The sequence below is a fragment of the Burkholderia sp. MBR-1 genome, from assembly GCF_013822785.1.
GTDB lineage: Bacteria > Pseudomonadota > Gammaproteobacteria > Burkholderiales > Burkholderiaceae > Burkholderia > Burkholderia vietnamiensis.
Genome location: NZ_CP053610.1, coordinates 514,736 through 572,012, shown reverse-complemented (window position 1 = coordinate 572,012; position 57,277 = coordinate 514,736). Strand labels below are relative to the sequence as shown.

Here is a 57,277-nt window from a genome sequence, read left to right as displayed (position 1 = left end):
GCCTGATGCGCGCGATCGAGAAGTTCGAATACCGGCGCGGCTTCAAGTTCTCGACCTACGCGACCTGGTGGATTCGGCAGGCGGTCGCGCGCGCGGTGGCCGACCGCTCGCGCACGATCCGCGTGCCGGTGCACGTCGGCGACCAGTCGCAGCGCGTGCAGCGGCATGCGCTGCGCTTTCGCCAGCGCCACGGCCGCCGCGCGACGCCGGCGGAGCTCGCCGCCGACACCGGCCTCGCCGAGGACAAGCTGCGCGCGTTGCTCGCGCTGCCTGCCGAGCCGCTGTCGCTCGATACGCCGCTGCCGGACGCGGAAACCGGCCTCGTCGACCTGATCGAGGACCAGACATCGGCGAGCCCGTTCGAACGGCTGGCGAACATGCGCATGCGGGAATGCGTGAGCTCGCTGCTGCGCTCGGTCACGCCGACCGAGGCCGACGTGCTGCGTCGCCGGTTCGGCCTCGGCGGCGCCGAGCCCGACACCTACGACGCCATTGCGCAGGACGCCGGAATGTCGCGCGAGCGCGTGCGGCAGATCGAGAAGCGCGCGCTCGCGACGTTGCGCACGGCCGCGCAGGCTGAAGGCGCGCAGTCGTTCCTCGACGCATAAGCGGCCACGCGCGACGCGCCGCACACCGGTGCGAACGCGCGCGTGTGGGCTGCCGCACGCCCGCAACGTTCGCCGTTGATGCGCGTCAATTTCCATCCGTCACGGGCCGCGACAATGTGCTGAAATGAAGCGTGCTGCGGCGCATTGCGCGCCGCGTCCATCCCGTTTGCGCTTGCCCCGGTCCCGCGCCATGGAAACGACCATCAGCCACACCGACGAGGAAAACCGGCAGATCGCCGACCATCTGCGCGAGGCCGCGCAGTTGCTTGCCGACCAGGGAGCGAATCCGTATCGGGTGGCCGCCTACCGCGCGTCCGCCGATACGATCGAATCGCTCGACGAAGCGCTGCGCGCGCGGTTCGACGCGGGCGGCGTGGATGCGCTGGGCGCGCTGCCGGCAGTCGGCGCAGGCGTCGCGCAGGCGATCGCCGAACTGCTGGTGAGCGGCCGCTGGCGTCTGCTCGACCGGTTGCGCGGCGACGCCGAGCGCGTGTCCGCGTTCGAGGCCGTGCCGGGCATCGGCCACGGGCTCGCGCTGCGCATTCACGACCAGTTGCAGATCGATACGCTCGAGGAGCTGGAGCGCGCCGCGCGCAGCGGCCAGCTCGAAGCGATCGCGGGCGTCGGCCCGCGACGTGCGGCCGGCATCCGCGCCGCGCTCGACGACGTGTTGAGCCGCCGCCGACGCTGGCAAGGCCATGCGCGCGACGCCGGCCTCGGCACCGAGCCGCCGGTCGAACTGCTGCTGTATATCGATCGCCTGTACCGCAACAAGGCGGCCGCCGGCATGCTGCCGACCCTCGTGCCGCGCCGCCTGAACGCGGACGTCAGCGTGTCGCCGCCCGTGATGCACATGACGAAGGGCGGCTGGCATTTCACCGCACTGGCCGCGTGCCCTGCCCGCGCGCAGGAACCGTCCGCGACCGCCGATTGGGTCGCGCTCTATTTCTACGATGCAACGCAACGCGAACAGTTGCGCACCGTCGTCACCGGGACGCTCGGCGCGCTCGCCGGCAAGCGGGTCGTGCGAGGACGCGAGATGGAATGCCGCGTGTACCACGCGGGATGACGGGCCGTACGGCGTTCTAGCCCGTTCTGGCTCGTCAAGGGCTATCCGGTTTCGTCCGGCGCGCCGGGGCGCGATGCGCGGCGATGCGCAGCAGCTTGCGAAACGACGGACATTCGAGATGGCTCGGCGCCGGACAGGCGGCTGCATGTCGCAGCGCGTCGCGCACCGAGCCGAGGCGGCGGATCGTACGGTCGAGTTCGTCGGCCTTGCGCTCGAGCGTCGCGCGGTCGATCGCCGGTCGGCCGTCCGCGCCGAACATCGCCAGCATGTCGTCGAGCGAGAAACCGGCTTCCCGGCCGAGCGCGATCAATGCGAGACGCTCCAGCACCGACGCGTCGTACTGACGCCGCAGCCCATGCCGTCCGCTCGGCACGATCAAGCCCTTTTCCTCGTAGTAGCGCAGCGTCGAGGCGGGGAGCCCCGAGCGGCGCGCGACCTCGGCGATATCCAGACGATTCATGCTTGGCCTCGAGTGAACTTGAAGCCGCAAGATAGTCGCTCGACCGTTCCGATACAAGCGCGACGCGTGCGTGCCGCCGCAGGGGTTGCGGCGTGATTGGAGCCGCCCGCCGCGCATGCAGCGCGGAAGCGACAAATTAACGGCGCGGCGGGGGCGCACGCGCGGCGCACGCCCCACTCCGCGCCGGTCAGGCTCAGACCTTCATCGAGCCGGTGCGCACGAAGCGCTCGTGCCACGACAGCGACTCGGCGAGCAGATGCGGCGTGTGCTTGCCGAAGCTCTCGCGCGACGCGCGCTCGAAGTAGTCCTCGAGCATCGGCCGGTAATCCGGGTGCGCGCAGTTCGCGATGATCTTGCGCGCGCGCTGCTTCGGCGACAGGCCGCGCAGATCGGCGAGGCCCTGCTCGGTGACGACCACCGCGACGTCGTGCTCGGTATGATCGACGTGGCTCGCCATCGGCACGATCCGCGAGATCGCGCCGCCCTTCGCGGTACTGGCCGACATGAAGCACGACAGATAGCCGTTGCGCGCGAAGTCGCCCGAGCCGCCGATGCCGTTCTGGATCTTCGTGCCCATCACGTGCGTCGAGTTCACGTTGCCGTAGATGTCGGCTTCGATCATCCCGTTCATCGCGATGCAGCCGAGGCGGCGCACGAGTTCCGGATGGTTGCTGATCTCCTGCGGACGCAGCAGGATCTTTTCGCGGAACGTCGCGATCTCGTCGGCGAAACGCTGCACGGCCGGCGGGCTCAGCGACAGCGCGGTGGCCGACGCGAAGCTCAGCGTGCCGTCGTCGAGCAGGTCGAGCATGCCGTCCTGGATCACCTCGGTGTACGCGGTGAGGTTCGAGAAGCCGGCCGTGCTCAGTTCGGCGAGCACCGCGTTGGTGATGTTGCCGACGCCCGACTGCAGCGGCAGCAGGTTTTCCGGCAGCCGGCCGCGCTTCACTTCATGACGCAGGAAGTCGATCAGTTGCGTCGCGATCTGCTTCGACGTGGCGTCCGGTGCGGAGAACGCGTTGCTGCGATCGGGCGCGTCGGTTTCGACGATCGCGACGATCTTCTCGGCCGGGCAGCGCAGGTACGGTTCGCCGATGCGGTCGTCGCTCTTCGTGAGCGGAATCGGCTTGCGGTGCGGCGGCAGCGCGGTGCCGTAATAGACGTCGTGCATCCCGTCCAGGCCGAGCGGCTGGCGCGAGTTGACTTCGAGGATCACGTGCTTGGCTTGCTCCAGCCACGTCTTGTTGTTGCCGATCGACGCGGACGGAATCAGCAGGCCGTCCTCGCGGATGCCCGCGACTTCGACGATCGCGACGTCGAGATCGCCGTACAGGCCGAACCATGCGTACTGGGCGACGTGGCTCAGGTGGACGTCCTGGTAATCGACTTCGCCGTTGTTGATCTTGTCGCGCAGCGTCGGGTCGGACTGGTACGGCAGACGCATCGAGATGCCGTCGGTGCGGGCGAGCGCGCCGTCGAGTTCAGGCGCGGTCGACGCGCCCGTCAGCACGTTGATCCGGAACGTTTCGCCGCGGGCGTGGGCCGCCTCGATGTGCGCGGCGAGCGCGGCCGGCACGGCCTTCGGATAGCCGGAGCCGGTGAAGCCGCTCATCGCGACGGTCATGCCGGGACGGATCATCGCGGCGGCTTCGTCGGCGGTGCGGACGAGCGAACGCAAAGCGGGAGCAAGGATGCGTGAAGAAGACATGGCTATATATCTGAAGCTTCTGGTCTGTCGTTGACGTCGCGGGGGGTGTCTCCTGAGCGACGCGAAGCCCTTGGGGCCGCGAGGGCGGCCCGGCACCACGGGCACGGTCCGAGTATCGCAGACGCCGTCGTCGCGAAATGTCAGCCCGAATGAAAAAGATTCTTGCCGGATGCGCCTGATATCGAACGGCACTTCTGTGTCAGTCGGTCGTAATTCGACCGAATGCGACAGAAAGGCATTAGAAAGAAAACGGCCATTCTCGCCCGCACAGCTTACGAAATGCTGAACGTCGACCGAGCGAAAACCGTCCGGATCCGGCGTCGGCAACCGGGCAATCCGCGCACGCCGAGCGCTTCGCGAATCGCTGCTGCGAATTGTCGCGCGGCGCCCCATCTCGACCCGTGACCGAGATCAAAGCCGCACGCCCGCGCGGATCCGCGCCGAGCGCCGCTGCGCGGCCCGCCGGCCCTTGACGGCGGCGCCCGGCGAACCCCGCTGGAACCGGTACGATCCGCAGGCGGGAACGTCAATTCACGGGCCCGGATTACAACTGGCCAACACCCGGAATACTCCGTAACACAGGCACATGTCAGGACATTGGTCCAAGGAAAAGCAACAAATTACAATTCCGTATATATTTCGCCGATGGACCAAAGAAAAACCGCCAACCGTTCCGAGCCCCCCCTGCCCCGCACCTGGGATGCGCGGCTCGCGCGCGCGCTCGTCCGACCGCTGATCGACACGCCCGTTACCCCCAACCACCTCACCACCCTGCGCCTGCTGATCGGCGTCGCGGGCGCGTGGTGCCTCGCGCAAGGCGGCTTCGGCTGGATCAACGCCGGCGCGCTGCTGATCGTGCTGTCCAACTTCGTCGACCATACCGATGGCGAGCTCGCCCGCATCAGCGGCAAGTCGAGCAAGATCGGTCACTTTTACGACCTCGCCGCCGATGCGCTCGTCACGGTCGCGCTGTTCGTGAGCATGGGCGTCGGCGTCGTCGCACAGGGCGGCCAGATGATCGCGTCGCCGGTGCTGCTGGGCGCCGCGGCCGGCGCGGCCGTCGCGCTGATCTTCTTCCTGCGGATGCGGATCGAATCGATCGCCGGCAAGGCAGGCACCAAACAGGCATTCGCGGGCGGCTTCGAGACCGAAGACGTCCTCTACCTGCTGCCGCTCGTCACGCTCGTCGACGGCGTGCAGCCGTTCCTGCTCGCGGCGTCGATCGGCGCGCCGCTGTTCGCCGCATGGGTCGTGATCGACTGGTGGCGCGTCGTGCGCCGCGACGGCGCCGCGCAATCGAACGCCGCGCCGCAGGTCTTCATGTCCCCGTCGAGCGGCCGCGCACGCAGCGACCGGCCGGGCGGCACTCAAAATCAAACTGAAATCCAGGCTTCCAAATGACTTCTAGCACGCGCGACGACTCCGTGCTGAGCCCGGCGCGCCCCGCGCCTGCGCGCGCGGCGGCGGCCGATCCCGATCGCACCGTGGCCGACTGCGTCGGCCGTCTCGACGCCGATCGCCTGCGCGGCGACTACACGCGCCAGGGATCGTTCCTGTATCTGGACAGCTTCCTGCCGCCCGACGCGCACGCGAAACTCGCGGCCGCCGCACGCGCGATGCAGGCCGACCTGAACCGCAATTACCTGCCCGGCCACAAGCAGGGCGGCAGCGTGAGCCGGCACACGATCGACGAACAGGCGCCGTACATCGCCGAGCTGTACCGCTCGAAGGCGCTGATCGGCTTCCTCGAGAAAATCACCGGCGACAAGCTGATGCTGTCGCCGGACGACGATCCGCACGCTTACGCGCTGTACTACTACACGAAGCCGGGCGACCACATCGGCTGGCACTACGACACGTCGTACTACGACGGCCGCCGCTACACGCTGCTGTTCGGCGTGATCGACGATTCGACGTGCCGGCTCGACTACGAACTGCACACCCGCAACCCGGACGTGCCCGACGAAGCGGGCTCCGTGCAGATCGCCGACGGTGGCATCGTGCTGTTCGACGGCGACAAGCTGCGCCATCGCGTCACCCCGCTCGGCCAGAACGAGATGCGCGTGTCCCTCACGTTCGAATACGTGACCAATCCCGGCATGCGGCCGTGGAAGCGCTTCGTCTCGAACATGAAGGACGCGATCGCCTATTTCGGCTTCCGCCAGGTGTTCAAGCAGCTGGCGACGCGACGCGCGACCGGGTCATGACACGCGCTGGCCTGATCCTGCTGTCCGTCGGAACGGCATTGTTCGTCGCGCTGCTCGCGTGGCAAGGCGTCGGCGCGGTCGCGTCGACGTTCCTCGCGGCCGGCTGGGGCCTCGCGCTCGTCGCGGCGTTCCACGTCGTGCCGCTCGTGATCGACGCGCTGGCGATCTCGGCGATGTTCCGCCGCGGCCAGCCCGGCGCCGCGCTCGGCAACGCGCTGCGCGCGCGCTGGGTCGGCGAGTCGGTGAACAGCCTGCTGCCGGCCGGTCAGATCGGCGGCCCCGTGCTGATGGTGCGCTACCTCGCGCAGCGCGGCACGCGGATGGCCGACGCGGCCGCCACGGTCACCGTCAGCACGACGATGCAGGCGCTCGCGCAGATGGCGTTCGCGTTGATCGGCATCGCCGCGTTCAGCGCGTATGCGACGCACGAATCGGTCACGCACCTGCGCACGCCGGCGCTGATCGCCACCGGCGTGCTCGGCGCGCTCGCCGTCGCGTTCTACGCGGCGCAGCGGCGCGGGCTGTTCGGCCGCGGCATGCGTCTCGCGTCGAAGCTGCTCGGCCCACGCGACTGGTCGTCGCTCGCGACGCGCGCCGACGCGATCGACCACGCGGTCGGCGCGCTGTACCGCGATCGCGCGAAGGTCGCGAAGACCTTCGCACTGAGCCTCGTCGGCTGGATCGTCGGCACCGCCGAGGTGTGGCTCGCGCTGCACTTTCTCGGCCACCCGGTCAGCTGGCTCGACGCGCTGCTGCTCGAGAGCGTCGGCCAGGCGATCCGCGGCGCCGCGTTCGCGATCCCCGGCTCGCTCGGCGCGCAGGAAGGCGGTTACCTGCTGCTCGCGCCGCTGGTCGGACTGCCGCCCGACGCGGCGCTCGCGCTGTCGCTCGCAAAGCGCGCGCGCGAACTCGCGCTCGGCCTGCCCGGCCTGCTCTATCTGCATTTCAGTGAAAGAAACTGGCAACGGCGCCATGCGCCGCAGCCGCTCGCCGACTGATCGTTCAGATCGCCGGCTTTTTGGTTGGAGAACCCATGCGAGCCATCATTCTTGCGGCAGGCCTCGGCTTGCGCCTGCAACAACCACCCGAGGCGCAATTTCCGAAATGCCTGCTGCGCTTCGACGACGTGTCGCTGCTCGAGCGCCATCTGCGCGTGCTCGACGCCGCGGGCGTCGATGAAATCGTGCTCGGGCTCGGCTTCCAGGCCGCGAAGGTCGAGCAGGAATTGAAGCGCCTCGGCCGCAGCGCCGAGATCGTGCTGAACGAACGCTACGACCTCGGCAGCGTGCTGACCGTGCACACCGTCGCCGACGCGATGACGCGCGGCGGCGACGTGCTGCTGATGGACGCCGACGTGCTGTACGACGAGAACATCCTGCACGCGCTGGTGGCGAACGCGGACCGCCCGGTCGATCGCCTGCTGATCGATCGCGACTTCGAGGCCGGCGACGAGCCCGTCAAGCTGTGCCTGAAGAACGGCGTGCCGGTGGAACTGCGCAAACAGCTCGCAGTCGATCTCGACTACGACACGATCGGCGAATCGGTCGGCTTCTTCCGCTTCACCGAGGCCACCGCGCGCCGCCTCGCGACGATCGTCGCCGGCTACGTCGACAGCGGCCGCGCGAACCTGCCGCACGAGGAAGCCGTCCGCGATCTGCTGCTCGAGGGCGGCCATTCGTTCGACGTCGCCGACGTCACCGGCATGCCGTGGATCGAGATCGACTTCCCGAACGACGTCGCACGCGCGACCCAAGACATCCTTCCCCTGATCCAACGCACGACCGCAGGAGCCGCACGATGAACGCACGCGAACCCAACTTCTCCGAATCGCGCAGCGCGCGACTGCGCCGCATGCTGGTCAGCGACCAGCTCGAGTTCCTGATGGAAGCGCACAACGGCCTGTCGGCGCGGATCGTGCGCGAAGCCGGCTTCAGGGGAATCTGGGCGTCGGGCCTCGCGATCTCCGCGCAATTCGGCGTGCGCGACAACAACGAAGCGAGCTGGACCCAGGTCGTCGACGTGCTCGAGTTCATGGCCGATGCGAGCGACTTGCCGATCCTGCTCGACGGCGACACCGGCTACGGCAACTTCAACAACGTGCGCCGCCTCGTGAAGAAGCTCGAGCAGCGCGGCATCGCCGGCGTGTGCATCGAGGACAAGCAGTTCCCGAAGACCAACAGCTTCATCGACGGCGAACGCCAGCCGCTCGCCGAGATCGACGAATTCTGCGGCAAGATCAAGGCCGGCAAGGATTCGCAGAGCGACCCCGACTTCTCGATCGTCGCGCGCGTCGAGGCGCTGATCGCCGGCTGGGGGATGGACGAGGCGCTGCGCCGCGCGAACGCGTATGCCGAAGCCGGCGCCGACGCGATCCTGATCCACAGCAAGCTGTCGCGCCCCGACGAGATCCTGCAGTTCGCGCGCGAGTGGAGCGGCAAGGCCCCGCTCGTGATCGTGCCGACCAAGTACTACAGCACGCCGACCGACGTGTTCCGCCAGGCCGGCATCAGCACCGTGATCTGGGCGAACCATCTGATCCGCGCGTCGGCCTCCGCGATGCAGGCCGTCGCACGCGAGATCCACGAGAACGAAACGCTGATCAACGTCGAGGACCGCGTCGCGTCGGTCAACGAGATCTTCCGCCTGCAGGACGCCGACGAATACTCGGCGGCCGAGCGCATCTACCTGTCGTCGTCGTCGCGTGCGTCGAACGCCGCGATCGTGCTCGCCGCGAGCCGCGGCAAGGGGCTCGAGGCCGTCACCGAGGACAAGCCCAAGGTCATGCTGCCGGTCGCCGGCAAGCCGCTGCTGCGCTGGCTCGTCGACGGCTTCAAGAAGCATGGCGTGAACGACATCACCGTGGTCGGCGGCTATCGCGCCGACGCGATCGACACGTCGGGCATCAAGCTGGTCGTGAACGAGCGCCATGCGCAGACGGGCGAGCTCGCGTCGCTCGCATGCGCGGCCGAACGCCTGACCGGCGACACCGTGATCTCGTACGGCGACCTGCTGTTCCGCAGCTACATCCTGCGCGACCTCGCGGAGAGCGAGGCGGAGTTCAGCGTCGTCGTCGATTCGTCGCTGACCGAAACCAACCAGAGCGTGCGCGACTTCGCGCTGTGCTCGGCGGCCGACGATCGCGGGCTGTTCGGCCAGAAGACGTATCTGCAACGCGTGTCGAGCGACGTTGCCGCCGGCGCGCCGCACGGCCGCTGGATCGGCTTGCTGAACGTGCGCGGCGCGGGCGTCGAGCGGCTGAAGGCGATGCTCGCAACGCTGCAGGCGCGCGCCGACTTCGACACGCTCGACATCCCGTCGCTGCTCAACGAGCTGATCGCCGCCGGCGAGAAGATCGAAGTGCAGTACGTGCACGGCCACTGGCGCGGCGTCAACGATCTCGAAGACTTCCGTCGCGCGGGCGACTTCGCGCACGGCCAGACGCCGCTGTCGGAGCCGGGCACCGCCAACGGAGGCGCGCAATGATCGAAGCGGCGCAGTTCGTCGAGGCCGCGCGCGAGCGCGGGTTCGACTGGTACGCGGGCGTGCCGTGCTCCTACCTGACGCCGTTCATCAACTACGTGCTGCAGGATCCGACGCTGCATTACCTGTCGGCGGCCAACGAAGGCGACGCGGTCGCACTGATCGCCGGCGCGACGCTCGGCGGCAAGCGCGGCATCGCAATGATGCAGAACTCGGGCCTCGGCAACGCCGTGAGCCCGCTCACGTCGTTGACGTGGACGTTCCGGCTGCCGCAGCTGCTGATCGTCACGTGGCGCGGCCAGCCGGGCGTGCCCGACGAGCCGCAGCATGCGCTGATGGGGCCGATCACGCCGGCGATGCTCGACACCATGGAGATCCCGTGGGAGACGTTCCCGACCGACCCCGAACAGGTCGGCCCGGCGCTCGACCGCGCGGTCGCGCACATGGACGCGACGGGCCGTCCGTACGCGCTCGTGATGCAGAAAGGCAGCGTCGCGTCGTATGAGTTGAAGGCGAACCCGGCGGCCGCGCCGCGCGCGCACGTCGCCGCGCAGTCGGGCGCGCGCGCCGCATCGCCGGCCGCGTGGCCGACGCGCCACGACGCATTGCAGCGCGTGATCGCGCATACGCCGGTCGATTCGACCGTCGTGCTCGCGTCGACCGGCTTCTGCGGCCGCGAGCTGTATGCGATCGACGATCGGCCGAACCAGCTGTACATGGTCGGCTCGATGGGCTGCGTGACGCCGCTCGCGCTCGGTCTTGCGCTCGCGCGCCCGGACCTGCGCGTGGTGGCCGTCGACGGCGACGGCGCCGCGCTGATGCGCATGGGCGTGTTCGCGACGCTCGGCACCTATGGGCCGTCGAACCTCACGCACGTGCTGCTCGACAACGGCGCGCACGAATCGACGGGCGGTCAGGCGACCGTCTCGCAGCATGTGTCGTTCGCGGGCGTGGCTGCCGCGTGCGGTTACGCGTCGGCCGTCGAGGGCGACACGCTCGACGTGCTCGATGCGACGCTCGCGGCGCAGGCCGACGGCGCACAGTTCGTACGGGTCGCGATCCGCACCGGTGTGCCCGACGGGCTGCCCCGCCCGACCGTCACGCCGGTCGAAGTGAAGACGCGCCTGATGCGGCATATCGGCGCCGCGCAGACCGAAGCCCACGTTGAAGGAGCCCATTGATGCTGCTGCTCAATCCCGGCCCGGTCACGCTCAGCGAACGCGTGCGCCGCAGCCTGCTGCAACCGGACCTGTGCCATCGCGAAAGCGAATTCTTCGATCTGCAGGACGAGGCGCGCGCGCGACTCGTCGCCGCGTATGAGCTCGATCCGGCCGAATGGGCCGCCGTGCTGATGACCGGCTCGGGCACCGCCGCCGTCGAAAGCATGATCGCGGCGCTCGTGCCGCAGGACGGCAAGCTGCTCGTGATCGAGAACGGCGTATATGGCGAGCGCATCACGCAGATCGCGACGCAGTACGGGATCGCGCACGACGTGCTGAAGCACGAATGGATGCAGGCGCCCGATGTCGCGGAAGTCGCCGCGCGGCTCGACGCGGGCGGCTATTCGCACGTCGCGGTGATTCATCATGAGACGACGACGGGCCGGTTGAACGATCTCGGTGCGATCGCCGACGTGTGCCGTGCGCGCGGCGTGAGGATGCTCGTCGATGGCGTGAGCAGCTTCGGCGCCGAGGCGATCGACTTCGGCGGCGGCGTGATCGATGCCGTTGCCGCGACCGCGAACAAGTGCCTGCACGGCGTGCCCGGTGCCGCGTTCGTGATCGTGCGTCGCAGCGCGCTCACGAAGGCCGCGAGCCGGACTTACTATCTCGATCTCGGCCGGCTGGCGAAGCTGCAGGATCAGCGCAATACGCCGTTTACGCCTTCGGTGCATGCGTATTACGCGCTCGTCGAAGCGTTGCGCGAGTTCGACGAAGCCGGCGGCTGGCGCGCGCGGCATGCGCGTTACAAGGCGCTCGCCGATCAGGTTCAGGCCGGGCTCGCCGCACGAGGGATGCCGCTGGTGTTGCCTGACGGTGAATCGTCGGTCGTGTTGCGTGCGTACCGGTTGCCGCAGGGCGTGGCGTATGAAGCGCTGCACGACGGGTTGAAGGCGCGCGGGTTCGTCATCTATGCCGGGCAAGGCGGGTTGTCGAAGGAGCTGTTCCGCATCTCGACGATGGGCGCGATCGAGGCCGCGGATGTCGAGCGGTTGCTGGAGGGGTTTACGGCGTTGACGCGGTGAGTGGTGGTTGCAGGTTGCGTCAAGGAAAAGGCCCGTGAGGGCCTTTTTGTTGGGTAGTCGATCTTGAACGAATCGAGCAGACGGACAAACACCTTGTTGCTCCCGCCCATCATTTCGACTATATTCGAAATATGGAAAACAAAGATGCTGTCCGCGCTTTCGCCGCGCTTGCTCACGAGCTGCGCCTGAACGTATTCAGGATGCTCGTCGTCGCAGGCCCGGCCGGATTGACGCCCGGCGCCATCGCGGCGCAACTCGACATTCCCAACGCCACCCTCTCGTTCCATCTGAAGGAATTGACGAACGCGGCGCTCGTCACGCAGGAGCGCGATGGCCGCAGCCTGATCTACCGAGCTGCCTTCGAGCAGATGAACGCGCTGCTCGGCTTTCTCACCGAGAACTGTTGCAGCGGCGAGCCGTGCGTCGCCGCGGCCGCCGATTCCTGCAAGTGCTGAAGGATCACGTTCGTGAGACGGTTTTACATTCGCGCCGACATCCGCGCTCCGGCGGCCAGCGTCGCGGCAGCTCTGCGCCAACCCAACTTGTGCGCGACATCAGCAAGCGATAAGGCACGCCCGTGACGACGACCAACGTACTCATTCTCTGCACCCACAATTCCGCGCGCAGCGTGCTCGCCGAGGGCATGCTGAACCACTGGGCGCAGAAGCTCGGCAAGGATGTGCGCGCATATAGCGCCGGCAGCGCACCGAGCGGCCGGGTCAACCCGTTCGCGCTCGAAGCGCTCGCGAACGCGGGCGTCGATACGCGCGACTATCGCAGCAAAAGCTGGGACGAATTCGCAGCCGACGACGCACCGCGCATGCGCATCGTCATCACGGTGTGCGACAGCGCAGCCGCGGAACAATGTCCGTTCTGGCCGGGCGCTCCGGTCAAGGTCCACTGGGGCTATGCCGATCCGTCGAATGCGCCGGGCGGCGATGACGGCAAGCGGCAGGCGTTCGAACTCACGCGCGAGGCCATCGGCTATCGCATGCTGCAATTGCTCGCCCTTCCGCTCGACCGTCTGAGCGATGCCGAACTCCTGCACGCGCTCGACGGCATCCTGAAAAGCTGAGCGCTCCTTTTGCGAATCGCCCCATGACCGCTACCGACCTTACCGCTTCGAACAAGCCGCCCGCGAAGCCGCCCATCGGCTTCTTCGAGCGCTACCTCACCGTCTGGGTCGCGCTCTGCATCGTCGCCGGCGTCCTGGCCGGCCAGTTTTTCCCTGCGATGTTCCAGACGATTGGCCGCATGCAGTACGCGCAGGTCAATCTGCCCGTGGGCCTGCTGATCTGGGTGATGATCATCCCGATGCTCGTGAAGGTCGACTTCGGATCGTTGCACGAGGTACGCCAGCACCTCAAGGGCATCGGCGTCACGCTGGTGGTGAACTGGCTCGTCAAACCCTTTTCGATGGCGTTGCTCGGCTGGCTGTTCATCAAGCACCTGTTCGCTCCGATGCTGCCTGCAGCGCAACTCGACAGTTACGTTGCGGGCCTCATCCTGCTGGCCGCCGCGCCCTGCACGGCGATGGTGTTCGTCTGGAGCCGGCTGACCGGCGGCGATCCGCTGTTCACGCTGTCGCAGGTGGCGCTCAACGACAGCATCATGGTGGTGGCCTTCGCGCCGCTTGTCGGCCTGTTGCTCGGCATCTCGGCCATCACGGTGCCCTGGGCGACGCTCTTCACTTCGGTCGTGCTCTATATCGTGATCCCGGTAGCCGTGGCGCAGTTGCTTCGCAAGGCGCTGCTCGCAAGAGGACAGGCAGCATTCGACGCAGCCATCGCGAAGATCGGCCCCTGGTCCATCACGGCGCTGCTCGCGACGCTCGTCCTGCTGTTCGCGTTCCAGGGCGCGGCCATCCTCGACCAGCCGCTCGTGATCGCGCTGCTCGCGGTACCGATCCTGATTCAGGTGTTCTTCAACTCGGCGCTCGCGTACTGGCTCAATCGCGCGGTGGGTGAAAAGCACAACGTGGCGTGCCCGTCCGCGCTGATCGGCGCATCCAATTTCTTCGAGCTGGCGGTCGCGGCCGCCATCAGCCTGTTCGGCTTCAATTCGGGCGCGGCGCTGGCCACCGTGGTGGGCGTGCTCATCGAAGTGCCGGTCATGCTGCTCGTGGTCCGTATCGTCAACCGGACGAAGGACTGGTACGAGCGGGGGTGATAGATGCTGAAGCGGTCGAACATGAGGGGCAGAACGATGCCAATCTCGCCGCCCAGGACACGCGCCCGATGAGCGGCACGATCGCGAGCGATGCATCACCATTCCGCATACGAATCATCACGGCACACTTGAAGGAGCGCGGTCATGAGTACGCCCGTTGACGAAATTCGCCGGGCAGTCGCCACGGACTTCGACCGCATCGTCGCGTTGCTGAACCTGTGCGGGCTGCCGGCCAGCGATCTCACACCACAGAGCCTCGACGGCTTCCATGTCGCCATACTCGCCGGTGAGATCGTCGGAGTGGCAGGACTGGAACAATCCGGCGATGCGGCCCTGTTGCGCTCGGTCGCAGTTCGGCCGGAAATGCGCCAATCCCGCCTGGGGAGCCGCCTCATCGACGCTTCCATTGCGCTAGCGCAAACGCGATCGCTGCGCGCGCTCTACCTTATTCCGAACGATGAACCTGCGCTCGCGTTCTTTGTGCGGCGCGGCTTCACGCAGATCGAGCGACGCCACCTTCCGGAGGCGATTCGCGGTCTGCCCGAATTCACGCACCTGTGCCCACAGACGCATCCGTGCCTGTGGAAAGCGCTGAATTTCGATTGCCTTGAGGAAAGTGCCATGAAGAAGCTCGAAGTGTTCGATCCGGCGATGTGTTGCTCGACGGGCGTTTGCGGTGTGGACGTCGACCCGGTGCTGGCGCAATTCGCCGCCGATCTGAAGTGGGTCGAGGCGCACGGCGTGACCGTGGCCCGCTACAACCTGGGTCAGCAGCCGCAGGCATTCGCCGCCAACGCGGCGGTGGTCAAGGAAATGGAAGCGGGTATGGAGCGGCTGCCGATCCTCGCGATCGACGGCCACATCGTATCGACCGGCATGTATCCGTCCCGCCAGCAGCTTGCGCAGAAGCTGGGCATCGCGCTGACGACGGCGGACAAGCCTCATGTCAAGGCCGGCAGTTGCTGCTCGCCCGGCTCCGGCTGCTGCTAGGGAGCGCACATGTCCCTCCCTGACACGCAGACCCGCTATCTGTTCTTCACCGGCAAAGGCGGCGTCGGCAAGACCTCGCTTTCCTGTGCGACCGGGCTGGCGATGGCGGATGCCGGCAAGAAGGTGCTCATCGTCAGCACCGACCCGGCGTCCAATCTCGACGAGGTACTCGGCGTCGGCCTGAGCCAATCGCCGACGGCCGTGCCCGGCGCGTCCAGTCTGTTCGCCTTGAACATCGATCCCGAAGCGGCCGCGCAGGCGTACCGCGAGCGCATGGTCGGACCGTATCGCGGCGTCCTGCCTGCCGCGGCGATCCGCAACATGGAGGAGCAGTTCTCCGGTGCCTGCACGGTCGAGATCGCGGCTTTCGACGAATTCTCCAAACTGCTCGGCGATCCCGCCGCGACGGCCGATTTCGATCACGTCATCTTCGATACGGCACCGACCGGCCATACGCTGCGTCTGTTGACGTTGCCTTCCGCGTGGAACGAGTTCATTTCGTCGTCGACCGGGGGCGCCTCCTGCCTCGGGCCGTTAGCCGGACTGGAGAAGCAGAAGGCGCTGTACGCGGCGACCGTCGAACGACTGTCGAGCGCGGTGGACACCACCGTCGTCCTGGTGAGCCGGCCGGAAGTCGCCGCGTTGCGCGAAGCGAATCGCACGCGGCACGAACTGGCCGAGCTCGGCATTCGCAACCAGGTGCTGGCGATCAATGGCCTCTTTGCCACCGAGCGGCATGACGACGCGATTGCAACCGCGATGGCCGAGCGCGCGCGACAGGCACTGGCCGACATGCCGCGCGAGCTGTCGGTGCTGCCGCAGACGCGCATTCCGTTTCTGCCGCGCGGCACGGTCGGACTGGACGCGCTGCGCGACATGGCGCACCCCGAACGCGTGCGCATGCCGACCGAGCGCCGCATGCCCGACACCGCATTGCCGCCCGGCCTCGGCGGGCTCGTCGACGCGCTGTCGGCTACGGGCCACGGCGTAATCATGACGATGGGCAAAGGCGGCGTGGGCAAGACCACCGTTGCGGCCGCCATCGCCGTCGCGCTCGCGGGGCGCGGACACGACGTGATCCTGTCGACCACCGACCCCGCTTCGCACGTGGCTGCCACGGTCGACGGCGTGGTGCCGCGGCTGAGCGTCACCCGCATCGACCCGGCGCGCGAAGTACAGCAGTACACCGAAGAGGTGCTGGCGAAAGCGGGATCGCACCTCGATGCGGGCGGCCGGGCCATGCTCGAGGAAGACTTGCGCTCGCCGTGCACCGAAGAAATTGCGGTCTTTCGCGCGTTCGCACGGACGGTGGATCAAGGCAAGTCCGGCTTCGTGGTGCTCGATACGGCGCCGACCGGGCATACCATTCTGCTGCTCGACGCCGCCGAGGCTTATCACCGCGAAGTGATGCGCACGCAGGGCGACATGCCGGAGTCGGTCCGCCAGTTGCTGCCGCGTTTGCGCGATCCGGATTACAGCCGCATCCTCATCGTCACGCTGCCTGAAGCGACGCCGGTTCACGAAGCCGAACGCCTGAGCGCCGACCTCGCCCGTGCCGGGATCACGCCATATGCCTGGGTCATCAACCAGTCGCTGTTGGCGAGCGGCACGACCGATCCGATGCTGTGTCAGCGCGGCACGTACGAGGTCCCGTTCGTGCGCCGCGTGGCGGACGATCTGGCGCAGCGCACCGCGCTGATTCCGTGGCTCGCGGAGGCGCCGGTCGGGCCAGTGGGGCTCGAGCATGTGATCAGGGCGGGGGCTGGTGCGTAGCGCGACGCGTCTGGTTGATTTGCCAACCGGCGAATGCGATGTGGACGCTGAGGGCCGGTTGGTGAACGGGTGGCTAAAGCGGGTTTTCCGGTTGGGTGAGCAAGCAATCTGTAGACGCACGTGCCGCCACCGCGTCCTGCCACCCCGCTTTTGCAACGCGACCACCGCGCGCAGGCCTCGGAACCGTTACGATCGACAGATTTACTGCGCAACACTGGCGTCGTCTGATCCGGTATCGATTGAATAGACGAGTCGCCGATGTCGCGTAGGCAGGCCGTCCCCGATTGCAACCAAAGATTGGCCGATCATCGATGACGGTCGGGCGCGGCTGCTATTTCACGCGAACGCCGGCTGGTTCCTCACGCTTGGGCGCTCCTGCATTCTCATGTACCAATCTACAAGGGCCTCGCACTCCGTAGGCACGGGCAACTTCACGATTGACGCAAAGACCAGTCCGCCGATAACGGTGATGTCGGCCATAGAGAACGCATCCCCAGCGACAAATGGCTGCCTTTTCAGAACGTCATTGAAGTAGTGCATGCCTCTCAGGGCTTTGTCGCGCTGACGAAGCCCCCATTCGGCGTTCTGATAGAGCTCGACGTTAGGTCCTAACCCTGGCGTGGCATGGTGGAAATAGACGCTGATTGCGTCGAGCAACTCCAGCTCGGCGCGCTTGCTCATCATGTGGATCACACCCTTTTCGAGTGGTGTCCGGCCGGTCAGCGTGGGCGCACCATCGAGCGTATCGAGGTATTCGGTAATGGCGGTGCATTCGGCAATGCACGTTCCGTCTTCGAGCTCGAGGACCGGCAGCGTTCCCGAGTAGTTTTTCTCGGAGATGAACTCGGGCCTTTTGTGCTCCCCTTTGTAAAGGTCGACCATCACGAACTCGACGCGCGATCGCAGACCTTTCTCGGCCAGGGCGATACGGACGCGTGTCGGATAGGGTCCTTTGGGGAAATCGTAGATCGTCATGATCGGAAGTTTGGTTACGTCGAAGTTCATGCTGCTGGAAGCCATGCGTGCCTCTCTCTAAGCGGTCTGTCACACGGGGGGCGGACGATATCCGGCCTGTCACCTACATCCAACCTAACGTTAGTTAGGTTTACGTTAGAGCGTATAATTGCTCGTGTCAACGGTCGCGGAGGCGGTAGCAGTGAAGAATGATTCAGGCCTGAGCTCCAGGGAGCGAATCCTGGTGGCAGCCACAAAGATTGCGCAGGCCCATGGCTACAGCGGCTTGAATTTCCGTGATCTCGCCGAAGCTGTCGGCATCAAGGCTGCGAGCATCTACCACCACTTCGCAAGCAAGGCCGATCTCGGCGCAGCAGTGGCGAGGCGGTATTGGGAGGAATCAGCAGCGACTCTGGATGCGCTTTTGGCCGAATCCGCAGATCCGCTCGATTGCCTGCGCCACTATCCCGATACGTTTCGCAAGGCGCTTGAGCGTGGCAATCGCATATGCCTGTGTAGCTTCCTGGCTGCCGAATCTGACGACCTGCCGGAAACGGTGGTGAAAGAGATTCAGACTTTTGCGGATGTCAATGTTGCGTGGCTGAGCAAGGTGCTGTCCGCCGCGGCCGTGGTCAGCCCCGACGATATCGAGCGGCGTGCTCGCGCCATCTACGCGGCCGTCGTCGGCGCTCAGCTCGTTGCCAGGAGTCGCTCGGACATTTCTCTCTATGACGGATTGATTGAAAGTTATCGCATCGCTGGTCTTCTGCCGGCATAGCCGCATCGAGCAAACCGGCTTTGCGGCCCTATCGATCACCGCACACGTCACGAAGGCAGAGAGCGACAGCGCCAAATCCTCCTACACGGGAGAGCACACCGTGCGCACCGTCGTCAAATACGACGGCAAGTCGTACGGAATCGACACGTACCGGACCTTCTGGTATTCGCCCGCCGCGATGGAGCGCGTCAAGTAACGCGCCGACGACCTGCGTGTCGCGCGCGATATAGCAAACCCTCCCCGAAACGGTTTCTCGACCAGCAGAAGCTGCCCGTCCCGGTCGACAGCGGACAAACGAAACCGGGCAAGGACGCACGCCGCGCCCGGCAATGCCGAATTCGCGATCGATTCACCCCGCCGCGGCCGCCCCACGCCCACAAAACACCGCCCCACACCACCCCAAATTGCACGGGCATAATGACAACCCGTACTCGCCGGCGGCCGCTTCGATGCACGCACAACGATCCGTTGCGGCACCGCAATATCACGCACTTTCGCCGATCCTCACCCGGAGCCTGCCTGTGTACCCACCGATCGAACCCTACGCCCACGGCCACCTCGACACCGGCGACGGCCATCGCATCTACTGGGAGCGCTGCGGCAACCCGTCCGGCAAGCCCGCGGTATTCCTGCACGGCGGCCCCGGCGCGGGCTGCAGCCCCGACCATCGGCGTCTGTTCGATCCCGCGCGCTACGACATCCTGCTGTTCGACCAGCGCGGCTGCGGGCGCTCGACGCCGCATGCGAGTCTCGACAACAACACGACCTGGGATCTGGTCGCCGACATCGAACGGTTGCGCGAAATGGTCGGCGCCGAGCAGTGGCTCGTCTTCGGCGGCTCATGGGGCAGCGCGCTCGCGCTCGCCTATGCGCAGACGCACCCGCAGCGCGTGAGCGCGCTCGTCGTGCGCGGGATCTTCACGATGCGTCGTGCCGAGCTGCTTTGGTACTACCAGGAAGGCGCGTCGTGGCTGTTCCCGGACCTGTGGGAAGAGTTTCTCGCGCCGATACCGGAAGCGGAGCGCGGCGACCTGATGGCCGCCTACCATCGCCGGCTGACGGGCGACGACGAAGCCGCGAAGCTCGAAGCCGCGCGCGCATGGAGCATCTGGGAAGGCCGCACGATCACGCTGCTGCCGAACCCGGCGCTGGCCGCACACTTCGCGGACGGCCACTACGCGCTCGCCTTCGCGCGGATCGAAAATCACTACTTCGTCAATCGCGGCTTCGTCGACGAAGGCCAGTTGCTGCGCGACGCACATCGCCTCGCCGGCATTCCGGGCGTGATCGTGCAAGGCCGCTACGATGTGGCGACGCCGGCCCGCACCGCGTGGGAACTCGCGAAAGCATGGCCGGACGCAACCTTCGAGATCGTGCCGGACGCCGGCCATGCGTACAACGAACCGGGCATCCTGAAAGCGCTGCTCGCCGCGACGGACCGCTTCGCCGCGTAAGCGGCACGAGGCGACATCGCGCGTGCACGCGCGACTGCGCTCACAACGCGGCTTCGACGATGGTCCGGCCGCTGATCGCCCGCTCGACGAGCCGTTCGTCGCCGACCTTGCGGATCGCATCGTCGAGCAGCCCTTCCGGCGCCTCGGTCGCGACCTTCAGCAGCCCCGACAAGCCGCGCGCGTCGAGCACCACCAGCGTCTCCATCGAATCCGCGCGGCTCACGAGCACGCGCCGAAATGCCGGGCCCGCGCCGAAGCTCGCGCAAAGCGCGATCGTCTGATCGTCGAGCGTGTAGTCGAAGTGCTTGATCATGGATGCCGCCCCTGCATTCGGCCGGCGACGCGCGTCGGCGCGCCGTCATCGCGGCGGCGCACCCGCACGTGCCACCGGCGCCGGACCAGCGTGCGATCCGTTCGCCAGCATCACCATGCTAAGCCGGCCGTATTAACGAAGACTTAAACGCAGGACGCGCGGCGCGGGCGGCCGATCATGCCGCGTCACGCTCCCTCGTCGAGCGGCTCGACCGTCACGCCGACCTTCAGCTCCTGATCCGCGCCGCCGCCGCGGATCACGCCGCGCAGCGGCGTCACGTCCGCGTAGTCGCGGCCGATCGACAGCATCACGTAGTCGTCGCCCGGCGCGCGGTCGTTGGTCGGATCGAGCTGCAGCCATCCGCCATCTTCGGGCCACGCCGGATCGTACACGTCGACCCACGCATGCGATGCATCGGCGCCGATCAGCCGCGGCTGGCCGGGCGGCGGCTGCGTCAGCAGATACCCGCTCACATAGCGCGCGGCCAGCCCGAGCGAGCGCAGCGCGCCGATCATCACGTGCGCGAAATCCTGGCACACACCCTTGCGCAAGCGCAGCGCATCGAGCGCGGTAGTCGTGATGTCGGTGCTGTTCGGCGTGTACGCGAAGTCCGCGTGAATCCTCCGCATCAGGTCCCACGCGGCCTGCACCAGCGGACGCTGCGGCGTGAAGCTCACGGCCGCATACGCGGCCAGCTCCGGATCGCACGCGACATGCGGCGACGCGAACACGAATTCGCTCGCCGCATCGTACGGCGCACCGGCGCGGAACCGCAGGCGCTCGCGCACGGCCTCCCACGCGGTCGCATGATCGGCATCGGGGTTCGCGATCGCCGGCGGCGGCGCGCCGCGCGCGCCCCGCGACCACACGGGCGGCGTCACGCGCACGGTGCTGCAGCTGCGCACGAGCAGCGCATCGTGCGGCTGGTTCAGCGCGAACGAGGCACGCGCGTTGCCGAACGCGTCGACGTCGGTGCCGACCGTCTCCGGCACCGGCTCGATGTCGAGCGCGAACGACAGCACCTGCTGGCGCGGCGTCGCGAGCGGCTGCAGCCGCGCCTGGTGCTGCGCCGATTCGACGCGCGCCGCGTAGCGGTATTCGGTGTCGTGCGTGACGCGCAACAAGCGCCCGCGCGCGCCGGCCGATGGCGTCGATGCGGTCGATGCTGCCGATGCGGCGATCGCGCCCTCCGTCTGCTTCGCGCCGACGGCATCGCCAGCCTCGCCGTTCGCCTGTGCCTTCGCCTTCGTCTTCGCCGCATGTTTGCTCGTCACCATAGCGTCCTGCCCGCCTCGCGCACGTGACTGAAATAGCGCTCGCCGATCCGGTTCGACAGATCCCACACGGCCTTCACGGTCTCGTCGAGCGCGGCGAGCAGCCGCTCGTACCGGCCGCCCTCGGTCTCGCACAGTTCGTGCAGCGACCACGCCGGCACGTCCGGGATCGTCTCGGCCAGTTCGGACAACGCATAGCCTTCGCTGCGCTCGACCTTCGTGAGCCGGCCGCGCAGCGCCTGCACGACCCAGCCCAGCGAGCGCGGGTTGTCGGTGTCGAGCACCAGCAGCGACAGCAGCGGCGCGATGTCGAAGCGGCGCTGGAACCGCGAGCGGAACGTGATCGTGCTGTCGAACAGCTCCAGCACGAGCTCGAAGCCGTCCTGCCGATGCACCGCGCCTTCGTCGAACGCGAACTTCAGCACGCTGCAGAGAAAGTCGAGCCGATCGATCTGCCGGCCGATCGACAGCAGGCGCCAGCCGTCGTCGCGCGTCATGTGGTCGGTCTGCGCGCCGGTGATCGCGCCGAGCAGCAGGCCGACGCGCTCCAGCAGCTGCAACGCCTCGTTGCCGATCTGCTCCTCGGCTTCGGGATGGTCGGCGCTGTCGGCGAACAACTGCGTCGCGTCGTCGATCAGTCGCCACTGCTCGCTCGACAGCCGCTCGCGGATCGCGGCCGCCGCGCCGCGCATCCCGAACAGGCAGGACGCGATGCCCGAGGTGCGATCCGCGCCGCGCGTCAGCGACGTCGCGAGCGCATGCTGGAACGCGCGCGGCGCCTCGACGGCATTCGGCGCATCGGCGGCGACCAGCCCGGTGTCGCGGCACAACGTGTCGATCAGCTCGAGATGCGCGGGGCTGTCGACGTCGTCCTCGCCGCGCAGGCGCTCCAGCGCCGCACGCGCGAGGCGCATCAAATTGGTCGCGCGCTCGGTGTAGCGGCCGAGCCAAAACAGGTTCTCGGCCGCCCGGCTCGCGATCGCGCGCGGCCGCCCGACCAGATCGTCGGGGCCGAGGCGCGCCTGCAGCAGCGTCGTCGAATCGACGATGCCGTCGGTCATCACCCAGGTATCGACGGTGCTGCCGCCGCGCGGCATCGGCGCGTTGAACAGCGTGTCGCGCGTGCCGACCCGCGACAGGCCGCCCGGCAGCATCCGCCAGCGCTGCGCGCCGTCGGCCAGTGCGAACACGCGCAGCAGCAGCGGCTTCGGCACGATGCGCGCGCCGCCGTGGCCGTCGGACGTGCCGTTCCCCGGCCAGGTCGGCGCCTGCGACAGCGGCAGATCGGCCTGTATCGTGTAGTGCTCGGGCTGCGCCAGAATCCGCGCGCGCCACTCGGACAGTTGCGCCGACGTGAGCCGCGCGCCGATCACCGGGTCGAATGCGCCGCCGGCCTGCACGTCGGGCGGATACGACGGCTTCACGATGCAGCGCGCCAGTTGCGGCAGCGCGTCGTCGCACGCAGCCGCCTCGCCGCACCACCACGAATGCACGGCGGGCAGCGTCAGCGTTTCGCCGAGCAGCGCCTCGGCGAGCCGCGGCAGGAACCCGAGCACGCCGGGCGATTCGAGAAAGCCGGAGCCCGGCGCGTTCGCGAGCAGCACGTTGCCCGCGCGCACCGCCTGCAGCAGCCCCGGCACGCCGAGCAGCGAATCGGGCCGCAGCTCGAGCGGATCGAGCCAGGCGTCGTCGACGCGCCGCAGGATGCCGTGCACGGGCTCGAGCCCGCCGAGCGTCTTCAGGAACACGTGGTTGTCGCGCGCGGTCAGATCGCCGCCCTCGACGAGCGTCAGCCCCAGGTAGCGCGCGAGATACGCATGCTCGAAATACGTCGCGCTGTGCGGCCCCGGCGTCAGCAGCACGATCCGCGAGTTCTTCGCCGTCGGGCTCAACGCCTGCATGCTTTGCAGCAGCGACCGGTACGCGGATGCGAGCCGCTGCACGCGCAGCCCGCGAAACGCGCGCGGAAAGAGCCGCGACACGATCAGCCGGTTCTCCAGCAGATAGCCGAGCCCGGCCGCGCCCTGCGTATGCTGCGCGACGATGCGCCACTGCCCGTCGGGGCCGCGCGCGAGATCGAACGCAACGACGTGCAGCCACGTATCGCCCGGCACGCGCGCGCCGCGCATCGCGCGCAGATAGCCGGGATGGCCGGTGACGAGCGCGGGCGGCAGCAGCCCGCGCTCCAGGAGCGTCTGCGGGCCGTACAGGTCGGCCATCGTCGCGTTCAGCAGCCGCACGCGCTGCAGCACGCCGCGCTCGATCGCGGCCCAGTCGTCCGGCGTGACCATCAGCGGCAGCAGATCGAGCGACCACGGGCCGGCGGCGCCGTCGCCCACGCGCTGTTCATGGAGCTGGTAGAACAGGCCGTTCTCGCGCATGCGCCGTTGCAGCGCGTCGGCGCGGCGATCGAGGTCGGCGACGCCGTCGCTGCCGAGCGACGTGAAGAAACTGCGCCACGCGGGCGCGAGCATGGGTGCGTTCAGGCCGGCGGCGCTGCCGCGCAGCTCGTCGTAGCGGCCGGCCGCAGCCGGCGCCGCGAGCGCGGCGGCGAGTTCCGCGGCGTCCGGCTGAGCGCCGGTATCGAAAAGCGTGGGCATCGCGTCGGCGTCGGCGAGATCGTCGGGGTATAAGGGCGGCACGGTCAGGGCGTTGCGTCGTCAGGATGGGATGGCAGCTGCGCGCTGCCGCCCGGCATGCGGTCACGGCCGGCGCGTCGGCCGGCCGCGGCCTGTCGGCATCCTAGCACCTGACGCGGCGTGCCGGGGGCGCGCGAAACGCGCATCGTGGTCCGTCCTTTCATCGGCGATTCAGGGCCGTCGCAGGTCGAGCGTGAACGGAAATTCACGGCTCGGCGCGACCGGCGATACGGCCATCCGCCCCGGCGTATGCCCCATCGCGACGAAGCGCGCGAGCCGCCGGCTCTCGGCCTCGTACGCGTTCACCGGGAACGTCGCATAGTTGCGGCCGCCCGGATGCGCGACGTGATACCGGCAGCCGCCGAGCGAGCGCTCGAGCCACGTATCGACGATGTCGAACGTGAGCGGCGCATGCACGCCGATGGTCGGATGCAGCGCGGACGGCGGCGCCCATGCCTTGTAGCGCACGCCCGCGACGTATTCGCCGGCGGTGCCGGTCGGCTGCAGCGGCAGCGCGCGACCGTTGACGGTCACGACGTGCCGGTTGTCGTTGAGCCCCGTCACGCGCACTTCGAGCCGTTCGAGCGACGAATCGACGTAGCGCACGGTGCCGCCGGTCGCCCCCTCCTCGCCCATCACGTGCCACGGCTCCAGCGCGCCGCGCAGCGACAGCTGCATCCCGTTCACCGCGATCTGCCCGAACAGCGGGAAGCGGAATTCGAAATGCGGCGCGAACCACGCCGCATCGAATGCGAAGCCGGCATCGCGCAACTCGGCGAGCACGTCGTCGAAGTCCATCTTCAGGAACGCGGGCAGCATGAAGCGATCGTGCAGCGCGGTGCCCCAGCGCGTGAGCGGCGTCGTGTACGGCGCGGCCCAGAAGCGCGCGACGAGCGCGCGCAGCAGCAGTTGCTGCACGATGCTCATCCGCGCATGTGGCGGCATCTCGAACGCGCGCAGCTCGAGCAGCCCGAGCCGCCCGGTCGACGAGTCGGGCGAATACAACTTGTCGATGCAGAACTCGCTGCGGTGCGTGTTGCCCGTCACGTCGATCAGCAGGTTGCGCAGCACGCGGTCGACGAGCCACGGCGGCATGTCCTGGCCATACAGCAGCTTGTTGCGCTGGATCTCCGCGAACGCGATGTCCAGCTCGTACAGCTGGTCGTTGCGCGCTTCGTCGACGCGCGGCGCCTGGCTCGTCGGCCCGATGAACAACCCCGAGAACAGATACGACAGCGACGGATGGTTGTGCCAGTACGCGATCAGGCTCGCGAGCAGGTCGGGGCGGCGCAGGAACGGGCTGTCGGCCGGCGTCGCGCCGCCGAGCACGAAATGGTTGCCGCCGCCGGTGCCGACGTGCCGGCCGTCGACCATGAACTTCTCGGTCGACAGGCGCGACTGCCACGCGGCGTCGTAGAGGAATTCGGTCTGGTTAACCAGCTCGTCGAAGCTCTTCGCCGGATGGATGTTCACCTCGATCACGCCGGGATCGGGCGTGACCTGCAGCAGCTTGAGCCGGGCATCGCGCGGCGGCGGGTAGCCTTCGAGCACGAGCTTCACGTCGAGCGCGTGCGCGGTCAGCTCGATCGCCGCGAGCAGTTCGAGATAGTCCTCGAGCGCGGCGAGCGGCGGCATGAACAGATACAGGATGCCGTTGCGCACCTCCGCGCACAGTGCGGTGCGCGTGATCCACGCGGCCGATTCGAAGCGCTCGGGGCGGCGCTGTGCGTCGTGCTCCCCATGCTCCCCGCGCCCGCCGTCGGCCGGCCGGCTGCGTTCGACGCTGCCGTCGCTGCGCCACTGCATCACCGTGTGCGCCGGCGCTTCGCGCTGCACGCCGGCCAGGTAGCGCGGCGCGTCGGCGGCGCCCGCATGACGCGCGCGGAGCGCGGCCGCGTCGGGCAGCACGTCGCGCGGCGCGAACGGATCGCGCTCGACGAGATACGGATAGTCGGCATCGGCGACCCACGGCAGCGAATCGAGCGGCAACCGATAGCCCATCGGCGAATCGCCCGGCACGAGGTACATCCGCTCGTCGCGGAAGAACCACGGGCCGGTCTGCCAGCGCGGACCGTCGAGTGCCGCCCCTTCGTCGACGCGCTTGATCGGCAGCACGTAACCGACCACGCTGTCGAGTTGCCGGTCGAACACCTTGCGCAGTCGCGCGCGTTCGAGCTCGTCGTCGAGCCGCGAGTCGAACGGATCGACGTTGACGGGCAGCCGGCGCTCGCGCCACAGGTAGTACCACACGTCCTCGTAGCCGGGTACGACGAATTCGTCGGTCAGGCCGAGGCGCGCGGCCAGTGCGTCGATGAAGCGCTTCGCGTCGTCGGTCGTGCATGCGGACGGTTCGCGCTCGTCGGCGAACAGCGACGGGTCGTGCCACACCGGCTGGCCGTCGGCGCGCCAGTAGATCGACAGCGCCCAGCGCGGCAGTTGCTCGCCCGGATACCACTTGCCCTGCCCGAAATGCAGGAAGCCGCCGTCGCCGTATTCGGCACGCAGCCGCTGCACCAGTTCGGTCGCGTAGCCGCGCTTGGTCGGGCCGAGCGCATCGGTGTTCCATTCGGCGCCGTCGCGATCGTCGATCGACACGAAGGTCGGCTCGCCGCCTTGCGTCAGCCGGACGTCGCCTGCCGTCAGCGCGCGGTCGACCTGCCCGCCGAGCGTGCACACGGCGTCCCACTGCGTTTCGGTATACGGCTTGGTCACGCGCGGCGATTCGTACACGCGCGTCACCACCATCTCGTGCTCGAACGCGACTTCGCATTCGTCGATCAGCCCCTCGACCGGCGCCGCGCTCGTCGGCTGCGGCGTGCACGCGAGCGGAATATGCCCCTCGCCGGCGAGCAACCCCGAGGTCGGATCGAAGCCGATCCAGCCCGCTCCCGGCAGATACACCTCGCACCACGCATGCAGGTCGGTGAAATCGACCGACGTGCCGCTCGGGCCGTCGAGCGCCTTCACGTCGGGTGTCAGCTGGATCAGATAGCCGGACACGAACCGCGCGGCGATGCCGAGATGGCGGCACAGCTGCACGAGCAGCCATGCGCTGTCGCGACACGAGCCCGATGCGAGCTCGAGCGTCTGCTCGGGCGTCTGCACGCCCGGCTCCATCCGCACCAGATAGCCGATGTCGCCCTGCAGCTGCTGGTTCAGCGCGACGAGGAAGTTCACGGTGCCGGCCGGCGTGCGGTCGACGCCGTCGAGATAGGCGCGGAACAGCGGCGCCGCGCTCGTCTGCGCGTCGCACGCGAGATACGGCGCGAGCTCGGTCTTCAGCGCGTCGTCATAGCTGAACGGATATTGCTCCGCGCTCGCTTCGAGGAAGAAGTCGAACGGGTTGTACACCGACATCTCGGCCACGAGGTCGATCGTGACCTCGAAGTGTTCGGTGCGCTCCGGAAACACCAGCCGCGCGAGATAGTTCGAGAACGGATCCTGCTGCCAGTTGATGAAATGCTGCGCGGGCTCGACCGTCATCGAATACGAGAGGATCGGCGTTCGGCAGTGCGGCGCGGGCCGCAGCCGCACGATCTGCGGCCCGAGGTTGATCGGCCGGTCGTAACGGTAGCGGGTGGTGTGATGCAGCGCGACGTGGATAGGCATGGGAGAGCCGCTCGGTTCGGGTTGAGCCGGCCGCGCATCGCGCGTCGCCGCCGATACGGCGGGACGGCGCGGCGGCCTGGGCAGAGTTGCGGGTCAGACGAGTTCGGGCGACTGCACGACGCTGATCTCGACGCCGACGGTGCTCGCGCCGAGCCCCGTCACGGGCTGCGCGTCGCGATAGTCGAGGCCGACGGCGATGCGCACGTAGCGCTCGTCCGGGCAGCGGTTCATGAACGGATCGAAGCCGACCCAGCCGAGCCCTTCGACATGAGCCTCGGCCCACGCGTGTCCGGCCGGCTGCTGCATCAGCGCGGCCGGTTGCGGCTGTGCGCCGAGCGCCGCCAGCGGCACGCGCTGCGACTGCGCGGCGTGCGACGCGCCGAGCACCTGCTGCATGCCGTCGGCGCTTTGCAGCGCGAGCATTTCCTCCTGTTCGCCGTCCGCTGCACTCTGCTTCGAGTCTGCCATGCGCTGCATCGCGCCGTCGGCGAGCACGTAGCCCGAGATGTAGCGCGCCGGCACCTTCAGCGCGCGCGCGGCCGCGATGAACGCATGCGCATGATCGCGGCTCGTGCCCTCGCCGTTCTGCAGCGCCGTTTCGGCATCGACGGGCGCGTCGGTCAGATTCGGCGCATACGCGATGCGGCCGTGCACTTCCGTCATCAGCCAGTGCAGCGCATCGAGGCTGTGCGGCTCGATCGGCAACGCCTGCGTCAGCTCGCGCACGGTGTCGCCGGCCTTCGTGAGCGCGGTCTCGCGCTCGAAGATCCACGGCGGCGCATAACCGTCCTGATTGCCGAGGATGCCCGCGCGGTCCTGCGTCTCGACGACGCCGGCCGCGACCACGACGATCTCCGGCTTCGCGCCGCGCTCGTGACGCACGAGATCGACGCGGTTGCCGAGCCCGTCCGCATAGGACAACGTCGGCTCGACGCCGTCGATCGTCACCTGCCACGCACGCACCGTCTGCCCCGGCCCGGATTGCGGCCGCAGCCGCAGCCGCTGCAGCGCGTGGGACGCCTGCTCGTCGAACTGATAACGCGAGATGTGTCGGATAGCGAGTCGCATGGCAAGTCTCAGTCGAAGTTGTAGGCCTGGGCGATGTCGACGCCGAGGCTGTTGTTGCGGCCGATGAAGTCGGTCAGGAACTCGTGCAGGCCGCTCTTGAAGATCCGCTCGACCGACGTGTCGGACAGCATCTGCAGGATCTTGGTGGCCGTGTCGTGACACGGATGTGTCACGCCGTAATCCTTCGCGAGCAGGTTCAGGCTCGACACCACGCGCCCGTAGCAATAGCGCAGCGAACGCGGCATGCGGCCGTTCAGGATCAGGTAGTCGGCGATGTTCATCGGCTTGTACTGGACGTCGTACACCCAGCGGTACGAACGGTGCGCGGCCACGCAGCGCAGGATCGTCTCCCACTGGTAGTTGTCGAGAATCGTGCCGACGTGCGACACCGACGGCAGCAGCAGGTGGTACTTCACGTCGATGATCCGCGCGGTGTTGTCGGCGCGCTCGACGAACGCGCCGATCTGCGCGAAATCGAAGATCTCGTTGCGCAGCATCGTGCTGTAGAAGCTGCCGAGGATCAGCGCGGTCTCGCGCTTCACTTCGTCGAGCACCGCGGGCAGCGCGCTCTCCGGCACCGGCCGCGCGAGCGCCTGGCGCAGCGCGAGCCACGCGCCGTTCACGCTCTCCCACGCCTCGCGCGTCAGCGCCGTGCGCACCATCCGCGCGTTCGAGCGCGCGGCTTCGATGCACGACAGCACGCTCGACGGATTGTCGCGGTCGCGCAGCAGATAGTCGGTCACGGTGTCGGCGGCATACGCGTCGTATTTGCGCCGATAGCCGTCGTCGGCGCCCGAGCTGACCAGCACCGACGACCATTCGGCCGGCGCGTCGGACGTGCGCGTGAGCGCCATCCGCAACCCGGCGTCGACGATGCGCGCGATGTTCTCCGCGCGCTCGATATAGCGGTACATCCAGTACAGACCGCTCGCAGTTCGTCCCAGAAGCATCTCGTGTCCACTCCGTCTTCGTTCGGTTCGCGCGCCGGCTGCGGCGCGCGTGTGCGTTCGCGGCTCAGTCGGCCAGCACCCAGGTGTCCTTGGTGCCGCCGCCCTGGCTCGAGTTGACGACGAGCGAGCCTTCCTGCAGCGCGACGCGCGTGAGGCCGCCGGGCGTGATGCGGATCCGGTCCGACACCAGCACGAAGGGCCGCAGGTCGACGTGGCGCGGCGCGAGGCCGGCGTCGGTCAGGATCGGCGTCGTGGAGAGCGCCAGCGTCGGTTGCGCGATGTAGTTCGCCGGCCGCGCGCGCAGCTTCGCGGCGAACGCGGCGAGTTCGGCCTTCGACGCGCACGGGCCGACCAGCATCCCGTAGCCGCCCGAGCCGTGCACTTCCTTCACGACCAACTCGTCGAGATGGGCGAGCACGTATTCGAGGCTGTCGGCGTCGCCGCAGCGCCACGTCGGCACGTTCTCCAGCAGCGCCTTGCGGCCGGTGTAGAACTCGACGATCTCCGGCATGTACGAGTAGATCGCCTTGTCGTCGGCGATGCCGGTGCCGGGCGCGTTCGCGATCGTGATGTTGCCGGCGCGGTAGACGTCCATGATCCCGGCCACGCCGAGCACCGAGTCGGGCCGGAACGTGAGCGGATCGAGGAACGCGTCGTCGACGCGGCGGTACAGCACGTCGATCGCGCGAAAGCCTTCGGTCGTGCGCATCGCGACGCGGCCGTCGATCACCTGCAGATCGCTGCCTTCGACGAGATGCACGCCCATCTGGTCGGCGAGGAACGAATGTTCGTAGTACGCGGAGTTGTGGATGCCGGGCGTGAGCACGGCGATGGTCGGATTGTCGGCGTTGCCGCCGGGCGGGCACACGGCCGCGAGCGACTGGCGCAGCATCTGCGGATAGGTCTCGACCGGGCGCACCTTGACCTGCTGGAACAGCTCGGGAAAGAGCTGCATCATCGTCTCGCGGTTCTCCAGCATGTAGGACACGCCGGACGGCGTGCGCGCGTTGTCCTCCAGCACGTAGAACTGATCTTCGCCGGTGCGCACGATGTCGACGCCGATGATGTGCGTATAGACGTTGCCGGGCGGCCGGAAATCGATCATCTCGGGGATGAACGCCTCGTTGTGCGCGATCAGATGCTTGGGCACGATGCCCGCGCGCACGATCTCCTGGCGATGGTAGATGTCGTCGAGGAAGGCGTTGAGCGCCATCACGCGCTGCTCGATGCCGAGCGACAGGCGGCTCCATTCGGCGCCCGAGATGATGCGCGGCACGATGTCGAACGGGATCAGGCGCTCGGCCGCCTGGGCGTCGCCGTAGACGGCGAACGTGATGCCCGTCCTGCGGAACACGGCCTCCGCATCGTGGGCCTTCTGGGCGAGGCTGGCAGGGTCCTGCGTGTCGAGCCACTGCTTGAGGCGCGCATAAGGCGCCCTCACCATGTCGCCGGATTGCAGCATTTCATCGAATGGCTTCATCGATCTTTTTCTCCATCGATCATTCTTCCCGGCATTGCGCATGCCGGACCGGCGTAAATACTGCTTTGCAAGGACCGTGCCTTGCCGTACCCGTGCGTTTCCCCCGTTTTGCACCGCCCCGCGCACGCTTGCGCGCCATGCCGCACCATGTCGGTGCAACGGCGGCCCGGCGCGTCGCATCGACAGCGTGCAATTGCGCGATCACCGCGCCAGACGTCGAACTTAGTGCGCGTGCGTGTCACGCGTATGCAATCTGCACCGCGACGATTCGCCGGCACGCCGCGGCCCCGAATCGCGGCTGAAGCGGGCCGGCCACGGTTGCCGCGGCCGGCCCTTGGGGAAGTACCGTCTGCGGCGCCCGGTTCGACGCGATGAACTAACCGGTTAGCCGGTTCCGGCGTCTCAAACTTATGCAGCCGTAATGCCGCCGACAATGCCCATGCATATTTCGACTGACACCGATCGAAAAAAAACATCGGTCTGCTCGCGGCGAGGCGCGGTACGCTAGAAAGTTCGTGCAGCGAATCCGTGGCGCCGCGCCGTGGGCGCCCGACTATAAAAAGCGAAGAAAGAAATGGAAGCAAAGTGGCTGGAAGATTTCCTGAGCCTCGCGGATACCAAGAGTTTTTCCCGAGCCGCGCGTCATCGGCACCTGACGCAGTCGGCATTCAGCAGACGAATCGCCGCGCTCGAAACTTGGATGGACGCCAAGCTGGTCGACCGCAGCATCAACCCGGTCGCGCTGACGCCGGCCGGACAGATGTTCCGCGCGCTGGCGGCGGACATCCTGCGCAGCATGTACGCGGCACGCAACCTCGTGAACGGCTACGACCAGTTCGCCGCCAGCGATCAGGTCGTGCGCTTCGCGGTCGCGCATACGCTGGTATTCACGCTGTTCCCCGAATGGCTGAAGCAGTTGAACGGCGAAGTCGGCAATGTGACCGCCCGCGTGAATGCGGTGAACGTGCCGGAAGGCGTGCAGCAGCTCGTCGAAGGTGAATGCGATCTGCTGCTCGGCTATCACCATCCGCAACTGCCGATCGTGCTCGATCCCAACCATTTCCCGTTCGTCACGCTCGGCGTCGAGCGGATTCTGCCGGTGTCGACGCCCGATGCGCACGGCAAGCCCGTATTCGAGCTGCCGGGCGCCGCCGATGCGCCGCTGCCGCTGCTCGCCTACTCCTCCGGCGCGTTTCTCGGCAACGTCGTCGAAATGCTGCTGCTGAATGCGGCGGGGCCGTATGCGCTGCACCGGTGCTTCGAGACGCATATGTCCGAGGCGCTGAAAGGCATGGTGGTGGCCGGCCACGGAATCGGCTGGCTGCCGGAGAGCTGCGTGGCGAAGGAGCTCGCCGACGGCTCGCTGGTGCGCGCGGGGTCCGCCGAGTGGGTCACCGAGCTGGAGATCCGGCTGTACCGCTCGGCGCGCCAGCGCGGGCTCGCGGCCGAGCAGCTGTGGACCTACATCATGAACCGGCCACGCGCAGCGAACGACGCCGCCGTGGGCGGCCAGTCGCCTGCCACGGCAGCGGTGCGCGTCGCGCGCGGCAGCGCGCGCGGGCGGTAGCGGCGTCGCGGCCCGCAGGGTACGTCGGCGGCCATCTTGCGCGCGCCGGCCGATCGCTCCCGCGCGCTCAGGCGAGTGCGGCTGCGCATTTTTCGCACCCGCGCCGGTAAATATGCAGGCAGCCGCACGCCCGATCAAATCGGCCATCACGCCAAACGTTTGCGAATCCGGACCGCCGTTATTGCCGAATGCAAAATCGATCGCCGCCGCTGCGCGATTCGTATGCCGGAAATACCTCGTTACAAAACAAAATAAAAATCTCGACTTGCGCGCAATGGTGATAATCACCAAAAACGTCGCACCCTCATTTACTACCGATTGAATCTGCACATTCGCCGTCACTGCAGCGTCTCGAATACAGACGCAAATGTTTCTTTTATCAGTCGTTATTTTTCGGCACGAAGTTCGGTACAACCACCACGCAGAGACCTGCTTCCTGCCATTCCTACCGCGGCCCAATTTCGACGACCGGAAATAGCGACTTTGTTCAGATCTGATTCATTTCGTCCAATTAATCCATATTCCGTTTAAATAATACCTTTAAAGCGCGTCCGATATCCGCCACCCGCGGTTGTTTGTTCAAAATCCATCGTGTATCAATAGCGTGTCGTAAAAGAACGCCGTTAATTTCGACCCGGAATAAATCGGTGCGATGAATTCCGGATGGAGGTGACAATGTCTTCCTCGTCGCTCAAGGAGCATGCGCGCGTGCTCGTCGGCGTCGTCGCATTCGCATGTCTCGCGCATGCCGGCGCCCAGACGCAGCCAGGCGGCGGTGCACCTGCGTCGGGCATCGCGCCCGGTCGCTACATGATTTCGTACATCTGCGGCGACGCACGCATCGACGGAACCGCGCCGCTGCCGCCTGACGGTCGCCCGTACAACCTCGGCGTGTCGTTCGTGTCGGGCGGCACCGGGCAGCCGCTGTCGAACGTTCAGGTGCGGCTCAGACGACATGGCCGCGTACTCGTCGAGTTCAAATCGAGCGGGCCGCGCTGCCTGTTCAGCGTGCCCGACGCGAGTTACCGGATCGAAGGAACCTATGCGGGCGCGACACAGTTCGCGGTCGTCGAAACGGGGGCGCTCACCACGCAACTGAAGTGGTAGGCGCCGGCCGATCGCGCGCGGTTGCGCCATCCATCGGATCCGCGCGCACCGAGGAGCATCGAATGACTCGTGGAGAACGACCGGGCGACTCCCCCGCCGGGCCACCGAAACCCTCGTGGGGCCCCGGCAGGAATGCGGCGCTCAGCGTCGTGGCGTTTGCCGCGATCTTCGGCGCGTTTGCGCTCGTCGAGCGCAACCCGGGCCGCGGCCACGCAAGCATCGCCCGCGACGTGGCGGGCGAGATCGGCACGGCCGTCGGCAGGTATCGCAACGCATTCGTCGCCGCGTCGGCACCGGTCGGCGCCGCATCGACGGCCGCGCTGTCGGCGTCGCTCATCCCGCCTGCATCGGCCGCGGACGCGAAAGCGCCCGCCGCACCGCAAGCGGACGCCGGTTCCGCCGCGAAACCGCCGCGCGGTACGGACCCGCGGCACGCGGCGCTCGCGACGAGCCCGCACGACACATCGGGCGGCGCGCGCGTAACGGACACGGGCGACACGCACCGGACGTCGCGTTCGCCAGCGCCGGGACACACGCGCAGGCACCGCGCGGCTGCGTCGCAACTGCGGCCCCCACCGCAACAGCAGCTTCCTGCGCAGCCGCCCGCGCCGGCGCAGTCGTATCTGACCGACGCGGCCCGGATGGAGACCACCAACGTCACGCACGACGAGCTCGCAAGCGCTCGTGCGCTGGCAAGAGCGCGCCGGTGCGCGCAGCTCGACCAGTGGCAATGCGTCGAGCAAAACGCGAGCCGTGCGCTCGCCATCGATCCGACGAATAGCGAATCGCGTGCGCTGCTTGGGCAAGCGATACGCAATCGTCTGTAGACGGTCCACGGCCGGCGGGCATGGCCGCCCGCCCGCGCGATCGCGGCGACGTGCGTCGCCGGGCGCGCAACGGTCGTGACCGATTCGGACAGAGGAGACATCGTGGCCAGCAATCGCCAGCAACAATGCACGTCCGTCGCGCCGCCCAACCGGCGGATCCTGCTGCATGCGCCCCTGCTGTTGCTGCTCGTCGCGTCGGGCTCGTGTCTGGCCGGCGAAGGCGATGCGTCAGCTCTCGGCGCGCGCGAAATCGCCGAGGCCGACGCCGGCGGCGGGCGCGATGCGCTGCCGCCCGATATGCAGCCGGCCGGTACGACGGTGCAAGTCGTGCAGGTGGCCGACGCCGAGCCGCCCACGGCGCCGACCCCGATCGCCCGGGCCTCCGATGCATCGATGCAGGTCGCGCAGGCGCGGCAGGCGTCGCGCCTGCAAGCGTCGGCGAGGCCGACCACGGTCGTCGTCGAGCCGGATACGTCGCCGCCAAGCGAACCGCGTGCGGTCGAGCCGGCGCTGGCCGCTCCGGTTCGGTCGATGGACGCGGTCGGCACGTCGGACGCCGCCTCCGCGGACACGATGCCGGACACGACGCCGGCCGCTGAGCATACGCCGGATGGATCGCTGCACAGTTCGCCGGGTGCGGCTGAGTCGATGTCGTCGGTGTCGGTGTCGGCCTCGTCGCCGTCCTCGGTGTCCTCGGTGTCCTCGGTATCCGCGATGTCGTCGCCACCTTCACCACCCGCTACACCGCCGACGCGCACGCCTACTGCGCCGCCTACATCCGCGTTCGCCCTGCCCCAACCGCCCACACCAGCGCAGCCCACGCCGGCCATGCCGCAACTGCTAGCCCAGGCCGCGCCCCCCGCTGCACCGACCCGAACCGCCCCGGCATCCGCCCCGCCGCTGCCGGACGCGCCCACCCTGCGGCCGCCCGGCGCGCAACCGTCCACGCTCGACGCGCCGAACTCGCAATCGCCCGGCGCCCAGCTCCCCGGCGATACGCCGCAGCGCTCGCAAGGCCCCGACGTCGAGGCGCCGAACGCGCAGGCGCCGAACCTGCGAACCGCCGACGTCGCCACCGTGCGCAACGACGTATTCGGCCTCGCGGCGAGCGGCGGCGCGGTCAAGGCGCTCGAGGAAGCGAAGGCACGGCCCGACGCATTCTCGGCGGTCGACGTCGCGCAGCTGGAGGAACTGTCGATACGCCAGCAGGTACGCGGCGGCCGCGACAAGTCGCGCTCGATGACGAGCGCCGACCGCTTCGACGGGATCGACGACGCGCTGCGCGCCGCCGACGATCTCGACCAGCGGATGCCGCCGACCCCCGAGTATTCGCCGGTCCGCACCGCGCTCGCCGGCGACCGCACGATCGCGCATGCGGCACGCGGCGACATGAAAACGGCCGTCGCGACGTTCGAGACGATCCCGTCCAACGCGGAGATCTCGATCGACGCGCTCGCGGCCGTCGGCGATGCCTACCTGTACCTGAGCGAACCGGCCAAGGCGCACGCCGTATACGAGCGTGCGCTGAAACAGGCCACCGCATCGCCGACGGACCGCGCGACCCGCGGCTTCCAGTACGGCGCCCGCACGCGCGCGATCGAACTGCGCGAAGGGCTGTTCTGGTCGTACGTCGACCAGGGCCGCGCGGCCGACGCCCGAAAAGTGCTCGACGACATGCGCACGTCGCTGCCGCCCGCGAAGGAGGTACGCAACTACGGCCCGGAAGAAAGCGATTATTTGCGCTACTACCGGCTGCGCGCGCAATACCTGATCGTCACGGGGCACGTCGACGAAGGGATCGCCGCGCTCGAACAGCTCGAGAAGGAGGTGCCGTTCAATGCGGAAATCCGCGCGGCGCACGCCGACGCGGTGTCGGGCCAGTCGCATCCGCGCCAGGCGATCTCGATGTACCGCGCCTCGCTGACCGATCATCCGGACAGCGTCGAGATGCTCGCCGGTCTCGGCCGCGCGGCGCTCGCGGCCGACGACTACGCGAGCGCGAAATACGCCGATCAGACGCTCGGCAACACGTTCCCCGACAGCGGCGCCGTGCGCGGCTTCAAGCGCGACTACAACGCCTATCGCAGCCCCGTGTTCACGACGGAACTGAGCTACGAACACGGCAACAGCGCACTGGCCGACAACAGCTTCACGTCGGACAGCTTTCTGTACTCCCAGCCGTTCGGCGACAACTGGCGCGTGTTCTCGCACACGTTCTTCGGCTACGCGCAGACCGATGCCGGCAGGATCAGCCGCGCGCGCACCGGCGTCGGCGGCGACTACCGGCACGGGCCGCTGACCGTGCAGGCAGAAGTCACGCGCTCGCTCGGCACCGATGGCCGAACCGGCGGCCGCGGCACGATCGCCTACGCGCTGAACGACTACTGGACCGTGAGCGGCGCGCTCGACAGCAACGACAACTCGCTCCCGTGGAAGGCCTATGCGGCGCACATCTGGGGCCGCTCCGCGAACGTCGCGGTCGTGTATCGCCAGAACGATCGCCGCGAGGTCCGGCTCAGCTACGGCGTGAACCGCTACAGCGACTCGAACCTGCATCAGGAGATCGCGGCGAGCGCGACGCAGCGCGTGTACACGTCGGCCAACCAGCTCGTCAACGTGTCGCTCGATCTCGGCACCGACAGCAACACGCGCCAGGACGCACCGTACTTCAGCCCAGGCCGCGACTATGCGGCTGCCGTCACCGTGATGCACCAGCTGATGCTGTGGAAGAAGGGCGACATGGGATTGCAGCAGCGCGTGTCGGTGTCGGGCGGCATGTACAACGAGCGCGGTTTCGGCACGAGCGCGCTGTGGAGTGCGCGCATCGAACACGCGTGGACCTTCAAGCGCGACATCACGCTCAGCTACGGCATCGAGGTGAGCAGCCACGCGTACGACGGCCAGCGCGAGCGCTCCGAAACCGGCTTCCTGTCGGTCAACCTGCCGTTCTAGCAAGGAGATCGGACAATGCAATCGAGACGGACCTTCATGTGCGGATGCGTCGGCGCGTTTGCCGCCTGTTCGTTGTTCCCGGGCGTGACGGGGGCCAAAATGATCGACCTGCTGCCGCCGTCCGATCCGGCCGACGGCAAGACGTTCCGCGTGATCTGCCTGCATGACGTGCGCGACAACCTGATGGCGTCGTTCTCGTCCGCGTCGGCGATGGTCGACCCGTTCGCGGTCGACACCGGCACGCTGACGGCGATCTTCTCGTGGCTGCAGACCAACAACTATCACACCATCACGGTCCGCCAGATCGAGGAGTCGCGGCGCGGCGGCAAGCCGCTGCCGCCGCGTGCGGTGCTGCTCACGTTCGACGACGGCTACCGCAGCCACTACACCAAGGTGCTGCCGCTGCTCGAGCGCTTCCAATATCCGGCCGTGATGGGCATCGTCACCGCGTGGATCGACGCGCCGCCCGATCTGCCGATCCGCATCAGCGACAAGGTCCAGGTGCCGCGCGACTACTTCATGTCGTGGGACGAGGTGAAGCAGATCGGCCAGTCGCACCTCGTCGAGCTGGGCTGCCACACCCACAACCTTCATCACGGCGCGGTCGCGAACCCGCAAGGCAACGAGCTGCCGGCGACCACGTCGCATCTGTATCTCAAAGACGAGAAGCGCTATGAAACCGACGCCGAGTTCGAAGCACGCGTGCACGACGACCTGCAAACCTGCGTGCGGCAGATCCGCGAGCGCACCGGCATCGTCGCGCGCGCGATGGTGTGGCCGTACGGCGCGGAAAACCAGCCCGTGCGCAGGATTTCGACATCGCTCGGCATGGACATCCAGTTCAGCCTCGATGCCGGCCCGAACACGCCCGACGTGCCGTTGGACCGGCTGAGGCGGATCCTGATGATGTACGACGTCGACATCGGCGGGTTCGAGCGCTCGATGCGCGAGCCGGCGTCGAACCGCGGCGACGTCGACGTGCCCGAGCGCATCGTGCAGGTCGATCTCGATCAGGTCTACGATCCGGACCCGGCGCGCCAGGAAGCCAATCTCGGCAAGCTGATCGAGCGCATCTACCGGATGCAGCCGAAGTCGGTCTACCTGCAGGCCTATGCGGACCCGAAGGGCACGGGCGTCGCCGAAGCCGTGTATTTCCCGAACCGCCATCTGCCGATGCGCGCCGACCTGTTCTCGCGCGCCGCGTGGCAGCTCAACACGCGCTCGAACGTGCAGGTGTACGCGTGGATGCCGGTGATCGCGTTCCGGCCGCCGCCCGACAAGCTGCGCGGGCTCGCGGCCGTCACCGCATACGGCGGCGCGCCGGCGCGCGAGAACGGCACGCGCGTGTTCCGGCTGAGCCCGTTCGATCCGGATGCGCGACTGATGATCGAGCAGATCTACGAGGATCTCAGCAAGCACGCGTCGTTCAGCGGCATCCTGTTCAGCGACGACGCCGTGCTCGACGATTACGAGGACGCAGGCCGGCATGCGCTGCACACCTATTCGCTGTGGGGACTGCCGGCCGATGTCGGCAAGATCCGCGAGAGCCCCGACCTGATGAAGCGCTGGACCCGCCAGAAATCGCGCTACCTGATCGACCTGACGCGGCAGCTCGAACAGATCGTGCTCGCCTATCAGAACGTCGGCGACGTGCTGACCGCGCGCAACCTGTTCGCGCTGCCGGTGATCAAGCCCGAGTCCGAGGCTTGGTACGCGCAGAACTACGACGACTTTCTCGCGACCTACGACTACGTCGCATTGATGGCGATGCCGTACATGGAGCAGGCGAGCGACCCGGAGCGCTGGCTGGACCAGCTCGTGCGCACGGTGCGCGCGAAGCAGCGCGGGCTGCAGCGCACCGTATTCGAACTGCAGTCGTACGACTGGCATGCGCGCAAGGAAGTGTCGGCCGGCACGCTGCTCGCGCAGATGCGGCGCTTGCGCAGCGAGGGCGCGGTGAACTTCGGCTACTACCCCGACAACTTCCTCAACGGCCAGCCCGAGCTCGACGCGATGCGCGACGTGATGTCGCTGAAGTCGCGCCTCGACCCGACATCGATCAACGCGCTGATGCAGATGCAGAACGCGCAGAGGACCCGGACGCCATGACCAGCCACAGCCTCATCCAGCGCGTGCAGGACTTCGTGTTCTACTACCCTTTCTTCATGTCGTATCTGTGGATGATCGGCGGCGTCGTTCACTACTTCCTGCTCGAGGAAGGCCGCACGCTCGGCACGCGCGCGATCGCGGCGAGCGGCATTCCGAAGGTCTCGATCGTCGTGCCGTGCTTCAACGAGGCCGCGAACGCGCGCAGCGTGATCCGCCACCTCGATGCGATGGATTATCCGAACTACGACGTCATCGCGGTCAACGACGGCAGCAAGGACCGCACCGGCGAGATCCTCAACGAACTGGCCGTCGAGATTCCGCGCCTGCTCGTGATTCACCACGCGCGCAACGAAGGCAAGGCGGTCGGACTCACCACCGCCGCAGCGGTATCGAACGCCGAGTATCTGCTGTGCATCGACGGCGACGCGCTGCTCGCGCACGACGCGATCGGCTGGATGCTCGAGCATTTCGTGACCGATCCGGGCGTCGGCGCGGTCACCGGCAACCCGCGCATCCGCACGCGCACGTCGCTGCTCGGCCGCATGCAGGTCGGCGAATTCTCGTCGATCGTCGGGCTGATCAAGCGCACGCAGCAGGTGTACGGCCGCATCTTCACAGTGTCGGGCGTGATCACGATGTTCCGCAAGACCGCGCTCGCCGACGTCGGCTACTGGAGCTCGGACATGCTGACCGAGGACATCGACATCAGCTGGAAGCTGCAGTGCCGCGACTGGCGCGTGGTCTACGAGCCGCATGCGCTCAGCTGGATCCTGATGCCCGAGACGCTGAAAGGACTGTACCGACAGCGGCTGCGCTGGGCGAAGGGCGGCATTCAGGTACTGCTCAAGTACGCGGGCACGCTCGCGCGGCCGACCCAGATGATGATGTGGCCGCTGTTCGCGGAGTATCTGATCGGCATCGCATGGGCATACGCGATGTCGTTCATCCTGCTGCTCGCGCTGATCGACGTGGTGTACCCGCTCCCGGCGAACTGGCATGTGTCCGTGGTGCCGCACTGGCACGGGATGCTGCTGGTCGCAACCTGCATCCTGCAGCTGATCATCGGCAGCATGATCGATCGTCGTTACGACGAAAAACTCCTGATGTACTTCCTTGACACCATCTGGTACCCCGTGGCGTTCTGGCTGATCAGCATGATCACCACCGTCGTCGCGTTGCCCGCCGTCGTACTGCGGGGCCGCGGCAAGCGCGCCGTGTGGGTCAGTCCCGACCGAGGCATTCAACATGAAGAACGCGCCGATTATTGACCTTTCCCTGCGTGCGCCGCACGAGATGATCGCGGAGCGCGGCACGCTCGTCGGCCCCGTGCTGGTCGCATGGTTCCGCCTCGTGCGGCCCGCGCTGGTGGGCGGGGTCTGGGCATCGATCTGCATCTATACGTACCGCTATCTGCTGCCGTTCAACGAGGCCGAGATGCCGATCGAGCAGATCGTGTTCTATGTGACGAGCATCGCGCTGATCGCCGGCACCATCGTCACGTGGCTGATCGCGGGGCGCGTCGTGCATCCGCTCGCGTACCGGCTGCGCGTATCGAAGATGCTGCGGCGCTCGGCCAGCGCGCAGGCGCGCTCGGTGCCCGCGCACGCGCTGGCCGGCGCACGCCGCCACGGCGCGCGGCGCACGACGCGCATTCTGGTCGCGTCCCACGACGCGAACGGCTCGATCGCCGGCATCGAATGGATCTCGCACGCGGGGCCGCAGCCCCGCGAGTAGGTCGGCGTGCGCGTCCGTCCGCGCGCGGCGCATCGTTCGCTTTGCGCCGCGCGCCGGGCGGCAACTTCCCGTTCTGTAGACGAGGTGAATCATGTGCGGAATCGTCGGAGCAAGCGGCCTGAACAATCAGGTGCCGCAACTGGTCAAGGCGCTGAGCCGGCTCGAGTATCGCGGCTACGATTCGTGCGGCATCGCCGTGCTGCGCGACGGCCGCCTGCGCAGCGAACGCACGCTGCGGCGCGTGGCCGACCTGCAGGACCGCGTGCTGACGCTCGGCCTCGAAGGGCAGACCGGCATCGCGCACACGCGCTGGGCGACGCATGGCGCGCCGTCGGAAATGAACGCGCACCCGATCATGTCGGGCGACACGATCGCGGTCGTACACAACGGCATCATCGAGAACCACGACACGCTGCGCGCCGAGCTTCGGCAGCGCGGCTACATGTTCCGCGGCGAGACCGACACCGAGGTGATCGCGCATCTGATCCACAGCGTGTATCGCGACGATCTGCTCGACGCGGTGAGGCGCGCGGTCAAGCGGCTGCACGGCGCCTATGCGATCGCGGTGCTGAGCGCCTGCGAGCCGCAGCGGCTGGTGGCCGCGCGCGCCGGCTCGCCGCTCGTGATCGGCATCGGCGCGGACCAGAACTATCTGGCGTCCGACTGCGCGGCGCTCGGCGAGCTGACCGACCGCTTCGTCTACCTCGAAGACGGCGACGTCGCGCTGATCACGCCCGAGCGCATCGCCGTGGTCGATTCGATCGGCAGCGACGCGCAGCGTCCGCTGTGCGTGGTCCGGGCGCGCGACCACGACGCGGCGCTCGGACCGTATCGTCACTTCATGCAGAAGGAGATCTTCGAGCAGCCGAAGGCGATCGCCGCCACGCTCGACGGCGTCGACACCGTGTCGCCCGCGCTGTTCGGCGACGACGAAACCGCGCGCGCGCTGCTGTCGAAAACGCGCAGCGTGCTGCTGCTCGGCTGCGGCACGAGCTACTACGCGGGCCTCACCGCGAAGTACTGGCTGGAGAGCATCGCGGGCATCCGCGCGCAGGTCGAGATCGCCAGCGAGTACCGTTATCGCGAGACCGTGCCCGATCCGCACACGCTGGTCGTGGGCATTTCGCAGTCGGGCGAAACGGCAGACACGATCGGCGCGATCGAGTATGCACGCGCGATGGGCCAGCATCTGTCGATGGCGATCTGCAACGTCGCGACCAGCTCGATCGCGCGCACCGCCCCGCTCTGCTTCCTCACGCGCGCGGGCATCGAGCTCGGCGTCGCGTCGACCAAGGCGTTCACGACGCAACTCGTCGCGCTGTTCCTGCTGACGCTGACGCTCGCGCGGCAACGCGGCCGGCTCGACGACGCGCAGGTCGCGCTGCACCTGAACGGGCTGCGCGCGCTGCCGGCGCGCATCGGCCACGCGCTCGCGCTCGAAACGCAGATCATGGGCTGGGCCGCGAAGTTCGCGCGCGCCGACCACGCGCTGTTCCTCGGGCGCGGCATGCACTATCCGATCGCGCTCGAAGGCGCGCTGAAGCTGAAGGAGGTGTCGTACGTCCACGCTGAAGGCTATCCGGCCGGCGAGCTGAAGCACGGGCCGCTCGCCCTGGTGACGAGTGCGATGCCGGTCGTCACGATCGCGCCGGACGACCGCCTGTTCCAGAAGCTGAAATCGAACATGGCGGAGGTGCGCGCACGCGGCGGCCGGTTGTACGTGCTCGCCGGCCAGCATCTGGGGATCGACGCCGACCGCGACACGCACGTGATCCGCGTGCGCGAATCGGGCGATGCGCTGTCGCCGATCGTCAACGTGATCGCGCTGCAGCTGCTCGCGTACCACGTCGGCTGCGCGCGCGGCGCCGACGTCGACAAGCCGCGCAATCTCGCGAAATCGGTGACCGTCGAATGATGGGGCGGCCGGCCGTCGTCGCGCATGCGGGCGGGCGCGGCGCTCGCGCGCGGCTCGGGGCGGCGCTGTGCGGCGTCTGCTGGGCTGCCGCGGTCCCGTCGCTCGCGTGTGCAGGCACCTCGGCCGTGCATACCGTCACCGTGCAGGAACGCGCCGCGCCGCAGGACGACGGCGACCCGCGGCGCTTCATGCACGGGGTCGGCGTGGCCGACGCCGGCGGCGGGCGACGCTGGGTGTTCTTCAGCAGCTCGGGCATCGCGCCGCGCGGCGCACTGCGCAGCGGCAACTGGCCGCACGACGTGTACGTCGGCGAATGGCTTCCCGGCAAGCCGCGCATGCTGCGCGTCCATACGTTCATCAGCCGACCGGAGGCGCAGGAGCCCGTGTCGATCGCGCAGAACCCGCGCGGCGACATCTTCGTCACGTTCGAGGACGGCTGGAATACGCCGCAGGTGGTCAGCCAGCGCTACGGCATCTATCGGCGCGACCTGAAACCGGTCAAGCCCTATCCGAACGACGTCGAGTCGGGCGGACATTCGGGCCATGTCGCCGCGGTCGGCGAACGCTTCGTCGTGTTCTATTCCACCGATTGGATCGACGGCGGCGGCGTCGACAATCTCGGCACCGGCAACGGCGTCTATGTGAAAACCTACGATGCCGAAGGACGCGTGCTGAACCACGTGCCGGTCGCGCCGCATCGCCGCGAATGGTGGCCGCTGGTCGCGGGCTCGCCGCGCCGCGCGCTGCTGGTCTGGCAGAAGTACATCGCCGGCAGCACCGACGCGACGCTCGAATACGCGATGTTCGATCCGGTCACCGCGAAGCTCGACAAGCTCGGCACGCTGAGCGACGCGATCCAGTACTACGTGTACTCGTCGGCCTACGTGCCGGCGATCGACCGCTTCGTCGTCGTGACGACGACGGCCGACGAGCGCGGCGTCGCGATGCTGATCGATCCGGACGGGCGCCGCGTCGCGACGCTCGACTGTCTGCCGGCGTCGGTGCGGGAGTCGGGGATCGGCATCGACGGCGCACACGCGTACGTGCCGACCCGCGACGGCCGGCTGCTGACATTGGCGCTGTCGCCGACCGGCATGACCGTAAGCGGCGTGCAGCGCTCGCCGGTGCCGTGGGGGGCGACCGGCATCGTCGGATTCCCGGCGCGCGCCGCCGCGATGCATTTCGTGTCGCTGACACCGACCGGCGTACGCGAAGCCGACTTCGACACGGCGCGCGAGACGCCATTGCCGAACGCGGACGCGCAGTGTGCGCGCCGCTGACCATCAAGGTGCGGCGAGCGCCCGCGCGCACATCGTGGCTGCGCGTTCAGCGCTCGTTGCTCGTCACGGTTTCGAATTGCGAGCGATAGACGCCTTCGCGAACGATGCGCTCGAGCGTTGAGACGCCGCCCAGCAGCGTGTCCGGATGGAAATTCGGCATGACGGGAAATTCCGGGCCGACGCCAGTTGGCTGGCCACGATCGTCGGATATGGGCAAAGCGTACGGTCTGCGACAGTGTCCATGCCGATGGTCCGGTAGCGTCGGCGCGGCCGACTGTATCGCGATGTCCGCGATGCCGTGAAGGAGGCAGCGCACCGCACCGCGCATGTTTCGGTGCCCGATGCTATATCGCGCGCACGCTGCACGCCGCGCGTTCCGAAGTCGCCAACGCCGCGCGCACCGGCTAGACTGTCGCCCGATCCCATTCACCGGCCAGCGCCCCTGCAGTTTTCTCGCGGCCGGAACACCCTCGTACGGAGAACGAATGCTGACGCGCCGGTGGTTTTCGCTGTTGTTGCTGCTCGCGTGCGCGTTCGCCACGCACGCATCCGCACAGTCCACGCTCGAACTCGACACCGGCGGCGCGCCGCGCGTGCTGACGCGCGACGCCTTGCTCGCGCGCGCCGATGCGACCGAGCTGCACGTGCCGCACGACATCGCGTACGGGCGGCCGATGACGTTCCGTGCGGTGCCGTTCGCAGCGCTGCTCGGCGATGCGCCGCTGCCGGCGGACGGCGTGCTCGAAACGCGCGCGGCGGACGGCTTCGCCGCTCAGCTGCCGCTCGATCTGGTGCGCCGTCGTGCGCCGGCCGGCGCCGTTGCATGGCTCGCGATCGAGGACCCGGCGCGGCCGTGGCCGAAGCTGCCGGGCAAGCAGGTCAGCGCCGGCCCGTTCTATCTGGTGTGGTCGGGGCCGGACGCGGCGTCGGTGCGCGGCGAGCAGTGGCCGTATCAGATCGTGCGCATCACGATCCAGTCGTCGCCGCTCGCGCGCTGGCCGTCGCTCGCGGTCGATCCCGCGTTGCCGGCGAACGCGCCGGCCCGCGCCGGGCAGCGGCTGTTCGTCACGCTGTGTCTCGCCTGCCACCGCATCGACGGCGCCGGCAGCAGCCAGGCCGGCCCCGATCTGAACACGCCGATGAATCCGGTCGACTACTTCCAGCCGGCCGCGCTGCGCCGCTACATCCGCGATCCGGCCTCGGTGCGCGACTGGCCGGGCCGCGTGATGCCGGCGTTCCCGCCCGAGCAGCTGAGCGACCGGGAACTCGACCAGATCGTCGCTTACCTGACGTACGTCGCGCGGCGCAAGGCCGGCAAGTAAGTCGCGGCGCTCACGGGCGCTTCGCGGCACCGCTTGCAGCAGCACGTTGGCGCCGGCCGTCGACCATTCCGGCGTGATCGCGTCGGCCTCGTTTGGGCCGAGACCGTCGACGCACGGCACGCGCGGCATGGCACGCGTCGTGGCCTGCGCCCGACACGATGTCCAGGTGCGACAAGCCGAACGCCTGCGCCGCGTCGCGCACCGCGCCGATGTGGCGCGCATACGACATCGGGGCCTTCAGCACACGCAGATGTTGTCGTAGCGGCCGCGCGTCGGCGATGCCCCAGCTTGCGGACGTCACTCGATGTATATATGATACGCATATCATATATCGGAGAATGCCATGAGCCGCATCCTGATCGATCTGTCGAATGGCCAGCTCGACGAGCTGGCCGCCATCGTCGACACTGAGCAACGCCCTCGCGCCGCGATCATTCGCGATGCAATCGATGCGTATATCGCACAACACAAGCGATCGCATGCCGATATCGTGTTCGGCCTGTGGAAGGACCGCGCCGTCGACGGGCTCACCTATCAGGAGGCACTGCGTTCAGAATGGTAAAAGCGATCATCGACACCCGTTACGTCACCGCATGCCGGAGCCGCCGGCTTGCGGCCGACGCTCGTCCCGCACGGCTTCGGCCGCCGCATGCCGGCACCGTGTTCGGTCTCTGGAAAACGCGCGCGCTCGACGGGCTCGCGTATCAACAGGCGTTGCGCGCGGAATGGTGAATGCCCTCTTCGACACCAACATCCTGATCGACTATCTCGGCGGCGTGGAAGCCGCGCGCGAGGAACTCGCCCGCTACGAGTCGCGCGCGATCAGCGTGGTGACCTGGATGGAAGTCCTGGTCGGCGCAACGGCAAGCGACGACGCAGCGATCCGCACGTGGCTGTCGTCGTTCGACATCATTCCGCTCGACGGCGCGGTGGCGAATCGCGCGGTCGCGATTCGCCAGGCGCGCCGCATTCGGTTGCCCGATGCGATCGTGTGGGCTTCCGCGCAAGTGAACGGCCTGCTGCTCGTATCGCGCAACACGAAGGATTTTCCCGTCACCGAACCGGGCATCCGGGCGCCCTATCAGTTGTAGCGCAGGCGGCGGCGGGGCGAATGTCTGCCCCGTCCTGCCCTGCCAGTCGCTGCCCCCTGACGGCAGCCGCGCGACCGTATAGGCCAAGCGTCGCACGCCGGTCCGTGCGTGCCGACGTTCGACGTACTCGATACGCTTCATGCGCTCGACGACGCCCCGACACGCACAACACGCTCGAACTGACCGCCGCATCGCGCAACCGCGCCACCGCCCAACGGCACATGCAAAGCACCCGGCATTTCCATACATCACGTGGCCGCGGTGCCGATATCGCACCGGCCTCGTGCCCAGCGACCATCGACCGACCGCAGCGCCCCAGGCGATGCATCGAGCTTCCTCGCGTTCGGCCACGGCGCACGCGCCGCACGCAATGCCGCCCCTCCGAGCCTCACTCCGCCTCACGGATCCAAAGCCCCGCCCACGCCCGTTCGAAACCGCGCCGCAACCAGATAGAAATTCCCGATGCAGCGGATTAAAACAAGCAATTTCACAAGGCAAGGGTGAACCCCGATACTGAGCACACTTCATCAACACCACCGCAAAGGAACGCTCAAGATGCCGATCATCAACACCCAAATCAAACCGTTCAAGGCAACCGCATACCACAACGGCGATTTCGTGCCCGTGACCGAAGAGAACTTCAAGGGCAAGTGGTCCGTCGTCGTGTTCTACCCGGCCGACTTCACGTTCGTGTGCCCGACCGAACTGGGCGATCTGGCCGACCGCTACGCCGAATTCCAGAAACTGGGTGTCGAAATCTACGGCGTGTCGACCGATACGCACTTCACGCACAAGGCATGGCACGACACGTCGGAGACGATCGGCAAGATCAAGTACCCGATGATCGGCGACCCGACGCTCACGCTGTCGCGCAACTTCGACGTGCTGATCGAGGAAGAAGGGATGGCGCTGCGCGGCACGTTCGTGATCAACCCGGAAGGCGAGATCAAGCTGTGCGAAATCCATGACAACGGCATCGGCCGCGACGCCGGCGAACTGCTGCGCAAGGTGCAGGCCGCGCAATACATCGCCGCACATCCGGGCGAAGTGTGCCCGGCAAAGTGGACGCCGGGCGCGGAAACGCTGACCCCGTCGCTGGACCTGATCGGCAAGATCTGACGATCGCCCCGCGCGCGCCGCACGGCGCGCGCCACGCCACCGCGGGTCGGCTCTCGCCGCCCGCCCTCCTCGGCACCTCGTGCCCGAGCAGCCACATCAATACGGAATTCAGAACGCCATGCTCGACGCCAATCTCAAGAATCAACTGAAAGCGTACCTCGAAAAGATCACCCGCCCGATCGAACTCGTCGCCTCGCTCGACGACGGTGCGAAATCTCGGGAACTGCTTGCGCTGCTGCACGAGATTGCGTCGCTGACGTCGCGCGTGACCGTCATCGAGCGCCGCGACGATGCCGAGCGCAAGCCGTCGTTCTCGATCGGCGAACCCGGCAAGCCGGCCGGCATCCGCTTCGCCGGCATTCCGATGGGCCACGAATTCACGTCGCTCGTCCTCGCGCTGCTGCAGACCGGCGGCCATCCGATCAAGCTCGACGACGACGTGATCGAACAGATTCGCGCGCTCGACGGCGACTTCGCGTTCGAAACGTATTTCTCGCTGTCATGCCAGAACTGCCCGGAAGTCGTGCAGGCGCTGAACGTGATGGCACTGATCAACCCGCGCATCCGCCACGTCGCGATCGACGGCGCGCTGTTCCAGGATGAAGTCGACGCGCGCCAGATCATGGCCGTCCCGACGATCTTCCTGAACGGCGCAACGTTCGGCCAGGGCCGCAGCAGCGTGAAGGAAATCCTCGCGAAGCTCGACACCGGCGCGAGCGCACGCGCCGCCAAGTCGCTCGAAAACAAGCCGGTGTTCGACACGCTGGTCGTCGGCGGCGGCCCGGCCGGCGCGGCCGCGGCGATCTACTCGGCGCGCAAGGGCATCGCGACGGGCGTCGTCGCCGAGCGCTTCGGCGGCCAGGTGCTCGACACGATGGCCATCGAAAACTTCGTGTCGGTGCAGGAAACCGAAGGGCCGAAGTTCGCGGCCGCGCTCGAGCAGCACGTGAAGCAGTACGACGTCGACATCATGGACGTGCAGCGCGCCGAGGCGCTGATCCCCGGCGACGTGCATCAGATCCGCCTCGCGAACGGCGCGGTGCTGAAGGCGAAGACGATCGTTCTCGCGACCGGTGCGCGCTGGCGCGAAATCAACGTGCCGGGCGAGCGCGAGTACCGCAACCGCGGCGTCGCCTACTGCCCGCACTGCGACGGCCCGCTGTTCAAGGGCAAGCGTGTCGCGGTGGTCGGCGGCGGCAACTCCGGCGTCGAGGCGGCGATCGACCTCGCCGGCATCGTGAAGGAAGTCACGCTGCTCGAATACGGCGCACAACTGCGCGCCGACGAGGTGCTGCAACGCAAGCTGCGCAGCCTGCCGAACGTCACGATCGTCACGCAAGCGCAGACGACCGAGCTGACCGGCGACGGCAACAAGCTGAACACGCTCGTCTACAAGGATCTGCAGTCGGGCGAAACGAAACGTATCGCGCTCGAAGGCGTGTTCGTGCAGATCGGCCTCGTGCCGAACACCGAATGGCTGAAAGGGACGGTCGAGCTGTCGAAGCACGGCGAGATCGTCGTCGACGCCCGCGGGGGGACGTCGGTGCCCGGCGTGTTCGCCGCCGGCGACGTGACGACGGTTCCGTTCAAGCAGATCGTGATCGCAGTCGGCGAAGGTGCGAAGGCATCGCTCGGCGCGTTCGATCACCTGATCCGGCAGGACGCGACGCCGGTCACGACCGCCGCGCCGCAGCCCGCCGAAGCACTCGCCGCGTAACGCGTAACGCGCGACGCGCGCACCGATTCGTCTCTCTTGGCCCCGCATGCTCTGGTCGGCGTGCGGGGCCCTTTTTTATCCGGCGTCGCGCCGCGCGAGCGCGCTGCCGCTCGTCACGGGGCGACAGGCGCGCCGTTCGTCGACGCGGGCGTCGTCCTGATGGTGCTCGATTGCCGCACCAACTGCTCGGTCATCGCGGCGGCAACCGGGTTCGAGCCGGCGGCCGCATGCGGTTGCGCGAGGCCCGGCGTCGCCACGTATTGCGGCGGCGGCAACGACGGATCGAGCTTGGCGGACTCGCGCACCAGCGCGGCGGTTTCAGGTGTTTCGGCGCGCTGCGCCGGCTGCGCCGTTGCCGCGTGGCGCTCGAGGCCGTCGCGGGTGCGTGCGGCATGGCGGCTCGGCTGGCTCGGTTGCTTGCCAGACCGAGGCGCTTGCGCGGCGTCAACCGGTGCAGCGGGTTGCGCCGCGCGAGTCGGCTGAACCGGTTGAATCGTCTGCGGCGCTGCCTGCGGCAGCTGCGCGGATTTCGCATTCGTCGGGGTCGAATCGGCCGGCTCGACCGCGACCACGTGGACGGCGGGCGGCGGTGCAGCCGGCTTCGGCGCCGGCACGGCAGCGACGGGCGCGGCCGGCGCAAGTTGCGCGACCGCCGCAGACGCCGGCACCGAACGGTCACGTGCGGCCGCTTGTTGCGGCAGCGCCTCATCTACATGCGCGGAAGGAGCGGCATCGGGCGCGGGCGGCGCGATCGCGCCCTGCGCGGTGCGGCCGTCGGCTGGGGCCGTAGCAGCCGGTGCGGCTGCGTCGCCGATGCCGGCCTCTGCGATCGCGCGGTGGTCCGCACGCAGCAGCATTACGTAGCCGGCGCCCGCGGCCGCGACCAGCAGCCCACCGGCGATCCACAATGTCTTTCGGGTACTCGTCATGCTTGCTCACCGATCGTGTCGACGTGAACAAGCCATGATACCCGCGCGTCGGCGCGCGATCCCGCGCGAATACATTTGGTTGCATTGACGCGCAGCCGGCCCACCATGCAGCGCGGCTCCGCGATCGTCAGCCCGCCCGAACCGCCCCGCTGCCGCCCGTCATGCGATCAGACCCAGAATATCGCGACCGCGATCCCGCCGAACAACGCCCACTTGACGATGTAGTACACGGTCCGGTTCCACGCCTTCAGCCGCTTGCCCACGCGCCGAATCGCATACAGATACTTGAACGCGTGATTGAGGCCGCCCGTGCGGTCGCCGGTTTCGTTCGGCGACGCGGCCGCGCGCATCAGCAGCTGCCCGAACGCGTCGTTGACGCGCTGCGCCCAGCGGTATTTCATCGGCCGGTCGATGTCGCAGAACAGGATCACGCGATCGTGCTCGGTGCGGTTCTCGGCCCAATGCAGATAGGTTTCGTCGAACATCACGGCCTCGCCGTCGCGCCATGCATACGACTCGCCGTCGACGACGATCCGGCACGCCGCGTCGTTCGGCGTGTCGAGCCCGAGGTGATAGCGCAGCGACCCCGCATACGGATCGCGATGCAGGCCGAGCTTCCCGCCCGGCGGCAACTGCGCGAACATCGCGGCCTTGATCGACGGAATCCGCGACAGGATCTCGACCGTGCGCGGACACAACGCCTGCGCGGACGGATGCGGCGCGTCGTACCACTTCAGGTAGAAGCGTTTCCAGCCGTTGCGAAAGAACGAATTGAAACCGATGTCGTTGTACTCGGCCGACGCCTTGATCCGGCTCGAATCGCGCAGCGCGAGCGCTTCGTCGCGGAAGGTGCGCCATTCGCGCTGCAGCACCGCGAGTTCAGGAAAGTGGCCGATCTCGATGAACGGCGTGGTCGGCACCGACGAGAACGCATACGAAAAGCAGTTCAGCGGCGCGGTGAAGGTCGAGTGATCGGATAGTTGCCTGAACAACCGATGCCGAACCTTGCCGCGCCGATGCGTGTGGACCACACACGCAATGAACACGATCAACAGGACCCAGCGCATCGATATTTCCCCCGTAAGTTCTTTGCAGAAATTTTAGGGAAGGGGAAAAATTCATGCACTGAAGCGCACGCGAAACGACGCGCGCAATCCACGCGCGACCACGATGCCGGCCGCCCGCTCTCACATCGCCGAAAAGCCCGTGCCGACGGGCTTTTCGGCGCCATCGCAACGCATGCGCGCGATGCCGGCCGCACCGGCGCACCCGGCGATTATTCCGAAAACGGCAAATCAGTTTGTCCGTCTGCGCGCATACCGAACGTGTTGAGCGTCATCGCGACCAGCGCGTAATAGCCGAGCAGCGCGACCAGATTGACGACCGTCTCGTGGCCGAAGCGCGCGCGTGCGCGCGCGAACGTCGCGTCGCTCACGCGCTGCGTGTCGTAGAGCTCGGTCGCGAACGCATGGATCAGCGCATCGTCGTCCGATTCGAACGCCGGCTTCACGCCGCGCCGGATCGCGTCGGCCGTTGCGGCCGGCACGCCGGCTTCGAGCGCGATCGGATGATGGATGTGCCACTCGGCTTGCGAGCGCCAGCGCGCGGCGGTCACGAGGATCGCCAGCTCCGACAGCCGCAGCGGCAAGCCGGTGCGATAGCGGCAGAACGCGCCGAGCCGCTGCGCATGCTGCGCCAGCTCGGGGCTCGCGATCCAGCCGACGAACGGGCCGTTCAGGTTGCCGCGCGGGCCGCCGAGGATTTCGGCCAGCACGGCCTTCTGCTCGTCGCTCGCCGATGCCGGATCGAACGGAGGCAATCTGTCTGTCATCGCAACCTCTCCAGGGGTTCGGGATTCACGCGCCGGCCGATGCCAGCGCCGCACCGATCGCGCCGGACAGCCGTTCGACGATCGTGTCGATCTGCTGCGCGGTGCAGATGAACGGCGGCGCGACGAGAATGTGATCGCCGTGCACGCCATCGATCGTACCGCCCATCGGATACACCATCAGCCCGCGCTGCATCGCCTCGCGCTTGACCGCCGCATGCAGCTTCAGCTTGGGATCGAACGGTGCCTTGCTGTCTCGATCGCGCACCAGCTCGACGCCGACGAACAGCCCGCGCCCGCGCACGTCGCCGACGTGCGGATGCGCAGCGTAGTGCTCGCGCAGCGACGCGCGCAGCTGCTCGCCGCGCGCCTTCACGTTGTCGAGCAGCTTCTCGTCGGCAATCACGCGCTGCACTTCGAGCGCGGCCGCGCACGCGGTGGCATGGCCGAGATACGTGTGACCGTGCTGGAAGAAGCCGGAGCCGTCGACGATCGTCCGATAGATGCGATCGCTCACCAGCGTCGCACCGATCGGCTGGTAGCCGGCGCCGAGCCCTTTCGCGATCGTCAGCAGGTCGGGCGCGACATCGTCTTCGTCGCAGGCGAACAGGTAGCCGGTGCGGCCCATCCCCGACATGATTTCGTCGAGGATCAGCAGCACGCCGTACTTGTCGCAGACCGCGCGAATCTTCTTCAGGTAAGTGCGTACCGGCGGCACCGCGCCGGCGGTCGCGCCGACCACCGTTTCGGCAACGAACGCCGCGACGTTCTCCGCGCCGAGTGCGACGATCTTCTGCTCGAGCTCGTCGGCGAGGCGCTGCGCATACGCTTCGTCGGTCTCGCCCGCCGCCTGGTCGCGATACGCATAGCACGGGCTCACGTGATGCGCTTCGATCAACAGCGGCAGGAACGGCTCGCGCCGCCATGCGTTGCCGCCGATCGCGAGCGCGCCCAGCGTGTTGCCGTGATAGCTCTGGCGGCGCGCGATGAAGTGGCGGCGCTGCGGCTCGCCCTTCTCGACGAAATACTGGCGCGCGAGCTTCAGCGCGGCCTCGATCGCCTCGGAGCCGCCCGACACGAAATACACGTGCTCGAGCCCTGCCGGTGCGGCCTCGACGAGCCGGTCGGCCAGCTCCTCGGCCACGTCGGTCGTGAAGAACGACGTATGCGCGTACGGCAGCTGCTGCACCTGCCGCTTGATCGCGTCGATCACGCGCTGGTTGCTGTGGCCGAGACACGACACGGCCGCGCCGCCGCACGCGTCGATATAGCGTTTGCCGGTCGAATCGATGATCTCGATGCCGTCGCCTGCGACGGCGACGGGCAAGGTGGCGCGCGGAGCGCGATGAAAAACGGTCGTCATGCGTTGCCTCATGGATCAGGACGCGCGGGGCGCGTGCCCGGACGGCACGATGCGCGTCGCGAAGCGCTGCGTGCCGTGTTGATGGATCGTGAAGTCGATCGCGGTGTCGCGGATCTCGAACACCGCGGTCGCCAGCGTGTTTTCGTCGTCCGGGTCGTCCGGGTCGTCCGGGTCGGCCGGATCGTCGCGATAGATCGGCAGCCCTTCCGGTGCGCGGTCGCCGAGCGCACGCAGCAGCGCGGCTTCGTCAGGCACGTCGATGCCCGGCAGCAGCGCATCGACGCGCCGCCGACGGTCGCCGGACGATCTCGTGCGTGACGACGATCATCGTCATCCCTTCGGTCGCGAGATCCTGCATCGCCTTCAGCACTTCATGGCGCAATTCCGGATCGAGCACGGACGTCGGCTCGTCGAACCGCATCAGCCGCTGCCGCGGCCGGATCGCCAGCGCCCGCGCGATCGCGACGCGCTGCTGCTGGCCGCCCGACAGCTCCGACGGATAGTGATTCGCGCGCGATGCGCCGCGCACCTGGATCGGCCCGAACATCACGTTCTCGAGCGCGGTCATTTGCGGAAACAGGTTGAACTGCTGGAACACCATGCCACCTTCGAGCCGGATGTCGCGGATCGTCGTCGCGTTGCCGCGCACGCTCTGGCCGTCGACCAGCAGCTCGCCGCCGGTGATCTTCTCGAGCGCGTTGATACAGCGCAGCATCGTCGACTTGCCGGAGCCCGACGGGCCGACCACGACGACCACCTCGCCCGCGTCGATCTTCAGGTCGATGTTCTTCAGCACCGGCACGTGGCCGAAGCTCTTCGACACGTTCTGGAATTCGATCATGCTCATAAGATTTTCATCCGCTTTTCGACGAGCCGAAGCGTCAGCGTCATCACGCCGGTCAGTATCAGATAGATGACGGCCACCGCGAGCCCCGCTTCGGTCAACCCCTTCGGGATCGACAGCAGCGCGCCTCGCACCACTTCCGCGAGATACGCGCCCGAATTCACCGTGATCGCGGCCATCAGGCCGTCGATGCGGATATGCGCGAGCAGCGGCAACGCGAAGTACAGGAACATCACCTGTACGACGATCGGCGTGCCGCGGATCAGTTCAATATCAATCTGGGCGAGCATGTTCATCGCCTTCGGTCCGTATGCGCGGAACATGCCCGCGATCATCCCGACGACGAAACCGCCCACCAGCCCCACCAATGCGATGAACACCGTCAACCGAACCCCGTCCATCAGGTCCGGCAGCGCCGCCCAGATCGCCGACCAATCGAAATTCACGTGTCGCTCCCCGTTCGATTCAAGACCGGCGCGGCCGCCCGGCCGCGCCATCGTGTGGCGTCACGCCCACATCTTCGGCGGCTCGGCGCCGAACCACTTCTTGTAGATCAGCGCGTAGCGGCCGTCGGCCTTGATCTTCACGGGCGACGCGTTGACCTTCGGGAAGCCGATCCCGTACTGGTCGCCGCTGACGGGCTGGCCCGCGACCTTCACCTTGCCCTTGCCTTCGTTGTTCACGAAGAACGGCACGTTCGGCGTGTCGCGCATCGCCGCGTCGACGCGGCCTGCCTCGAGCGCGAGGTACGCCTGGTCGATGTTCGGGAACTGGCGGATTTCCTTCGGCTTCAGGTGTGCCTCGATCCAGTCGATCGTCGCGGTGCCCGTTTTCGCGGCGATCACCTTGCCGTTCAGGTCGTCGATCGACTTGATCGACGTATTGCCGGTCTGCACCATCGCCGCGAGCCCGCTGTCGTAGTACGGCGCGGAGAAGTCGATCGCCTTCTTGCGCTCCTCCTTGATGGTCATCCCCGACAGCGCGACGTCGATGTTCTGCGTCTGCAGCGCCGGAATCAGGCCCGCGAAATCCATCGGCTGGATCGTGTACTTCCAGCCCGGGTCCTTCGCGATCTCGGCCCACAGGTCGAGATCGAAGCCGACGTACTTGTCGCCCTGCTTGAACTCGAACGGCATGAACGACGTATCGGTACCGACGACGAGCGTCTTGGTGTCCGCGCGGGCGATGCTGGCGCCGAGCGCGGCAGCGACCGCACGGCTTTCAGGAAGGAACGGCGACTCATGACTTTTCTTCGCATGGTTGAGCGAGGTAACCGGCCGGCTGGCCGGGGAACGACGACATCAAGCCGCACCGCAACATGCGATGTTGAATTATACATTATAGCAACATGTGTTGTCAGTGTGGATACTACGACAACAAAAAAACGCGCAACGGAAAAATGTATCGAGACAAACCCGAGCCGGGGCAAGCGGGTTTGATCTGAGGAAAGGGGCGTCAGGGGTGCGGGGCGGGAGCGACCGGTCGGTCGGTGGCAATGGCGCGCCGTTGCGGAGCGTGGAAGTGCGAAAGTGCCGACGAGGCGATGTGGGCGAGCGCCGTTGCGGCGAACTCGTGTGTTGCCGTGGCGATCCGGGAATGGAGTGGACGACTGCGCATCCCGCGGAAGGAGCGAGCGAGGGACGCTGCCGCGGGCAGCGGGGCCGGACGCTTGGTGCGAAGCATCCCCTCTCACGCTGGGCCGGCGCGCGCCGGTCGCCGTCGACCGCGTTCGTGCCCAGCGAAGCCGGCGCGCCGCCGCTCAAGCGCGCGAAGGCCGTAGCGCCCGCATCCACAACGCATCCCATGACGCTCACGCGCGCGGCGCGGGCATCGCCGGCTCGTTACCTCATCGTCGTCACGGCGCGGCGAAGAACAGCGCGACGACGCAGGCCATCCCGGCGAACCACACGAGCGAGCGCAGCGCCGCCCAGTCCAGCACGTACATCAGCGCATACACGATGCGGATCGCGACGAACGCGATCGCGAGCTGGTCGACGTGATGCGCATTCGCGCCGTTGTGCCACGCGACGACGAGCCCGGCCGTAAACAGCGCGAGCGCTTCCCACGCGTTCTGGTGCGCGGCCTGCGCCCGCGCGCGCCAGCCTTCGAGCCGCGCGAGATACGCGCGCGGCGCATGGTTGTCGTAGCCCTTGCGGGCCTTCGCGAGAAACGTCATGGGGAACGGCAACAGCGCCACGATGAACAGGCACAGCTGGGACGTCGTCATCAAAGTCTCCTCCTTTATGATTACATTGGTCAATGACACGGTCTCCCAGAGCTTAGCATCGCGTCACGCCGTTCGCGCACCGGTTTTCTAGACGGCGGACTCGGCAAGGCCGGCTGCG

The 57,277-nt window shown here is 67.6% G+C and carries 49 protein-coding genes and 4 pseudogenes (1 of these 53 only partly in view); 32 read left to right on the top strand and 21 right to left on the bottom strand.

Translation table 11 applies throughout. The features are described 5' to 3' along the window. Both MBR110_RS17420 and MBR110_RS17415 read left to right on the top strand, forming a co-directional pair. Positions 1-608, top strand: the 3' end of a protein-coding gene (locus MBR110_RS17420; protein WP_181709440.1) for a sigma-70 family RNA polymerase sigma factor. 949 nt of this gene lie to the left of the window's left edge; only the last 608 of its 1,557 coding nucleotides appear in the window; the start codon falls outside the window, past its left edge; its stop codon occupies positions 606-608. Positions 609-798: 190 nt separating this feature from the next. Further along, positions 799-1,677 carry a helix-hairpin-helix domain-containing protein gene (locus tag MBR110_RS17415; protein WP_011881982.1) on the top strand — a complete coding sequence of 293 codons (879 nt, stop codon included), beginning with the start codon at positions 799-801 and terminating at the stop codon, positions 1,675-1,677. A gap of 34 nt (positions 1,678-1,711) precedes the next feature. On the opposite strand, the gene MBR110_RS17410 is transcribed toward MBR110_RS17415, so the two are convergent. Beyond that, positions 1,712-2,137 (bottom strand): helix-turn-helix domain-containing protein, encoded by a 426-nt coding sequence (locus tag MBR110_RS17410; protein ID WP_011881981.1) that lies wholly within the window; start codon positions 2,135-2,137, stop codon positions 1,712-1,714. A 193-nt stretch (positions 2,138-2,330) separates the two neighbouring features. Further along, positions 2,331-3,845: an acetyl-CoA hydrolase/transferase family protein gene (locus MBR110_RS17405; protein ID WP_011881980.1), complete on the bottom strand. Its 1,515-nt coding sequence runs from the start codon at positions 3,843-3,845 to the stop codon at positions 2,331-2,333. A gap of 645 nt (positions 3,846-4,490) precedes the next feature. Between MBR110_RS17405 and MBR110_RS17400 the strand changes: the two genes are divergently transcribed. The 13 genes from MBR110_RS17400 (at position 4,491) to arsA (ending at position 16,709) form a co-directional block, all read left to right on the top strand. Then, positions 4,491-5,246 carry a CDP-alcohol phosphatidyltransferase family protein gene (locus MBR110_RS17400; protein ID WP_011881979.1) on the top strand — a complete coding sequence of 252 codons (756 nt, stop codon included), beginning with the start codon at positions 4,491-4,493 and terminating at the stop codon, positions 5,244-5,246. Next, positions 5,243-6,052 (top strand): HalD/BesD family halogenase, encoded by an 810-nt coding sequence (locus MBR110_RS17395; RefSeq protein WP_011881978.1) that lies wholly within the window; start codon positions 5,243-5,245, stop codon positions 6,050-6,052. The genes MBR110_RS17400 and MBR110_RS17395 overlap by 4 nt, the downstream gene beginning before the upstream one ends. Further along, positions 6,049-7,050: an HpnL family protein gene (locus MBR110_RS17390; protein WP_011881977.1), complete on the top strand. Its 1,002-nt coding sequence runs from the start codon at positions 6,049-6,051 to the stop codon at positions 7,048-7,050. The genes MBR110_RS17395 and MBR110_RS17390 overlap by 4 nt, the downstream gene beginning before the upstream one ends. A gap of 35 nt (positions 7,051-7,085) precedes the next feature. Next, positions 7,086-7,853, top strand: a complete 768-nt coding sequence (locus tag MBR110_RS17385) for a phosphocholine cytidylyltransferase family protein (RefSeq protein ID WP_011881976.1) — start codon at positions 7,086-7,088, stop codon at positions 7,851-7,853. Then, positions 7,850-9,535, top strand: coding sequence for a phosphoenolpyruvate mutase (gene aepX, locus MBR110_RS17380; protein WP_011881975.1), 1,686 nt, complete (start codon positions 7,850-7,852; stop codon positions 9,533-9,535). Before MBR110_RS17385 ends, aepX begins: the two co-directional genes overlap by 4 nt. Further along, positions 9,532-10,713 carry a phosphonopyruvate decarboxylase gene (aepY, locus tag MBR110_RS17375; RefSeq protein ID WP_181709439.1) on the top strand — a complete coding sequence of 394 codons (1,182 nt, stop codon included), beginning with the start codon at positions 9,532-9,534 and terminating at the stop codon, positions 10,711-10,713. Before aepX ends, aepY begins: the two co-directional genes overlap by 4 nt. After that, complete coding sequence (locus MBR110_RS17370; RefSeq protein WP_011881973.1) at positions 10,713-11,777, top strand: 2-aminoethylphosphonate aminotransferase; 1,065 nt, start codon at positions 10,713-10,715, stop codon at positions 11,775-11,777. Before aepY ends, MBR110_RS17370 begins: the two co-directional genes overlap by 1 nt. Before the next feature lie 131 nt (positions 11,778-11,908). After that, positions 11,909-12,232: an ArsR/SmtB family transcription factor gene (locus tag MBR110_RS17365; RefSeq protein ID WP_011881972.1), complete on the top strand. Its 324-nt coding sequence runs from the start codon at positions 11,909-11,911 to the stop codon at positions 12,230-12,232. A 122-nt stretch (positions 12,233-12,354) separates the two neighbouring features. After that, positions 12,355-12,852: an arsenate reductase ArsC gene (locus tag MBR110_RS17360; protein WP_011881971.1), complete on the top strand. Its 498-nt coding sequence runs from the start codon at positions 12,355-12,357 to the stop codon at positions 12,850-12,852. 23 nt (positions 12,853-12,875) lie between these two features. After that, complete coding sequence (gene arsB, locus MBR110_RS17355) at positions 12,876-13,946, top strand: ACR3 family arsenite efflux transporter (RefSeq protein WP_011881970.1); 1,071 nt, start codon at positions 12,876-12,878, stop codon at positions 13,944-13,946. Then, positions 13,943-14,107, top strand: a complete 165-nt coding sequence (locus MBR110_RS17350; protein ID WP_014725083.1) for a hypothetical protein — start codon at positions 13,943-13,945, stop codon at positions 14,105-14,107. The genes arsB and MBR110_RS17350 overlap by 4 nt, the downstream gene beginning before the upstream one ends. Continuing rightward, positions 14,091-14,936, top strand: coding sequence for an arsenite efflux transporter metallochaperone ArsD (arsD, locus tag MBR110_RS32510; protein WP_011881969.1), 846 nt, complete (start codon positions 14,091-14,093; stop codon positions 14,934-14,936). The genes MBR110_RS17350 and arsD overlap by 17 nt, the downstream gene beginning before the upstream one ends. Before the next feature lie 9 nt (positions 14,937-14,945). Then, positions 14,946-16,709: an arsenical pump-driving ATPase gene (gene arsA / locus MBR110_RS17340; RefSeq protein ID WP_014725085.1), complete on the top strand. Its 1,764-nt coding sequence runs from the start codon at positions 14,946-14,948 to the stop codon at positions 16,707-16,709. Positions 16,710-17,045: 336 nt separating this feature from the next. On the opposite strand, the gene MBR110_RS17335 is transcribed toward arsA, so the two are convergent. Then, complete coding sequence (locus MBR110_RS17335) at positions 17,046-17,729, bottom strand: glutathione S-transferase (protein WP_014725086.1); 684 nt, start codon at positions 17,727-17,729, stop codon at positions 17,046-17,048. 136 nt (positions 17,730-17,865) lie between these two features. On the opposite strand from MBR110_RS17335, the gene MBR110_RS17330 reads away from it, so the two are divergent. Together MBR110_RS17330 and pip are read left to right on the top strand one after the other, a co-directional pair. Beyond that, positions 17,866-18,441: a TetR/AcrR family transcriptional regulator gene (locus MBR110_RS17330; RefSeq protein WP_059734842.1), complete on the top strand. Its 576-nt coding sequence runs from the start codon at positions 17,866-17,868 to the stop codon at positions 18,439-18,441. Between the two features lie 521 nt (positions 18,442-18,962). Beyond that, positions 18,963-19,895: a prolyl aminopeptidase gene (gene pip, locus MBR110_RS17325; protein ID WP_011881965.1), complete on the top strand. Its 933-nt coding sequence runs from the start codon at positions 18,963-18,965 to the stop codon at positions 19,893-19,895. 40 nt (positions 19,896-19,935) lie between these two features. Here the strand turns inward: pip and MBR110_RS17320 are convergent, their stop codons facing one another. The 7 genes from MBR110_RS17320 to MBR110_RS17290 form a co-directional block, all read right to left on the bottom strand. Continuing rightward, complete coding sequence (locus MBR110_RS17320) at positions 19,936-20,208, bottom strand: hypothetical protein (protein ID WP_011881964.1); 273 nt, start codon at positions 20,206-20,208, stop codon at positions 19,936-19,938. A gap of 185 nt (positions 20,209-20,393) precedes the next feature. Beyond that, the gene (locus MBR110_RS17315; RefSeq protein WP_011881963.1) at positions 20,394-21,485 is read right to left on the bottom strand and encodes a transglutaminase family protein; all 1,092 of its coding nucleotides are present in this window, start codon (positions 21,483-21,485) and stop codon (positions 20,394-20,396) included. Continuing rightward, the gene (locus MBR110_RS17310; protein WP_181709503.1) at positions 21,479-24,082 is read right to left on the bottom strand and encodes a circularly permuted type 2 ATP-grasp protein; all 2,604 of its coding nucleotides are present in this window, start codon (positions 24,080-24,082) and stop codon (positions 21,479-21,481) included. Before MBR110_RS17310 ends, MBR110_RS17315 begins: the two co-directional genes overlap by 7 nt. A 210-nt stretch (positions 24,083-24,292) precedes the next feature. Beyond that, positions 24,293-27,730, bottom strand: coding sequence for a transglutaminase family protein (locus MBR110_RS17305; protein ID WP_059897367.1), 3,438 nt, complete (start codon positions 27,728-27,730; stop codon positions 24,293-24,295). 93 nt (positions 27,731-27,823) lie between these two features. Continuing rightward, a complete protein-coding gene (locus MBR110_RS17300) occupies positions 27,824-28,798 on the bottom strand; it encodes a transglutaminase family protein (protein WP_011881960.1) in 975 nt (324 codons plus the stop codon). Between the two features lie 8 nt (positions 28,799-28,806). Further along, a complete protein-coding gene (locus MBR110_RS17295; RefSeq protein WP_011881959.1) occupies positions 28,807-29,748 on the bottom strand; it encodes an alpha-E domain-containing protein in 942 nt (313 codons plus the stop codon). Between the two features lie 64 nt (positions 29,749-29,812). After that, positions 29,813-31,228, bottom strand: coding sequence for a circularly permuted type 2 ATP-grasp protein (locus MBR110_RS17290; RefSeq protein WP_011881958.1), 1,416 nt, complete (start codon positions 31,226-31,228; stop codon positions 29,813-29,815). A gap of 574 nt (positions 31,229-31,802) precedes the next feature. On the opposite strand from MBR110_RS17290, the gene MBR110_RS17285 reads away from it, so the two are divergent. From MBR110_RS17285 to MBR110_RS17245, 9 genes are all read left to right on the top strand, one after another. Continuing rightward, a complete protein-coding gene (locus tag MBR110_RS17285) occupies positions 31,803-32,795 on the top strand; it encodes a LysR substrate-binding domain-containing protein (RefSeq protein WP_034193833.1) in 993 nt (330 codons plus the stop codon). Positions 32,796-33,470: 675 nt separating this feature from the next. Continuing rightward, the gene (locus MBR110_RS17280; protein ID WP_034193832.1) at positions 33,471-33,902 is read left to right on the top strand and encodes a hypothetical protein; all 432 of its coding nucleotides are present in this window, start codon (positions 33,471-33,473) and stop codon (positions 33,900-33,902) included. Between the two features lie 62 nt (positions 33,903-33,964). Next, on the top strand, positions 33,965-34,729 hold the full coding sequence (locus tag MBR110_RS17275; protein WP_059734816.1) for a hypothetical protein: 765 nt from the start codon (positions 33,965-33,967) through the stop codon (positions 34,727-34,729). 102 nt (positions 34,730-34,831) lie between these two features. Continuing rightward, positions 34,832-37,681, top strand: coding sequence for a poly-beta-1,6 N-acetyl-D-glucosamine export porin PgaA (gene pgaA / locus MBR110_RS17270; RefSeq protein WP_181709438.1), 2,850 nt, complete (start codon positions 34,832-34,834; stop codon positions 37,679-37,681). A gap of 15 nt (positions 37,682-37,696) precedes the next feature. After that, positions 37,697-39,790: a poly-beta-1,6-N-acetyl-D-glucosamine N-deacetylase PgaB gene (gene pgaB / locus MBR110_RS17265; RefSeq protein ID WP_181709437.1), complete on the top strand. Its 2,094-nt coding sequence runs from the start codon at positions 37,697-37,699 to the stop codon at positions 39,788-39,790. Beyond that, positions 39,787-41,058, top strand: coding sequence for a poly-beta-1,6-N-acetyl-D-glucosamine synthase (gene pgaC / locus MBR110_RS17260; RefSeq protein ID WP_011881951.1), 1,272 nt, complete (start codon positions 39,787-39,789; stop codon positions 41,056-41,058). The genes pgaB and pgaC overlap by 4 nt, the downstream gene beginning before the upstream one ends. Continuing rightward, positions 41,036-41,524, top strand: a complete 489-nt coding sequence (locus tag MBR110_RS17255; protein WP_181709436.1) for a Biofilm PGA synthesis auxiliary protein PgaD — start codon at positions 41,036-41,038, stop codon at positions 41,522-41,524. The genes pgaC and MBR110_RS17255 overlap by 23 nt, the downstream gene beginning before the upstream one ends. A 91-nt stretch (positions 41,525-41,615) precedes the next feature. Next, on the top strand, positions 41,616-43,439 hold the full coding sequence (gene glmS, locus MBR110_RS17250) for a glutamine--fructose-6-phosphate transaminase (isomerizing) (protein WP_176315549.1): 1,824 nt from the start codon (positions 41,616-41,618) through the stop codon (positions 43,437-43,439). Continuing rightward, positions 43,439-44,719: a hypothetical protein gene (locus MBR110_RS17245; protein WP_408913048.1), complete on the top strand. Its 1,281-nt coding sequence runs from the start codon at positions 43,439-43,441 to the stop codon at positions 44,717-44,719. The genes glmS and MBR110_RS17245 overlap by 1 nt, the downstream gene beginning before the upstream one ends. Positions 44,720-44,765: 46 nt before the next feature. Here the strand turns inward: MBR110_RS17245 and MBR110_RS17240 are convergent, their stop codons facing one another. Further along, complete coding sequence (locus MBR110_RS17240; RefSeq protein ID WP_131929019.1) at positions 44,766-44,879, bottom strand: DUF3626 domain-containing protein; 114 nt, start codon at positions 44,877-44,879, stop codon at positions 44,766-44,768. 325 nt (positions 44,880-45,204) lie between these two features. On the opposite strand from MBR110_RS17240, the gene MBR110_RS17235 reads away from it, so the two are divergent. Next, on the top strand, positions 45,205-46,041 hold the full coding sequence (locus MBR110_RS17235; protein WP_059889125.1) for a c-type cytochrome: 837 nt from the start codon (positions 45,205-45,207) through the stop codon (positions 46,039-46,041). A 9-nt stretch (positions 46,042-46,050) separates the two neighbouring features. Here the strand turns inward: MBR110_RS17235 and MBR110_RS32150 are convergent. Further along, positions 46,051-46,273, bottom strand: a pseudogene (locus tag MBR110_RS32150) (Zn-dependent hydrolase); the annotation flags it as partial. Between the two features lie 111 nt (positions 46,274-46,384). Here MBR110_RS32150 and MBR110_RS17230 point away from each other — a divergent pair. The 5 genes from MBR110_RS17230 to ahpF all read left to right on the top strand — a co-directional run bounded on the left by MBR110_RS17230 (position 46,385) and on the right by ahpF (position 49,968). Further along, entirely contained in the window at positions 46,385-46,603 is a 219-nt protein-coding gene (locus MBR110_RS17230) for a hypothetical protein (RefSeq protein ID WP_011881946.1), read from the top strand. After that, the gene (locus MBR110_RS17225) at positions 46,597-46,773 is read left to right on the top strand and encodes a hypothetical protein (protein WP_014725102.1); all 177 of its coding nucleotides are present in this window, start codon (positions 46,597-46,599) and stop codon (positions 46,771-46,773) included. Before MBR110_RS17230 ends, MBR110_RS17225 begins: the two co-directional genes overlap by 7 nt. Next, complete coding sequence (locus MBR110_RS17220) at positions 46,767-47,132, top strand: type II toxin-antitoxin system VapC family toxin (protein WP_014725103.1); 366 nt, start codon at positions 46,767-46,769, stop codon at positions 47,130-47,132. Before MBR110_RS17225 ends, MBR110_RS17220 begins: the two co-directional genes overlap by 7 nt. Positions 47,133-47,687: 555 nt before the next feature. Continuing rightward, the gene (gene ahpC, locus MBR110_RS17215) at positions 47,688-48,251 is read left to right on the top strand and encodes an alkyl hydroperoxide reductase subunit C (protein ID WP_011881944.1); all 564 of its coding nucleotides are present in this window, start codon (positions 47,688-47,690) and stop codon (positions 48,249-48,251) included. Positions 48,252-48,369: 118 nt separating this feature from the next. Then, positions 48,370-49,968 carry an alkyl hydroperoxide reductase subunit F gene (ahpF, locus tag MBR110_RS17210; RefSeq protein WP_181709434.1) on the top strand — a complete coding sequence of 533 codons (1,599 nt, stop codon included), beginning with the start codon at positions 48,370-48,372 and terminating at the stop codon, positions 49,966-49,968. Between the two features lie 113 nt (positions 49,969-50,081). Here ahpF and MBR110_RS17205 read toward each other — a convergent pair whose 3' ends face one another. The 9 genes and pseudogenes from MBR110_RS17205 to MBR110_RS17165 form a co-directional block, all read right to left on the bottom strand. Continuing rightward, a complete protein-coding gene (locus MBR110_RS17205; RefSeq protein ID WP_176326941.1) occupies positions 50,082-50,897 on the bottom strand; it encodes an extensin in 816 nt (271 codons plus the stop codon). Between the two features lie 167 nt (positions 50,898-51,064). Next, positions 51,065-51,964, bottom strand: coding sequence for a lipid A hydroxylase LpxO (lpxO, locus tag MBR110_RS17200; protein ID WP_011881941.1), 900 nt, complete (start codon positions 51,962-51,964; stop codon positions 51,065-51,067). Between the two features lie 209 nt (positions 51,965-52,173). Next, on the bottom strand, positions 52,174-52,728 hold the full coding sequence (locus tag MBR110_RS17195; RefSeq protein ID WP_011881940.1) for a carboxymuconolactone decarboxylase family protein: 555 nt from the start codon (positions 52,726-52,728) through the stop codon (positions 52,174-52,176). A gap of 25 nt (positions 52,729-52,753) precedes the next feature. Further along, complete coding sequence (locus MBR110_RS17190) at positions 52,754-54,088, bottom strand: aspartate aminotransferase family protein (protein ID WP_059459889.1); 1,335 nt, start codon at positions 54,086-54,088, stop codon at positions 52,754-52,756. A 15-nt stretch (positions 54,089-54,103) separates the two neighbouring features. After that, positions 54,104-54,400, bottom strand: a pseudogene (locus MBR110_RS17185) (peptidase C45); the annotation flags it as partial. After that, a pseudogene (locus MBR110_RS17180) lies at positions 54,393-54,935 on the bottom strand (ATP-binding cassette domain-containing protein); the annotation flags it as partial. The pseudogenes MBR110_RS17185 and MBR110_RS17180, both read right to left, overlap by 8 nt. Then, on the bottom strand, positions 54,932-55,429 hold the full coding sequence (locus MBR110_RS17175) for an ABC transporter permease subunit (protein ID WP_175464241.1): 498 nt from the start codon (positions 55,427-55,429) through the stop codon (positions 54,932-54,934). The pseudogene MBR110_RS17180 and the gene MBR110_RS17175, both read right to left, overlap by 4 nt. A gap of 9 nt (positions 55,430-55,438) precedes the next feature. Continuing rightward, a pseudogene (glnH, locus tag MBR110_RS17170) lies at positions 55,439-56,175 on the bottom strand (glutamine ABC transporter substrate-binding protein GlnH). Between the two features lie 612 nt (positions 56,176-56,787). Then, complete coding sequence (locus MBR110_RS17165; RefSeq protein WP_011881935.1) at positions 56,788-57,159, bottom strand: MAPEG family protein; 372 nt, start codon at positions 57,157-57,159, stop codon at positions 56,788-56,790. Between the last annotated feature and the right edge of the window lie 118 nt (positions 57,160-57,277).

Excerpts from the sequence above, each read along its gene's own strand:
- MBR110_RS17390 (WP_011881977.1), top strand. The coding sequence starts at position 6,049 with ATGACACGCGCTGGCCTGATCCTGCTGTCCGTCGGAACGGCATTGTTC.
- MBR110_RS17305 (WP_059897367.1), bottom strand. The coding sequence starts at position 27,730 with ATGCCTATCCACGTCGCGCTGCATCACACCACCCGCTACCGTTACGAC.
- MBR110_RS17370 (WP_011881973.1), top strand. The coding sequence starts at position 10,713 with ATGCTGCTGCTCAATCCCGGCCCGGTCACGCTCAGCGAACGCGTGCGC.
- ahpF (WP_181709434.1), top strand. The coding sequence starts at position 48,370 with ATGCTCGACGCCAATCTCAAGAATCAACTGAAAGCGTACCTCGAAAAG.
- aepY (WP_181709439.1), top strand. The coding sequence starts at position 9,532 with ATGATCGAAGCGGCGCAGTTCGTCGAGGCCGCGCGCGAGCGCGGGTTC.
- MBR110_RS17315 (WP_011881963.1), bottom strand. The coding sequence starts at position 21,485 with ATGGTGACGAGCAAACATGCGGCGAAGACGAAGGCGAAGGCACAGGCG.
- MBR110_RS17415 (WP_011881982.1), top strand. The coding sequence starts at position 799 with ATGGAAACGACCATCAGCCACACCGACGAGGAAAACCGGCAGATCGCC.
- MBR110_RS17410 (WP_011881981.1), bottom strand. The coding sequence starts at position 2,137 with ATGAATCGTCTGGATATCGCCGAGGTCGCGCGCCGCTCGGGGCTCCCC.
- MBR110_RS17255 (WP_181709436.1), top strand. The coding sequence starts at position 41,036 with ATGAAGAACGCGCCGATTATTGACCTTTCCCTGCGTGCGCCGCACGAG.
- arsA (WP_014725085.1), top strand. The coding sequence starts at position 14,946 with ATGTCCCTCCCTGACACGCAGACCCGCTATCTGTTCTTCACCGGCAAA.
- MBR110_RS17240 (WP_131929019.1), bottom strand. The coding sequence starts at position 44,879 with ATGCCGAATTTCCATCCGGACACGCTGCTGGGCGGCGTCTCAACGCTC.
- MBR110_RS17395 (WP_011881978.1), top strand. The coding sequence starts at position 5,243 with ATGACTTCTAGCACGCGCGACGACTCCGTGCTGAGCCCGGCGCGCCCC.
- MBR110_RS17165 (WP_011881935.1), bottom strand. The coding sequence starts at position 57,159 with ATGACGACGTCCCAGCTGTGCCTGTTCATCGTGGCGCTGTTGCCGTTC.
- MBR110_RS17300 (WP_011881960.1), bottom strand. The coding sequence starts at position 28,798 with ATGCGACTCGCTATCCGACACATCTCGCGTTATCAGTTCGACGAGCAG.
- MBR110_RS17195 (WP_011881940.1), bottom strand. The coding sequence starts at position 52,728 with ATGACAGACAGATTGCCTCCGTTCGATCCGGCATCGGCGAGCGACGAG.
- MBR110_RS17385 (WP_011881976.1), top strand. The coding sequence starts at position 7,086 with ATGCGAGCCATCATTCTTGCGGCAGGCCTCGGCTTGCGCCTGCAACAA.
- MBR110_RS17230 (WP_011881946.1), top strand. The coding sequence starts at position 46,385 with ATGAGCCGCATCCTGATCGATCTGTCGAATGGCCAGCTCGACGAGCTG.
- pgaB (WP_181709437.1), top strand. The coding sequence starts at position 37,697 with ATGCAATCGAGACGGACCTTCATGTGCGGATGCGTCGGCGCGTTTGCC.
- MBR110_RS17285 (WP_034193833.1), top strand. The coding sequence starts at position 31,803 with ATGGAAGCAAAGTGGCTGGAAGATTTCCTGAGCCTCGCGGATACCAAG.
- MBR110_RS17245 (WP_408913048.1), top strand. The coding sequence starts at position 43,439 with ATGGGGCGGCCGGCCGTCGTCGCGCATGCGGGCGGGCGCGGCGCTCGC.
- lpxO (WP_011881941.1), bottom strand. The coding sequence starts at position 51,964 with ATGCGCTGGGTCCTGTTGATCGTGTTCATTGCGTGTGTGGTCCACACG.
- MBR110_RS17280 (WP_034193832.1), top strand. The coding sequence starts at position 33,471 with ATGTCTTCCTCGTCGCTCAAGGAGCATGCGCGCGTGCTCGTCGGCGTC.
- arsB (WP_011881970.1), top strand. The coding sequence starts at position 12,876 with ATGACCGCTACCGACCTTACCGCTTCGAACAAGCCGCCCGCGAAGCCG.
- MBR110_RS17295 (WP_011881959.1), bottom strand. The coding sequence starts at position 29,748 with ATGCTTCTGGGACGAACTGCGAGCGGTCTGTACTGGATGTACCGCTAT.
- ahpC (WP_011881944.1), top strand. The coding sequence starts at position 47,688 with ATGCCGATCATCAACACCCAAATCAAACCGTTCAAGGCAACCGCATAC.
- MBR110_RS17275 (WP_059734816.1), top strand. The coding sequence starts at position 33,965 with ATGACTCGTGGAGAACGACCGGGCGACTCCCCCGCCGGGCCACCGAAA.
- MBR110_RS17405 (WP_011881980.1), bottom strand. The coding sequence starts at position 3,845 with ATGTCTTCTTCACGCATCCTTGCTCCCGCTTTGCGTTCGCTCGTCCGC.
- glmS (WP_176315549.1), top strand. The coding sequence starts at position 41,616 with ATGTGCGGAATCGTCGGAGCAAGCGGCCTGAACAATCAGGTGCCGCAA.
- MBR110_RS17335 (WP_014725086.1), bottom strand. The coding sequence starts at position 17,729 with ATGGCTTCCAGCAGCATGAACTTCGACGTAACCAAACTTCCGATCATG.
- MBR110_RS17205 (WP_176326941.1), bottom strand. The coding sequence starts at position 50,897 with ATGACGAGTACCCGAAAGACATTGTGGATCGCCGGTGGGCTGCTGGTC.
- MBR110_RS17320 (WP_011881964.1), bottom strand. The coding sequence starts at position 20,208 with ATGATCAAGCACTTCGACTACACGCTCGACGATCAGACGATCGCGCTT.
- MBR110_RS17290 (WP_011881958.1), bottom strand. The coding sequence starts at position 31,228 with ATGAAGCCATTCGATGAAATGCTGCAATCCGGCGACATGGTGAGGGCG.
- MBR110_RS17175 (WP_175464241.1), bottom strand. The coding sequence starts at position 55,429 with ATGGCGCGGCCGGGCGGCCGCGCCGGTCTTGAATCGAACGGGGAGCGA.
- pgaC (WP_011881951.1), top strand. The coding sequence starts at position 39,787 with ATGACCAGCCACAGCCTCATCCAGCGCGTGCAGGACTTCGTGTTCTAC.
- aepX (WP_011881975.1), top strand. The coding sequence starts at position 7,850 with ATGAACGCACGCGAACCCAACTTCTCCGAATCGCGCAGCGCGCGACTG.
- MBR110_RS17220 (WP_014725103.1), top strand. The coding sequence starts at position 46,767 with ATGGTGAATGCCCTCTTCGACACCAACATCCTGATCGACTATCTCGGC.
- MBR110_RS17190 (WP_059459889.1), bottom strand. The coding sequence starts at position 54,088 with ATGACGACCGTTTTTCATCGCGCTCCGCGCGCCACCTTGCCCGTCGCC.
- MBR110_RS17225 (WP_014725102.1), top strand. The coding sequence starts at position 46,597 with ATGGTAAAAGCGATCATCGACACCCGTTACGTCACCGCATGCCGGAGC.
- MBR110_RS17235 (WP_059889125.1), top strand. The coding sequence starts at position 45,205 with ATGCTGACGCGCCGGTGGTTTTCGCTGTTGTTGCTGCTCGCGTGCGCG.
- MBR110_RS17310 (WP_181709503.1), bottom strand. The coding sequence starts at position 24,082 with ATGCCCACGCTTTTCGATACCGGCGCTCAGCCGGACGCCGCGGAACTC.
- MBR110_RS17400 (WP_011881979.1), top strand. The coding sequence starts at position 4,491 with ATGGACCAAAGAAAAACCGCCAACCGTTCCGAGCCCCCCCTGCCCCGC.
- arsD (WP_011881969.1), top strand. The coding sequence starts at position 14,091 with ATGAGTACGCCCGTTGACGAAATTCGCCGGGCAGTCGCCACGGACTTC.
- MBR110_RS17365 (WP_011881972.1), top strand. The coding sequence starts at position 11,909 with ATGGAAAACAAAGATGCTGTCCGCGCTTTCGCCGCGCTTGCTCACGAG.